General features: G+C 68.8%; 47 protein-coding genes (2 of these 47 running past the window's edge). 16 read left to right on the top strand and 31 right to left on the bottom strand.

The annotated features are described in order from the left end of the window. The 6 genes in view from ACVCMG_RS09555 to ACVCMG_RS09530 are tightly spaced (at most 23 nt apart) and all read right to left on the bottom strand, a layout consistent with a single transcriptional unit that may run on beyond the window. Positions 1-570, bottom strand: the 5' portion of a protein-coding gene (locus ACVCMG_RS09555) for a DUF1295 domain-containing protein (RefSeq protein ID WP_447105340.1). 213 nt of this gene lie to the left of the window's left edge; the window shows 570 of its 783 coding nt (coding positions 1-570); it begins with the start codon at positions 568-570; its stop codon lies off the left edge, out of view. Then, positions 567-1118 carry a DUF2878 domain-containing protein gene (locus tag ACVCMG_RS09550; RefSeq protein ID WP_447105341.1) on the bottom strand — a complete coding sequence of 184 codons (552 nt, stop codon included), beginning with the start codon at positions 1116-1118 and terminating at the stop codon, positions 567-569. Before ACVCMG_RS09550 ends, ACVCMG_RS09555 begins: the two co-directional genes overlap by 4 nt. Beyond that, the gene (locus ACVCMG_RS09545; protein ID WP_447105342.1) at positions 1115-2392 is read right to left on the bottom strand and encodes a class I SAM-dependent methyltransferase; all 1278 of its coding nucleotides are present in this window, start codon (positions 2390-2392) and stop codon (positions 1115-1117) included. Before ACVCMG_RS09545 ends, ACVCMG_RS09550 begins: the two co-directional genes overlap by 4 nt. A 23-nt stretch (positions 2393-2415) precedes the next feature. Next, on the bottom strand, positions 2416-3216 hold the full coding sequence (locus ACVCMG_RS09540; RefSeq protein ID WP_447113966.1) for a DUF1365 domain-containing protein: 801 nt from the start codon (positions 3214-3216) through the stop codon (positions 2416-2418). Then, a complete protein-coding gene (locus ACVCMG_RS09535) occupies positions 3213-4511 on the bottom strand; it encodes an NAD(P)/FAD-dependent oxidoreductase (protein ID WP_447113965.1) in 1299 nt (432 codons plus the stop codon). The genes ACVCMG_RS09540 and ACVCMG_RS09535 overlap by 4 nt, the downstream gene beginning before the upstream one ends. Before the next feature lie 3 nt (positions 4512-4514). After that, the gene (locus tag ACVCMG_RS09530) at positions 4515-5522 is read right to left on the bottom strand and encodes an acyl-CoA desaturase (protein ID WP_447105344.1); all 1008 of its coding nucleotides are present in this window, start codon (positions 5520-5522) and stop codon (positions 4515-4517) included. Between the two features lie 166 nt (positions 5523-5688). On the opposite strand from ACVCMG_RS09530, the gene ACVCMG_RS09525 reads away from it, so the two are divergent. The 3 genes from ACVCMG_RS09525 (at position 5689) to ACVCMG_RS09515 (ending at position 9288) form a co-directional block, all read left to right on the top strand. After that, on the top strand, positions 5689-6177 hold the full coding sequence (locus tag ACVCMG_RS09525) for a TspO/MBR family protein (RefSeq protein WP_447105345.1): 489 nt from the start codon (positions 5689-5691) through the stop codon (positions 6175-6177). 140 nt (positions 6178-6317) lie between these two features. Further along, positions 6318-6839 (top strand): N-acetyltransferase family protein, encoded by a 522-nt coding sequence (locus tag ACVCMG_RS09520; protein ID WP_447113964.1) that lies wholly within the window; start codon positions 6318-6320, stop codon positions 6837-6839. 211 nt (positions 6840-7050) lie between these two features. Continuing rightward, complete coding sequence (locus ACVCMG_RS09515; RefSeq protein WP_447105347.1) at positions 7051-9288, top strand: KAP family P-loop NTPase fold protein; 2238 nt, start codon at positions 7051-7053, stop codon at positions 9286-9288. A gap of 1069 nt (positions 9289-10357) precedes the next feature. On the opposite strand, the gene ACVCMG_RS09510 is transcribed toward ACVCMG_RS09515, so the two are convergent. From ACVCMG_RS09510 to dtd, 5 genes are all read right to left on the bottom strand, one after another. Then, positions 10358-11767 carry a cryptochrome/photolyase family protein gene (locus tag ACVCMG_RS09510; RefSeq protein ID WP_447115403.1) on the bottom strand — a complete coding sequence of 470 codons (1410 nt, stop codon included), beginning with the start codon at positions 11765-11767 and terminating at the stop codon, positions 10358-10360. 22 nt (positions 11768-11789) lie between these two features. Then, the gene (locus tag ACVCMG_RS09505) at positions 11790-12452 is read right to left on the bottom strand and encodes a ChrR family anti-sigma-E factor (RefSeq protein ID WP_395120977.1); all 663 of its coding nucleotides are present in this window, start codon (positions 12450-12452) and stop codon (positions 11790-11792) included. Further along, positions 12449-13003, bottom strand: coding sequence for a sigma-70 family RNA polymerase sigma factor (locus ACVCMG_RS09500; RefSeq protein ID WP_395120978.1), 555 nt, complete (start codon positions 13001-13003; stop codon positions 12449-12451). The genes ACVCMG_RS09505 and ACVCMG_RS09500 overlap by 4 nt, the downstream gene beginning before the upstream one ends. A 260-nt stretch (positions 13004-13263) precedes the next feature. Next, on the bottom strand, positions 13264-15150 hold the full coding sequence (gene rpoD, locus ACVCMG_RS09495; protein ID WP_447101165.1) for an RNA polymerase sigma factor RpoD: 1887 nt from the start codon (positions 15148-15150) through the stop codon (positions 13264-13266). A 171-nt stretch (positions 15151-15321) separates the two neighbouring features. Continuing rightward, positions 15322-15762 carry a D-aminoacyl-tRNA deacylase gene (gene dtd / locus ACVCMG_RS09490; protein ID WP_447113963.1) on the bottom strand — a complete coding sequence of 147 codons (441 nt, stop codon included), beginning with the start codon at positions 15760-15762 and terminating at the stop codon, positions 15322-15324. Between the two features lie 144 nt (positions 15763-15906). On the opposite strand from dtd, the gene ACVCMG_RS09485 reads away from it, so the two are divergent. Then, the gene (locus ACVCMG_RS09485; protein WP_447113962.1) at positions 15907-16806 is read left to right on the top strand and encodes an LpxL/LpxP family acyltransferase; all 900 of its coding nucleotides are present in this window, start codon (positions 15907-15909) and stop codon (positions 16804-16806) included. Here ACVCMG_RS09485 and ACVCMG_RS09480 read toward each other — a convergent pair. The 4 genes from ACVCMG_RS09480 to ACVCMG_RS09465 are packed head-to-tail and all read right to left on the bottom strand — an operon-like array spanning position 16797 to position 20766. Further along, on the bottom strand, positions 16797-17141 hold the full coding sequence (locus tag ACVCMG_RS09480) for a tetratricopeptide repeat protein (protein WP_447113961.1): 345 nt from the start codon (positions 17139-17141) through the stop codon (positions 16797-16799). The two genes, ACVCMG_RS09485 and ACVCMG_RS09480, sit on opposite strands and share 10 nt — an antisense overlap. Continuing rightward, positions 17138-18862 carry an ArnT family glycosyltransferase gene (locus tag ACVCMG_RS09475; RefSeq protein ID WP_447113960.1) on the bottom strand — a complete coding sequence of 575 codons (1725 nt, stop codon included), beginning with the start codon at positions 18860-18862 and terminating at the stop codon, positions 17138-17140. The genes ACVCMG_RS09480 and ACVCMG_RS09475 overlap by 4 nt, the downstream gene beginning before the upstream one ends. Positions 18863-18919: 57 nt before the next feature. Next, the gene (locus tag ACVCMG_RS09470) at positions 18920-19951 is read right to left on the bottom strand and encodes a CDP-glycerol glycerophosphotransferase family protein (RefSeq protein WP_447097538.1); all 1032 of its coding nucleotides are present in this window, start codon (positions 19949-19951) and stop codon (positions 18920-18922) included. Then, positions 19948-20766, bottom strand: a complete 819-nt coding sequence (locus ACVCMG_RS09465) for a glycosyltransferase family 2 protein (protein WP_447097537.1) — start codon at positions 20764-20766, stop codon at positions 19948-19950. The genes ACVCMG_RS09470 and ACVCMG_RS09465 overlap by 4 nt, the downstream gene beginning before the upstream one ends. Positions 20767-21063: 297 nt before the next feature. Between ACVCMG_RS09465 and ACVCMG_RS09460 the strand changes: the two genes are divergently transcribed. After that, a complete protein-coding gene (locus tag ACVCMG_RS09460) occupies positions 21064-21960 on the top strand; it encodes a glycosyltransferase family 2 protein (protein WP_447105352.1) in 897 nt (298 codons plus the stop codon). Positions 21961-21978: 18 nt separating this feature from the next. Here ACVCMG_RS09460 and ACVCMG_RS09455 read toward each other — a convergent pair whose 3' ends face one another. The 5 genes from ACVCMG_RS09455 to def form a co-directional block, all read right to left on the bottom strand. Then, entirely contained in the window at positions 21979-23256 is a 1278-nt protein-coding gene (locus ACVCMG_RS09455) for an O-antigen ligase family protein (protein WP_447105353.1), read from the bottom strand. Between the two features lie 67 nt (positions 23257-23323). Next, positions 23324-25033, bottom strand: coding sequence for an ArnT family glycosyltransferase (locus ACVCMG_RS09450; RefSeq protein ID WP_447113959.1), 1710 nt, complete (start codon positions 25031-25033; stop codon positions 23324-23326). Between the two features lie 98 nt (positions 25034-25131). Then, positions 25132-26433: a 16S rRNA (cytosine(967)-C(5))-methyltransferase RsmB gene (rsmB, locus tag ACVCMG_RS09445; protein WP_447113958.1), complete on the bottom strand. Its 1302-nt coding sequence runs from the start codon at positions 26431-26433 to the stop codon at positions 25132-25134. After that, entirely contained in the window at positions 26430-27356 is a 927-nt protein-coding gene (gene fmt / locus ACVCMG_RS09440; RefSeq protein ID WP_447107175.1) for a methionyl-tRNA formyltransferase, read from the bottom strand. Before fmt ends, rsmB begins: the two co-directional genes overlap by 4 nt. 11 nt (positions 27357-27367) lie before the next feature. Then, complete coding sequence (gene def / locus ACVCMG_RS09435; RefSeq protein WP_447105356.1) at positions 27368-27877, bottom strand: peptide deformylase; 510 nt, start codon at positions 27875-27877, stop codon at positions 27368-27370. Between the two features lie 188 nt (positions 27878-28065). On the opposite strand from def, the gene ACVCMG_RS09430 reads away from it, so the two are divergent. From ACVCMG_RS09430 to ACVCMG_RS09400, 7 genes are all read left to right on the top strand, one after another. After that, positions 28066-29187, top strand: a complete 1122-nt coding sequence (locus ACVCMG_RS09430; RefSeq protein WP_447113957.1) for a LysM peptidoglycan-binding domain-containing protein — start codon at positions 28066-28068, stop codon at positions 29185-29187. Between the two features lie 86 nt (positions 29188-29273). Continuing rightward, the gene (dprA, locus tag ACVCMG_RS09425; protein ID WP_447113956.1) at positions 29274-30419 is read left to right on the top strand and encodes a DNA-processing protein DprA; all 1146 of its coding nucleotides are present in this window, start codon (positions 29274-29276) and stop codon (positions 30417-30419) included. Positions 30420-30501: 82 nt separating this feature from the next. Continuing rightward, positions 30502-33000 (top strand): DNA topoisomerase I, encoded by a 2499-nt coding sequence (locus ACVCMG_RS09420; RefSeq protein ID WP_447113955.1) that lies wholly within the window; start codon positions 30502-30504, stop codon positions 32998-33000. After that, positions 33000-33572, top strand: coding sequence for an L-threonylcarbamoyladenylate synthase (locus ACVCMG_RS09415; RefSeq protein WP_447105359.1), 573 nt, complete (start codon positions 33000-33002; stop codon positions 33570-33572). Before ACVCMG_RS09420 ends, ACVCMG_RS09415 begins: the two co-directional genes overlap by 1 nt. Before the next feature lie 97 nt (positions 33573-33669). Then, complete coding sequence (locus tag ACVCMG_RS09410) at positions 33670-35043, top strand: AMP-binding protein (RefSeq protein WP_447113954.1); 1374 nt, start codon at positions 33670-33672, stop codon at positions 35041-35043. Between the two features lie 67 nt (positions 35044-35110). Then, complete coding sequence (purD, locus tag ACVCMG_RS09405) at positions 35111-36394, top strand: phosphoribosylamine--glycine ligase (RefSeq protein ID WP_447097526.1); 1284 nt, start codon at positions 35111-35113, stop codon at positions 36392-36394. Positions 36395-36566: 172 nt separating this feature from the next. After that, a complete protein-coding gene (locus ACVCMG_RS09400; protein WP_447097525.1) occupies positions 36567-37439 on the top strand; it encodes a YbaY family lipoprotein in 873 nt (290 codons plus the stop codon). Between the two features lie 121 nt (positions 37440-37560). Here the strand turns inward: ACVCMG_RS09400 and ACVCMG_RS09395 are convergent, their stop codons facing one another. The 4 genes from ACVCMG_RS09395 to mnmG form a co-directional block, all read right to left on the bottom strand. Then, positions 37561-39408, bottom strand: coding sequence for an autotransporter domain-containing protein (locus tag ACVCMG_RS09395; protein WP_447105361.1), 1848 nt, complete (start codon positions 39406-39408; stop codon positions 37561-37563). A 113-nt stretch (positions 39409-39521) separates the two neighbouring features. Next, on the bottom strand, positions 39522-41849 hold the full coding sequence (locus ACVCMG_RS09390; RefSeq protein WP_447113953.1) for a Tex family protein: 2328 nt from the start codon (positions 41847-41849) through the stop codon (positions 39522-39524). A 144-nt stretch (positions 41850-41993) separates the two neighbouring features. Beyond that, positions 41994-42776 carry an RDD family protein gene (locus ACVCMG_RS09385; protein ID WP_447113952.1) on the bottom strand — a complete coding sequence of 261 codons (783 nt, stop codon included), beginning with the start codon at positions 42774-42776 and terminating at the stop codon, positions 41994-41996. An 83-nt stretch (positions 42777-42859) separates the two neighbouring features. Next, positions 42860-44737: a tRNA uridine-5-carboxymethylaminomethyl(34) synthesis enzyme MnmG gene (gene mnmG / locus ACVCMG_RS09380; protein ID WP_447113951.1), complete on the bottom strand. Its 1878-nt coding sequence runs from the start codon at positions 44735-44737 to the stop codon at positions 42860-42862. Positions 44738-45329: 592 nt separating this feature from the next. Between mnmG and ACVCMG_RS09375 the strand changes: the two genes are divergently transcribed. Then, complete coding sequence (locus ACVCMG_RS09375) at positions 45330-45515, top strand: hypothetical protein (protein ID WP_395121002.1); 186 nt, start codon at positions 45330-45332, stop codon at positions 45513-45515. Positions 45516-45602: 87 nt separating this feature from the next. Here ACVCMG_RS09375 and pepN read toward each other — a convergent pair whose 3' ends face one another. Then, positions 45603-48254, bottom strand: a complete 2652-nt coding sequence (pepN, locus tag ACVCMG_RS09370) for an aminopeptidase N (protein ID WP_447113950.1) — start codon at positions 48252-48254, stop codon at positions 45603-45605. 67 nt (positions 48255-48321) lie between these two features. Between pepN and ACVCMG_RS09365 the strand changes: the two genes are divergently transcribed. After that, positions 48322-49338: an aldose epimerase family protein gene (locus tag ACVCMG_RS09365; protein WP_447113949.1), complete on the top strand. Its 1017-nt coding sequence runs from the start codon at positions 48322-48324 to the stop codon at positions 49336-49338. Then, positions 49335-50303 (top strand): pyridoxal-phosphate dependent enzyme, encoded by a 969-nt coding sequence (locus tag ACVCMG_RS09360; RefSeq protein WP_447113948.1) that lies wholly within the window; start codon positions 49335-49337, stop codon positions 50301-50303. Before ACVCMG_RS09365 ends, ACVCMG_RS09360 begins: the two co-directional genes overlap by 4 nt. A 78-nt stretch (positions 50304-50381) precedes the next feature. Here ACVCMG_RS09360 and ACVCMG_RS09355 read toward each other — a convergent pair whose 3' ends face one another. Then, a complete protein-coding gene (locus tag ACVCMG_RS09355) occupies positions 50382-51227 on the bottom strand; it encodes a DMT family transporter (RefSeq protein ID WP_447097518.1) in 846 nt (281 codons plus the stop codon). A gap of 121 nt (positions 51228-51348) precedes the next feature. Between ACVCMG_RS09355 and ACVCMG_RS09350 the strand changes: the two genes are divergently transcribed. Continuing rightward, positions 51349-51939, top strand: coding sequence for a DNA-3-methyladenine glycosylase I (locus ACVCMG_RS09350; protein WP_447113947.1), 591 nt, complete (start codon positions 51349-51351; stop codon positions 51937-51939). On the opposite strand, the gene ACVCMG_RS09345 is transcribed toward ACVCMG_RS09350, so the two are convergent. From ACVCMG_RS09345 to bioF, 5 genes are all read right to left on the bottom strand, one after another. Continuing rightward, positions 51940-52962 carry a hypothetical protein gene (locus tag ACVCMG_RS09345; protein ID WP_447113946.1) on the bottom strand — a complete coding sequence of 341 codons (1023 nt, stop codon included), beginning with the start codon at positions 52960-52962 and terminating at the stop codon, positions 51940-51942. A gap of 131 nt (positions 52963-53093) precedes the next feature. Further along, on the bottom strand, positions 53094-53984 hold the full coding sequence (gene bioC, locus ACVCMG_RS09340) for a malonyl-ACP O-methyltransferase BioC (RefSeq protein ID WP_447113945.1): 891 nt from the start codon (positions 53982-53984) through the stop codon (positions 53094-53096). Beyond that, the gene (gene bioH, locus ACVCMG_RS09335; RefSeq protein WP_447113944.1) at positions 53977-54777 is read right to left on the bottom strand and encodes a pimeloyl-ACP methyl ester esterase BioH; all 801 of its coding nucleotides are present in this window, start codon (positions 54775-54777) and stop codon (positions 53977-53979) included. The genes bioC and bioH overlap by 8 nt, the downstream gene beginning before the upstream one ends. After that, positions 54774-55520, bottom strand: coding sequence for a sulfurtransferase (locus tag ACVCMG_RS09330; RefSeq protein ID WP_447097512.1), 747 nt, complete (start codon positions 55518-55520; stop codon positions 54774-54776). Before ACVCMG_RS09330 ends, bioH begins: the two co-directional genes overlap by 4 nt. A gap of 28 nt (positions 55521-55548) precedes the next feature. Next, positions 55549-56604: the 3' portion of an 8-amino-7-oxononanoate synthase gene (gene bioF, locus ACVCMG_RS09325; protein WP_447113943.1), read on the bottom strand. The gene runs 138 nt beyond the window's last position; the window shows 1056 of its 1194 coding nt (coding positions 139-1194); its start codon lies off the right edge, out of view; it ends in the stop codon at positions 55549-55551.

The following is a 56604-nucleotide window of genomic DNA, read 5'->3' as shown; positions in this document are numbered from 1 at the left end:
CAGCCATTCGAAGAAGTAGTTCGGGTGGCGCGAATGCCGCCACAGGCCATCGCGGCAGGTCTTGCCACGGTTGGCCGGGTCGTTGCGGAAGCGCGCCAGTTGCGCATCGGCGAGCGATTCGCCCAGCACGCCCAGCAGCCAGATGGCAACGGCCGCGGCCAGCCACGGCGCGGACGCCTGCGGGTTGCGCGCGACCGCCGCGAACGGCAGCGCGAACAACACGATCAGGAAGGCCTGGAACTGGAAGAAGGCGAAGAACTTCCACTGCGCGCCCTGCCAGTGCGCGCGCAGGTTGCGATAGCGACCGTCCTCCGCTTCGCCACGCACGCGCCGCCAGAGGTGCAGGGACAAGCGCAGGCCCCACGCGCCGCCGAGGCATGCCAGCATCGCGCGTGTCCACGGCGCACCGCTGCCGGTGAGCGCCAGCAGGACGGCGCTGCCGCCCACGCCCGCCGCCCACAGCACGTCGACGATGCCCGCATTGCTGCGCCTGCGCTGCCATTGCCAGCCCAGCGTCATCATCAGCGCGGCCAGCAGCCACACGATCAGAAGTTGCCACCCGGGATTCATGCGCGGGCTCCTCGCGTTGCCGGCCGCGGCTGCGTCGAGGCGCGGCCGAGGCGCGCCAGCCACGCCAGCGCCGGGGTCGCCAGCGCCCAGCCGAGCGCCAGTGCCAGCAGCGCGCGCCACGTCGGTTCGGCAAACGTCACCACCTGCCAGCCGCGCGCCGCACCCAGATAGGCCAGCGGACCGCCGACCAGCCCCAGCAGCGCCGCCAGCCACAGCCGCGTCTGCAGGTAGCGCAGGGACTGGCTGAAGGTCAGCGCGAAGGTCACCCACAGCGCGAGAATCCAGCCCGGTGCCAGCGCCGGGTTCGGCCAGCCCGCCGCGTAATCGGCCAGCCCGCTGCGACTGAGCGTGCCGTCCAGCAGGAAACCCATCACCAGCCCGGCGGCCATCAGGGCGAGATCGACGCGGAGGTTGCGGGCGCAGGCCAGCTGCACCAGCGCGTAGACCAGCATGCCGAGCACGCCCGGCCACGCCAGCCCGTGACCTGCGCCGATCACCGCGACAAACCACACGGCCTGGTAGCCGATCAGGCTGAGCCAGAAACTCATGCCGGCCGGCCCGGCGACGATGCGGCAGGGCGATGACCCGGCTTGGCCATCAACAGGTGCGCCACGCCGATCGAGCGTTCGCGGAAGCCGCCTTCGCAATACGCCAGGTAGAACTCCCACAGGCGCACGAAACGTTCGTCGAAGCCCTGCGCGCGCACTTGCGGCAGGCGGGCCATGAAGCGCTCGCGCCATGCCTTGAGCGTCTGCGCGTACGAACTGCCGAAGTCCTCCAGTCGGATCAGGCCCAGGTCGCTGGCGCGGGTCTTGGCCGCGAGCAGTGCGCTGATCGAGGGGATGAAGCTGCCGGGAAACACGTGGCGCTTGATGAAGTCGACCGACCTCAACGCGTGCGCGTAGCGGTGGTCCTCGATGGTGATCGCCTGCACCAGCGCCAGGCCCTCCGGCTTCAGCAGGCTGCCGAGCTTGCCGAAATAGACGTCCAGATACGGGGCGCCGATCGCCTCGACCATCTCGATCGAGACCAGCTTGTCGTACTGGCCTTCGAGGTCGCGGTAATCCTCCAGCAGCAAGGTGACGTGCCCCTCCATGCCGGCTTCGGCGACGCGCTGGCTGGCCAGCGCATACTGCTCGCGCGAGATCGTGGTGGTGGTGACATGGCAGCCGTAGTGCTGCGCCGCGTACAGCGCGAAGCCGCCCCAGCCGGTGCCGATCTCGATCACCCGGTCGGCGGGCTGGAGGTCGAGCTGGCGGCAGATCCGCTCCAGCTTCCGTGCGGAAGCGGTTTCCAGCGTGTCGGCCGGGTCGCTCCAGATCGCCGAGGAGTACATCAGGTCCGCCGAGAGGAACAGGCTGAAGAAATCGTTGCCCAGGTCATAGTGCGCGGCGATGTTGCGGCGGCTGCCGTCGCGGGTGTTTCGACGCAGCGCGTGCCACAGCCGCATCGCCATGCCGCCGAGTCGGGCCAGTCCGCTTTCCATGCCGTCGAGCAGGTCGCGGTTGCGCACCAGCAGCTGGATCAGGCCGACCAGGTTGTCGCAGCGCCACTGGCCATCCATGTACGACTCGCCGGCGCCGACGCTGCCATGGCGCGCCACTGCGCGGTAGAAGCCCGGGTCCAGCACCTGCAGGTGGATCTGCAGCGTGGGCTGCGCACTGGCGGGTTCACCCAGCTCGGCCGTGCCGCAGGCGTCGCTCAGCACCAACCGGCCGTGGCGCAGGCCGCGCATCCGCTCGAGCAGTTGCCGGCGCAGGAAGCGATCGAGCCCGCCGAATGCGGCGTCGTCGCGGGTACGGGTGCTGGCGATATCGTTCATGGCAAACCTCGGGGGTGTTCGTTTCAGTCGGCAGGACGCGCGGGCGGCGCCGGATGGTCGTGCACCGGATTGCGCTTCAGCCACAGCCGCAGTGCATGCCAGTGGATCGCGCCGACCACCTGGGCGGTCATCAGCGGATAGCGCCAGAGCACGCGCGCCAGCGACGCGCCGGTCAGCGGCAGGCGCTGCAGGTTCAGCGTGGCGTCGAACGTGCGCCGGCCTTCGCGCATCACGTTCATGTGCACGCGCAGGTCCTCGGCCGGCACGGTGAAGCGCCAGTCGTAGTCGCAGTCCATCGGCATGAAGGGCGACACGTGGAAGGTCTTGGCAAAGTTCCAGTGCAGTGCGCGGCCATGCACCTGTGCGTCCTCGACCGGCAGCACATAGGCGTGGCGCTGCTTCCACGGCGTGTTGGTGATTTCGGCCAGCACCGCCAGCAGGGTTTCGCCATCCTCGGCGAAGCAGTAGTAGAAGCTGACCGGGTTGAACACCATGCCGGCGTAACGCAGGTGGGTGAGCAGGCGGATCGGACCGCTCGGCCGCGTGCCGGTGGCTTGCTCCACCCGCTGGCGCACCGCATCGGTCAGCGACAGGGTCGCCGGTCCCAGGTAGTCGCTGCGGCGGAACTGCGCCAGGTTGCGATGCGTGGTCGACCACAGCCAGCGCTCGGCGAATATCCGCTCGACCTCGTCCAGGTCCAGGTACAGCTGGGCCATGCGATAGCTGAACGCGTGTGCGTGCGGCTCATGCCGACGGTGGCGCACCACGCCTTCGTACACGGCGCTGGCCAATCGCAGCTTCGAGCTGGCCGGTTTCGTCGTCACGCCATCAGCTCCGCCTGGTGCGGAGTGGGCGTCGCCACCGGCGCATGGTCCGGTGGCCAATGCACGCCGAGCGACGCAGCCACCTCGACCGCGCTGCGCATGCCGTCCTCGTGGAAACCCCAGCCCCAGTACGCGCCGGCAAACCAGGTGCGGCGCCAGCCCTGGATTTCGGCCTTGCGCGCCTGCGCCTGCACCGAGGCGCGGGTGTAGACCGGATGGTGGTAGCGCATGCGCGCCAGGACCTTGGCCGGGTCGATTGCCTCGCTGCGATTCAGGCTGACCACGAAGGGCTCAGGCGAGGCGATGCCCTGCAGCAGGTTCATGCAGTAGCTGACCGTGCACGGCGCGGCGGGATCGCGCGGCAGCCACGCATTCCAGGCCGCCCACGCCTTGCGCCGGCGCGGCAGCACGCTGGCGTCGGTATGCAGCACGGTGTCGTTGGCCTGGTAGGTCATCGCGCCCAGGATCGAATGCTCGCGCTCGTTCGCGTCGCCCAGCAGGCGCAGCGCCTGGTCGCTGTGGCAGGCCAGCACCAGTTGATCGAAATGCTCCACGCCCGCCGCGCTGCACACCTCGACGCCGCCGGCGTGGCGCAGGATCGAATGCACCGGGCAGTGCAGCCGCTCGCGCACCGGCCAGTGCGCGCGCAACGCCGCCACGTAGGTCGACGAGCCGCCCTTCACCACGCGCCACTGCGGACGTCCGGCCAGTTGCAGCATCTGGTGGTTGGCCATGAACTGCACCAGGTAGCGCGCGGGAAACTGCAGGATCTGCGTGGGCGGCGACGACCACAGTGCCGAGGCCATCGGAATCAGATGTTCGTCGCGGAACGCGGCGCCGTAACCGTGCTGCAGCAGGTAATCGCCGAGGCTGGTCGTGTCCTCGGGCGTGAGCAACAGCGCGGGTGCCTCGCGGTAGAAGCGGGCGAGGTCGCGCACCATGCCGAGGAAGCGCGGCGACAGCAGGTTGCGGCGCTGGCAGAACAGCGTGTCCAGCGTGGTGGCGTTGTACTCCAGCCCGCTGGCCTCGCTGTGCACCGAAAAGCTCATCGTGGTCGGCTGCGAGGCCACGCCCAGCTGCGCGAACATCCGCGTCAGCAGCGGATAGTGCGCCGGGTTGTGCACGATGAAGCCGCTGTCGATGCGGTAGCTTTTTCCGGCCTGCGCCACCTCGTGCGTATGGGTGTGCCCGCCGAAATAGTCATTGGCCTCGAACAGCGTCACCTCATGCTTGCGCGACAGCAGCCACGCCGACGCCAGCCCCGCGATGCCCGACCCGACCACGGCGATGCGCATCGCTCAGCTCCCCGCCCTGGCCAGCACCCACGCCGGCACCGGTTTCAGCCCGCGCACCAGGCCCAGCATCGCCATCAGCTTCAGTCCGTACCAGGTCACGTCGACTTCCCACCAGCGGAAGCCCTGGCGACTGGAGCCGGGGAAGAAGTGGTGGTTGTTGTGCCAGCCTTCGCCGAACGTCAGCAGCGCCAGCCACAGGTTGTTGCGGCTGTCGTCCTTCGTCGCGTAACGACGACGGCCGAAGCGATGCGCCAGCGAGTTGATCGTCACCGTGGCGTGGAACAACACGATGGTGGACACGAAGAAACCCCACACCAGCATCTGCCCGCCACTGGTGCCCAGCTGCGGCGCCACGTGTTGCAGCAACGCGCCCAGCCCGTACATCGCCATGGCCAGCAGCAGCGGCACCGCGATGTCGAACCGGTCCAGCCAGCGCAGCTCGGGATACTTCGCCAGATCCGGCACCCGCGTGAGATCCGTGCGGAAATTGCGCGGGGTCAGGAACCAGCCGACATGGCTCCACAGGAAGCCGTGCACGCGCGGCGAATGCGGATCGGCCGGCGTGTCCGCAACCCGGTGGTGCTGCCGGTGATGCGCCGCCCACCACAGCGGCCCGCGTTGCACGCAGGACGCACCGATCAGCGCAAACATGAACTGCACTGCGCGCGAGGTCTGGAACGTGCGATGCGAGAAATAGCGGTGATAGAACCCGGTCAGCGCGAACATGCGCAGCGCATACAGCGCGGCCGCAACGATCAGCGCGACCGGCGACACGCCCACCCAGATCACGCCCAGGCAGGCCAGGTGCATCGCCACGAACGGCGCCGCGCGCAGCCAGTCGATGCGATCCTCGCGCGCCTCGTCCACCTCCACCGCGGCACTGGTGTCGAACCAGCGCCGCACGCTGCGCATCAGCCACGAACGCCGCGGGCCGGCACGATCGGCCAAGCCGATGGTCGAGGTGTCGACCCGCTCAGGCGGTGCAGTCACGGGTGGAGCGGGGAGGGCCATGGCAACCTGCCTGTCAACGGTTCAGTGACAGATACGCAGGAAGCGCCCCGCTGGATGCATGCGCCGGCAGCGTGCCGGTTTCACGTCGAGTCACCGTCGCCCATGCGATGAAGCGGATCCGGAACGCCGCCGTCCACGTATCCGGTCACACCAGCAGGAGATACGCATGTCAGGCACGAAACAGATCATCGGACTGCTCGGCTGGCTGCTGCTCAGCTTCGCCGCCGCCGCGATCGGCGCGGCCGCCTCGATACAGGCCGCCGCCTTCTACCGGCAGCTGGCACAACCCACCTGGGCGCCACCCTCGGCGGTGTTCGGCCCGGTGTGGTCGCTGCTGTACGCGCTGATGGCCATCGCCGCATGGCTGGTCTGGCGCGAAGGCGGCGGGCGCCGCCAGCGCGGCGTGCTCGCACTGTTCGTGCTCCAGCTGGCGGTCAATGCACTATGGAGTTGGCTGTTCTTCGGCTGGCACCGCGGCGCGCTGGCGTTCGCCGACATCGTGCTGCTGTGGCTGTTGATCGCCGCCACCGTGATCGGCTTCTGGCGCGAGCGGCCGCTGGCCGGCGCGCTACTGTTGCCGTACCTGTGCTGGGTCAGCTTCGCTGCGGCGCTGAACTTCGCCGTGTGGCAGCTGAATCCGGGGATTCTTGGCTGAGTTCCAGCGAGAACGCGGCGGGCTCCGGTCGCGGCCGCGTTCCGAACGGAACAGACGCCCCCGACTGGCTCTATGCCAGGCAGCCCGCAGGCTTCAAGATCAGCAGCCTCACCCAACGAGGCGTTGCCCTGGAGCCAGCCTTGCCCGTCATTCGCCAAGCCGAACCCTCCGACGCGCTGCCTCTCGCCGAACTGGCGGAGCTGACCTTCCGGCATACCTTCGAGGTGGCCAACACGCCCGAAGACATGCGCCTCCATTGCGCGGCCCATTACAGCGAGGCCATCCAGGCGCGGGAAATCTCCGATCCGCAAATCACGACGCTGGTCAGTGAGCACGATGGCCAGCTCGTCGGATTCGCCCAGCTTCGCTGGGGCCGTCCGCCCGACTGCATCAAGGCCGAACGACCCGCCGAGATCCAGCGCCTGTATCTCCGCGAAGCGTGGCACGGTAAGGGCGTGGCGCCGGATCTCATGTCCGCAGCCATCGCCCTGGCAAAGGCCTCCCACGCCGATCAGGTCTGGCTCGGCGTGTGGGAACACAATCCCCGCGCCATCGCCTTCTACAGGAAGTGGGGCTTCGCCGAAGCGGGCGAGCATGTGTTCCCCGTGGGAACCGACCCGCAGCGCGATGTCATCATGACCCGGGTGGTTGGCACCAGGTGATGGAAGGCCCGAAGCCGGGGTCAGCGTCCGATTTTCAAGAAGCGCACCGCGTCCGAGGGTCATGATGGCCCTTGCAGGCGCTACGACGACCGCGCAAGGTGCGACAGGCAGAAACCGACCCGAAGCAGACATAATCAACTATCGCCACGAAACTGAGAACTAGCCGCGTTAACGAGGTAGAAGCCGGGAAGGCTAAAGGGAGACAGATTGGATGAAGTTTTTTTCTTGGATCAAAGGGAATGCGACCAACGCAGTGACGCCAGAGGCTGTTGCTGCCCTGCTAATCGATGCTCCCGTAGAAAGTTCCTATTCCACTGACCAGCCGATTCGCTCGGCGGCCAATGACCGATTTGCGCGCGCAGCGTTCGCAGTACGCATTGCCGAGACCATCGCTACTCGACAGGAGCCCTCCAGCCTCGTGCTTGGTCTTTCTGGCCCATGGGGAGACGGTAAGACGTCCGTTCTCTACATGATTGAGGAACGCCTCAGGGCAGAGGCGAACATCGTAGTGGTCCGATTCAATCCGTGGCATTTCGCGTCAGAAGAACAGTTGGTCCGAGGATTCTTCGCAACGCTGGCTTCTGCATTGGGTAAGAGCTTAGAGACCGCTGGGGAGAAGGTCGGCGAGGCAGTCAAGAAGTATGGAAGCCTTCTCTCGATTGCATCAACGTCGTTCGCGGGAGGTCTCATTACTCTGGCCCCTGGCAAGGCAGCGCAGGGCATTGGCGAGGCGCTCTCGACGACGACGCTCGACGAACTCAAGGGTCGAATTGAAAAGGGGCTATCCGACTCGGGAAAGAAGGTTGTCGTACTCATCGACGATATCGACCGTCTGGACCGGGCCGAGACCCACGCCATCTTCAAGTTGGTCAAACTTTCGGCTGGCTTTGAATATACGACGTACCTGTTGGCATTCGACGAGGAGGTAGTGGCAGCTGCCTTGGGCGAGCGCTATGGCGACGGTGGTTATGCAGCAGGCAGAGCTTTCCTCGAAAAGATCATTCAGGTTCCCCTGCATTTGCCGCCAGCAGACACCATGGCATTGCGGCAGATGGCCTATGAGGGTGTCGACAAGGCGCTAAGTCATGCGGCGTTCGAGCTGGGACAAGAGGATGTTGATCTTTTTACTATCCAATTCATGAGTGGGTTGGAGCCGAAGCTGGAAACACCGAGGCAAGCGCGTCTCTACTCGAATGCATTGATGTTCTCGCTCCCCCTTGTCAAGGGCGAAGTTAATATCGTGGATTTCATGCTTGTTGAAGGCCTGCGCGTCTTCTACCCAAAACTGCATGGTGCGATTCGCGCCACTCCGTCGCTCTGGCTGGATCAGCAGGAAGGACCCCAACAAGATCGGCTGGAGCGGATCCGGCAGATTGTTGAGGTGTCGACGCCTGGCAGGACGAAAGAAGAGCGGGAAGATCTCACGCGTGGACTGCTAAGGCATCTGTTTCCCAGAACGGCCAATATGCAGTACGGGGGTCAGTGGGAGCCCGAATGGGCTCGCGACAAGCGTATTTGTTCACAGGCATACTTCCGGCGCTACTTCACCTATGGGGTACCGCCAAACGACATATCCGATCGAGCGATTGACGAATTCATTGCGTCCGCACCAAATTTGGATACGAGTTCGCGAGAGGAAGCACTTCTGCGACTCATGCGAGCGGCTCCGGCGGTTTTCGTCAAGAAGATGCGACAGCGAGAGGAAAAGGTCACGGAATCGCAGGCACAAGCTCTGATACCGGTGCTTGCGCGGAATGGTAGTAGTGCACCGGTAGAGCGTGGACAATTTGCCATCGGCGGCACGCGCATGCAGATGGCAATCTTGATCGCGCATCTCCTTCGGAATGTCCCCGCCGGGGAGGCCCGTAACCGTTTCGCTGAGGAGATTGTTGAAATAGCGATGCCACTCCCGTTTGCAGTGGAATGCACGCGTTGGATGATGCCGGGAAGGGATGATCCTGAAGATCGACACCTACTCACAAGAGATGTTCTGCTCAGTCTGGACGGAGCACTGGTCGAGCGGGTGATTAAAGCGGATCACGAATTACCACTGTATCGTCAGTTTGGTACTGACGCGAGGCAGCTCTATTGGCTTTGGCAGAAGGCTGAGATGAATGGAGCTTCCACTCGGCTACGGGAGAATCTCGGACGTACAGGCGAAGAGGTAGATGCTTTCCTCGATATTTATGTTGGAGAAGCATGGGGAATGGAGGATGGACTCCCTAGGCGAGCCGATTTCCGTAGGGAGTCCTATGACGATATTGCGCGATTGATCGATCCAGCGGAAATCGCACGTTTGTTGCGCGATCGCTATGGGGCCGAGCTAGATCATCCCAATTTCCATCACGGCGCAGAAGTTGCGATATCTCGGCGGATAGCGCATCAATTCATGGTTGTCTACAACGAGACTCTGGACGAAGCTGAACGGGTTCAAGGTGGCGATCCGTAGCAGTCGTAAGTCTGGAGCGGCCAAGTTTTAGTAGACGCTCAATGTTCGTTTCTGGCCGGAAGTCGACGATCGATAGCCATGGGTTCGTGGGTAAGGTCAGCAGTGCCGCCCTCAACCCGCGTGCCGCACCGGCGGAGCCCGCAGCGGGCGCGGCAAATCGATCCGACAGCACAGAGGGCCGCGCTCGAAGTAGCGAGCCTGTGATGCAAGTGTGTCAACTGCACCCGCGCACCCGCCGAGGCCACACGCGCGAGATCCACCCCCACTCTCGGGGCAAGAAGCGCACGCGCGCGAGGGCAGAAGCCTCGTGCGCAACCGGAAAGCCCTCGCCGGCAACCGAAAACATCCGTGCGTAACAGTAAAACCCTCGCACCGCGAACCTGCCGACCTCCGTGCGCAACCGTAAAAGCGTTGCGTGCCACGGTAAAACGGTTGCGCGCAACCCGGAGACCTTCGTGCGTGGTGCCGCGGACTTCGCCAGGCCGAGGTTCCGACCCTTGCGCGCAAGGGTTTTACGGTTGCACACGGAGCTCGGGAGCCTTGCCCCCGGAAGTTTTTCGGTTGCGCGCAAGGGTCGGGACCTCCGCGCTTCGGAGTTTTCCGGTTGCGCGCAAGGTCGCAACCTTTGCGAACGGAGCTCTTGCGGCGGTGCATGGAAGTCAGATGGCCGCACTGGCACATTCCGGAATTGAAATGTCCTACCCGTTCGGAGCTTTCATGCTCCTGGCTCTTCAGCTCTTGCCACCGCGACGCGGTGGCGCACCGAGTGCGAGCCAGGATGGCGCGCTGCTCTACCCGGGGCCCCTGTGCGGCGGTGAGTCGGGGTCGACAGGCCGCGCAGCGGGAGTCGACAGGGATGTCGACTCCTTTTCGTCCGGACAGGAGTCCGGTCGAAAAGCCCGGCCCCGGCTCACGGACTTGCCGGGCAGGGATGCCCGGCAAGCGCCAAGCGGGGTGGCCTTCTCTGTTGGTTACTTATCTCTTGGCCACGCAAGAGATAAGTAACTCGGGCCACGAAGGGGCACGAAACGCTCTTGATCTTGGTGACCACGCCATCGCCTAAACGGGTTTAGCGTGCCAGTGCCCCATAGGCATCCAACGCAAGCTGCCGCGACTCCCCGAGATCCACCATCGCCACCGGATACCCACTGCGCCTGAGCAGACCAGCATCCCTCCACGGCTCATGCAGCAACCCCAACGGCGCCTCCGCCAGCTCCGGCAACCAGCGCCGCAGATAGACGCCATCTGGATCGAACTTCTTCGCCTGCGTCACCGGGTTGAACACGCGGAAATAGGGCGCCGCGTCGGCGCCGCAGCCGGCCACCCACTGCCAGCCCAGCGTGTTGTTGGCGAGGTCCGCGTCGACCAGGGTGTCCCGGAACCAGCGCGCGCCGTGCTGCCAGTGCTGGCGCAGGTTCTTGGTCAGGAAGCTGGCCACGACCATGCGCACGCGGTTGTGCATCCAGCCGGTGTGCCACAGCTCGCGCATGCCGGCGTCGACCAGCGGGATGCCGGTGCGGCCGCGTTGCCAGCGTTCCAGCAAGGCCTGATCCGCGGACGCCCACGGGAAATCGTCGAAGCGCGGATTGAAGTTGGCGGTGGGCGTGTGGGGAAAGTGGTACAGCAGGTGATGGGCGAATTCGCGCCAGCCCAGCTCGCGCAGATACGGCTCGATGTCGGGGCGGCGTGTGGCGTCGGCGGCACGGGCGCGAAGATCGAGTTCGAAGTGGATTTGCCGCGGCGAAATCTCGCCGAAGTGCAGGTGCGGCGACAGCCGCGAGGTGCCATGGCGCGCGGGCAGGTCGCGTGCGTGCGCGTAGTCGCCGATGGCGTCGTCGGCGAATATCTCCAGCAACTCCTGCGCGCCGGCTTCGCCCGGTTGCCAGCTGGCGGCCAGGCCATCGGCCCAGGCGATGCGCGGCAGCAGCTCGAGTGCCGCCAGCGGCAGGCTGCCGGACAAGTCGCGCCAGCCCGGCACGCGTGGCGCGGGCAGCGGTCCGGTCGCCTGCAGTTGCGCGCGCAGGTTGCGCCAGTACGGCGTGAACACCTTGTACGGCTGGCCTTGCTGGGTGGCGATCTGCCATGGCTCGCACCACAACGCGGCGTTGTGGCTGTGCACCGCGATGCCGTCGGCCTGCAGGGCGCTCTTGACGCGGGTGTCACGCTCGATCGTGGCCGGCTCGTACAAGCGGTTCCAGTACACCGTGCGTGCACCGCTGCGGTCGATCAGCTCGCGCAGGGTGCCCAGCGGCTCGCCACGACGCAGGTGCAGGGCGGCGCCGGCATCGCGCAAGTCGTGGTCCAGCGCCAACAGCGAATGGTGCAGCCACCAGCGGCTGGCGGCGCCGGTGGAGCCGGCGTCGTCATCGGCATGGATGAAGACCGGCAGCACCCGTGCGTGTTGCGTACAGGCCGCGCTCCACGCCGGGTTGTCGGTGAGGCGCAGGTCGCGCCGGAACAGCACCAGCGCCGTGTCCATGGCGTCGCGCGTGGACACGGTTCTAGAAGCCGAACAGCGGTTGCAGCGTGCGCGCGAGCCAGCCGGAGAACTTCAGCGGCGCATCGGTGGCGGCCACGCAGATGCACGGCACGCCGGGCGAGGTCACCGGCTGGTGCAGGGTTTCGCCGTCCAGGTCGGCCACGTCGCCGGGGCCGAAGTGACCGAGCAGGTCGTCGTAGGCGCCGTCCAGGATCATCGTCAGCTCGCTGCCGCCGTGGCTGTGCAGAGGCAGTTTGCTGCCTGGCGCGATGCGCAGCAGCATCAGGTCGCCGCCAGCGATGCCGCCGGCGCGAATGCGCTGCACGCCCGGCGCCACGCGCTTCCAGCGCAACGCGCGCAGGGACTGGCCGAACCACGGGTGCAGGGCGCGCGGCAGGCGATCGGGATCGCGGGCATCGACGGCCTCGGGCGGCAACGCCGCCTGCCCGGTCTCCGGCTCGGCATCGAGCCGGGCCAGGATCGCGATGCGCGCATCCTCCGCCGGGCCTTCTGCGCGTTGCTGTTGCAGCAGGGCACCGCCGATCTGGTCGGCGTCCCGCAGATGCGCGCGGCACTCCGCGCAGCGTTCCAGATGAGCCGCCGCAACCACCGCCAGTGCGGCGGGCAGGGCGCCGGCGGAATAGCCGATCAGGGTGGCGTCGTCGAGGTGACGATTCGGCTTCATCGAGCGCCCCTCATGCTGCCCTGCAGTTTGGCGAACGAGCGCCGCAGCGAGGATTTGACCGAGCCAAGCGGCATGTCCAGCTCCCGCGCGATCTCGCTGTGGCTTTTGCTTTCGAGGTAACACATGCGAACCAGCTTGGCCTGCACCGGGGGAAGTTGATCGATGGCCTGCTTCAACAGGTCCTGGTCGAAGGAGGATTCGGGTTGCGAGTCGAGCCGGCCGGATTCGAGCTGGTCGAGCTGGTCCAGGCCTTCCTGGATCGGCGACCAGTGCGGTTCCCTGCGCACGTGGTCGATGTAGAGGTTGCGCGCCACGCGATACAGCCAGGTGGCGAGGCTGGCGCGCGCCGGATCGAACATCGCGGCCTTGCGCCACAGCGTCAGCAAGGCCTCCTGCACCAGCTCGTCGGCGATCGATTCGGGCACGCCGAGGTTGCGCAGGTAGCGCTGCAGGCGTGGCGCGAAGTGATCGAAGATGCGCATGAAACTCGCGCGGTCACGCTGCGCGGACACGGCGGCCATCTGCGTCGACCAGTAACGTGCGTCAGGCATGGCGTGGTTCACGGCGGCAGGCACGGGTTGTATCGCCCGAAAGGGCGTCACCTCGGTGGCAGAGCGATCCGGACCCATCATACGCAACTTTCCGCTGGCGACCGGGGCCACATGCCCGACGATCGGACATGCCCCCTGTCACAGGCATACGGCGGGCGTGGCCATTCGGATTCAACCGCATCGAAAATCGCCCGCGAGCGGCCGGGCAAAAGAAAGCCCCGCACGTGGCGGGGCTGTTCCGGTGGTGCGTTGGCGTGCGCCTACTCGACGTCGAGGAACGAGCGCAGCTGTTCGGAGCGGCTCGGGTGGCGCAGCTTGCGCAGCGCCTTGGCCTCGATCTGGCGGATCCGCTCGCGGGTGACGTCGAACTGCTTGCCGACCTCTTCCAGGGTGTGGTCGGTGTTCATGTCGATGCCGAAGCGCATACGCAGCACCTTGGCCTCCCGCGGGGTGAGCCCGGCGAGCACGTCGCGCACGGTTTCCATCAGGCCGGTTTCCGTCGCCGAGTCAATCGGCGAGCTGGCGTTGCCGTCCTCGATGAAGTCGCCCAGGTGGGAATCCTCGTCGTCGCCGATCGGGGTTTCCATCGAGATCGGTTCCTTCGCGATCTTCAGCACCTTGCGGATCTTGTCCTCGGGCATCTCCATTTCCTTGGCCAGTTCCTCCGGCGTGGCCTCGCGGCCGAACTGCTGCAGCATCTGGCGGGAAATGCGGTTCAACTTGTTGATCGTCTCGATCATGTGCACCGGGATGCGGATGGTGCGCGCCTGGTCGGCGATCGAGCGGGTGATCGCCTGGCGGATCCACCAGGTGGCGTAGGTCGAGAACTTGTAGCCGCGGCGGTATTCGAACTTGTCCACCGCCTTCATCAGGCCGATGTTGCCTTCCTGGATCAGGTCGAGGAACTGCAGGCCGCGGTTGGTGTACTTCTTGGCGATCGAGATCACCAGGCGCAGGTTCGCCTCGACCATTTCCTTCTTGGCACGCCGGGCCTTGGCCTCGCCCGAGGCCATGGCGCGGTTGATGTCCTTGATGTCGATCAGCGGCAGGAACAGCTTGCGCTCGATCGCGGCCAGCTTCTCCTGCTCGGCGTCGATCGCCTCGCGGTAGGTCTTGATGTTCGGCGACCACTTCTGCCGCTTGCGGCTGAGCTCGGCGACCCACTCGAGGTTGCCCTCGTTGCTGGGAAACGCCTTGATGAACTCGGCCTTGGGCATCTTCACCTGCTTGACGAAGATGTCCAGCAGCACGCGCTCGTGGTGGCGGATGTCGCCCACCACCTCGCGCAGCTTGCGCACGAAGCCGTCGATCAGGGCGCTGGGCAGCTTGAGCTTGAGGAACTCCTCGGCCATCTGGTCGCGGAGCTTGACGATCTTCTTGTCGGTGATGCTGGCGGCTTTCGGCGCGGCCTTCTGGAACTTGGCGTAGTACTCGCGCAGCAGTTCCATGCGGCGCTTGACCTCCTCCGGGTCCGGACCGGTGGGGCCGGCTTCTTCCTCTTCGCTGGAGTCGTCGGAATCCTCGTCGTCGCCATCGGATTCCTCGTCCAGGCCAAGCTCGGCGGCCTCGGCGGCGGCGGCTTCCTTCTCCTTGCGGGCGAGGTCGGCGGCTTCCTCCAGGTCGAGGAAGCCGGCCAGGATCTCGCTGAGGCGGCGCTTGCCGTCCAGGTGCTGGTCGTATTCCTCCAGCAGCAGCTCGATGGTCAGCGGGAAACTGGCCAGTGCGGTCTGCACCTGGCCCAGGCCTTCCTCGATGCGCTTGGCGATGGCGATCTCGCCTTCGCGGGTGAGCAGCTCGACCGTGCCCATCTCGCGCATGTACATGCGCACCGGGTCGGTGGTGCGGCCCACTTCGGCGTCCACGGCGGAGAGCAGCGCCACGGCCTCTTCGGCGGCGGAGTCGTCATCGCCCGGGCCGCCGCCGGGGGCGGCGCTGTCGGAGATGGTGTCGGTATCCGGCGCGGCGTCATGGACTTCGATGCCGACGCCCTTGAGCACCGCCATGATGTCTTCGATCTGCTCCGGGTCGACGATGTCGTCGGGGAGGTGATCGTTGATCTCGGCGTAGGTCAGATAGCCCTGCTCCAGGCCCTTCGAGATGAGTGCCTTGATTTCCGACTGTTGCTCATGGGGAGCTTTGCTGTTCATGGATTGACCGACCGCCAAAGGGGTGCAAGAACCGGACATTATAGCGATGTGCTGCTTTTCTGACCAGTTTTCAAGTGAAAAATTCTGTCGTCTGCCGCGTCGGACGACACGCAAAATTCGAGCCAGACCGCGGTGTTGGCGCTGTCTGCGGGGTGCCGCGCGGCACCTCGGTCAGGCGGTGTCCAGCCAGAAGGTGACCGGGCCGTCGTTGACCAGCTGGACCACCATATGGGCACCGAAGCGTCCGGTTTCCACCCTCGGATGAGCAACCCGCGCCAGTCCCAGCAGGTAGTCGAACCAGTGGCGCGCATGCTCGGGCGCGGCGGCGCGGGTGAAGCTGGGGCGCATCCCCGAGTGGGTGTCGGCGGCCAGGGTGAACTGGCTGACCAGCAGCAGGCCGCCGCCGGTGTCGCGCAGCGAGCGGTTCATGCGGCCGGCATCGTCGGCGAACACGCGGTAGCCGAGCAACCGTTCCAGCATGCGCCGGGCCTGCGCCTCGCCATCCTCCGGCTGCACCGCGACCAGCGCGAGCAGGCCGGCGTCGATCGCGCCGACGGTCTCGTCCCCGACCTGCACGCTGGCGGAGGTCACGCGCTGGATGAGGGAGATCATGGGGTGGCCGGGATTGGGGAATCGGGAATGGGAAAAGCATAGCGCCCGGCGGCTGATGCCACGCAGTCGGGCGAGCCCATCCGGTGCGCGCCTGACTATTCCCATTCCCGATTCCCCATTTCCGGCCCAGCTACACTTTCGCTCATGCGTTTCGACATCTACGTGATCTATCTGCTGTTGCGCCTGCTGGCGCTGTTGCCGTTGCGGGCGCTGCATGGCGTCGGGGCGGGGCTGGGGCGGCTGGTGCTGTGGCGCGGGGGGCGCACGGCCCATCACACCGCGGTGAACCTGCGGATCGCGCGGCCGTTGCCGGACGCGGTGCGCCAGCGCGAGCTGCTGCGCGAGGTGATGGGCGAGAGCGGCAAGTCGATCACCGAGATCGTCAAGGTGTGGGGCGGTGGCGCCGAACGCGCGCTGGATCTGGTGTGCGAGGTGCGCGGTGAGGCGCTGCTCGATGCCGCGCTGGCGGCGGGCAGGGGCGTGATCATTGCCGCGCCGCACCTGGGCTGCTGGGAGTTGCTGAACTACTGGCTGTGCCGCAAGACGCCGATGGCGATCCTGTACCGGCCGCCGCGCATCGCCGCCATCGAGGGCCTGCTGCGCAAGGTGCGCGGGGCGCTGGCGCCCGAGCAGATCCGCGCCGACGGCGCCGGCGTGCGCGCCTTGTACAAGCGGGTGGCTGCCGGCGGCGCGGTGGGCATCCTGCCTGACCAGAAGCCGCGCGCGGGCGAGGGGCGGCTGGCGCCGTTCTTCGGCCGCGATGCGCTGACCATGGTGCTGCTGCCGCGGCTGGCCGCACGCACCGGCGCCACGGTGCTGTTCGCCTTCGCCGAACGCTTGCCCGCCGGCGCGGGCTACCGCATCCACCTGCGCGAGGCGCCGCCCGGCATCGCCGATGCCGACCCGCAGGTCGCCTGCACGGCGCTCAATCGCGGCGTGCAGGATTGCGTCGAGCAAGCGTTCGCGCAGTACCAGTGGCAGTACAAGCGCTGGTCGGCGGTGGGCCTGGTCAGTCCGTACGACGACGAGAGGCGTCAGGACTGAGCCGCGTCGCCCGGCGCGGGCGATTTCTCCAGCCGGCGCAGGAACACGGTCATCTCCTTTTCGGCCTGCTTGTCGCCGCGCACGCCGGCGGCGGCGATGCCGCGGCGCCAGGCGTCGGCCGCCGAGGCGGGCTCGCCGCTGGCGAGCCGGGCCTTGCCCAACAGCTTCCACGCGGCCGAATAGGTCGGGTCGAACTCCAGCGCACGTTCGAGTGCCGCCACCGCACCGGCGGCGTCGCCCGCATCAAGCAGGGCGCTGCCCAGCGAGTAGCGCAGCAGCGCGCCATCGCGCGGGCCGTCGCATTGGCGGCGCAGGTTGTCGAGCAGGGCGTTCAAGGCAGGCGGTAGCGGCGTTCGTCGGCCGGATAGAGCTGGGTCGGCTGTGCCGGTTCCGGCGGCGTGTGGCCGGCGCGCAGATCGGCCAGCGAACTGGCCGTCCAGATCACCACCCACGACGAGCGGAACGGCTGCGCCAGCAAGGCGTAGCGCAGGTCGGCCGGGGTCAGGTGGTCCGGCCGGTCGACCACCAGCGCATCGGGATGCGCGCGTGCGTAATCGGCCAGCGCCTGGTCGCCGTACAGCTCGGTGATCGGCCGGGTCAGCCGGCCGGCGAAGTGGAACTCGCCGGCGTAGCTGCCCATGAAGGCCAGCGGGTGGCCGGCCTGCTCGGCGCGGCCCAGCAGTTCGGCCGACGGGCGCAGGTCCCAGCGCGGCCACAGGGTCAGCGTGAACAGCGCATTCAGCGCGAACACGCCGATCAGCCCGGCCACCGCCAGCCGGCGCAGCTCGCCGCGGCCGCGCATCAGCAGCAGGCTGCCGAGCAGCAGGAAGATCACGCTGAAGTAGCGGCTGTACGGCGCGACCGTGTGCGCCCAGTCGCCCTGCACGACGGCGTGCTCCACCAGCATGGGCAGCGCGAACAGCAGCAGCGCGAAGACGATCCCCCCCACGCCCAGCGGCCAGGTGCCGAGCGCGTAATGGTTGGCCAGCGCGGCGCGGCGCTCGCGCAGCACGGCGATCGCACCGGCCATCAGCAGAGCCACGCCGGCCAGCTCCGGCAGCGGGTAATACAGCTGCTTGCCGCTGATCAGCGAGAACACCACGAATGCGGGAACCAGCCAGCACAGCGCGAAGCGCAGGCCCGATTCCAGCGGCCGGCGCAGCCCGGCCACGGCCACCCACGCGCGCGGCCAGCCGCTGAACGGGAACAGCAGCACCGGCAACCACAGCACGTAGAACCAGAACGGTCCGGCGTGGTTCTGCAGATCCTTGCCTTCGGACAGTTTGTCGACCACGCGCCCGGCGGTCTGGGTGAAGAACAGCCGTTCGCGATAGGCGTCCCCCCCGACCAGGCCGGCCGGCAACGCCCATGCCAGCAGCATCGCGCCGCCGAGCAACAGCGACAGCACGCCGGAGCCGTACCAGCGCGCGCGATGCTCGCGCGCCCATTCGTTCCACAGCGGCCCGAGCAGCCACGGGAAGGCGACGTGCAGCAGCATCACCGGGCCCTTGGTCAGCAACCCCAGCCCCACGCAGACGCCGAACAGCAGCCAGCGCGGTTCGACCCGCCGCGGCTTCGGCGTCAGGCACAGCAGCGCGGCCAGCACCCAGACCGCCAGCAGCACGTCGTACATGATCTGCAAGGCGAACAGGAACGCGTAGCCGAACGCCAGCAACATCCACGGCGCGGCCTTGGCCATCCACGGCCGGTGCGGGAACAGCCGCCGCGCCAGCAGCGACACCAGCACCAGCTGCGCGCCGCCGAACAGCACCTCCAGCACGCGCGGCCACACGTCGCTGACGCCGAACACGAACCAGCCGGCCTCGATCAGCCAGAACAGCAGCGGCGCCTTCTCGCTGTACGGCGCGCCGTTGATGTGCGGCACCAGCCACTGGCCATGGCTGAACATGTCCCAGGCCACCGCCAGCGTGCGGGTGGAATACAGCGGCATCGGGCCGTGCGCGAAGATCGCCAGCAGCGCCACCAGCATCCACAGCGGCAGCCACGGCCAGACCGCGCGCAGGTGTTCGGAACGGCTGAAGGAGCTGGGCGGCACGGGGTGCACTCGCGGTGGGAGAGAAGGATTCTAGCCTGCGACCGGATCAGGGCATCGCTAGGCCGGACCCCAGTAGCCGATGCGGCGACGCAGTTTCAGCTTGCGCCACAGGTTGAGCGGCTTGCGCCGGCGGTTGCGACCGCCGCGGGCGAGGAAGGCATCGATCGCGTCGAGCACGCGCTCGCTGGAGCGGCCGTCGCGGCGCGGATGGATGGCGTTGCCGTAGTCGGCGATCGCCTGCATCAGTTCCGGCGGCCGCGCCAGCGCGCGTTCGATCGCCGGCTCGAAGTCCTTCGCGTCGTCGATGTCGAGCAACTGCGGCCCGGGGCGCCGGTTCTTGAATGTCACCACCGGCTTGCCGGTGAGCAGGAACTCGTTGAGCGCCGAGGAGGTATCCGAGCACATCATGTCGACTTGCGGGAACAGCTCCAGGATGTTGTCGTTCTCGGCGAAGGTGAGGTACTCGTTCTGCAGCGCCTTGAACTTCGCCGTGGTCTCCGGGTTCATCTTCGGATGGAAGGTGACGATCCAGTGCCAGCGACCGTCGCGCGACAACCGCTTCACTTCCTCGTACAGCGTCTCGGCGGCACTCCACGACGGCGAAAAGGTGGAGTGGTAGAGGATCACCGGCGGCCGGCGCACCGGCGGCAACGGGCCGGCGATCTCGCGCATGAACGGGTCGAGCTTGGGCCAGCCGGTCTCGGTCACCGTGAAGTGGCCGAGCCGGTCCGCCAGCGCCTGGAACTGTGCGGTATCGCGTGGACCGGTGGTGCAGTAGAGATCGAAGAAACCGCGGATGTAGATGTGGCGCGGCTTGCCCGCATCGAAACCGTGGAACACCTCGACCTTCACGCCGGTGAAGAAATGCGGCAGGTGATTGCCCGGGGTCAGCACGGCGTCGGGCTTCCATGCGCGCACGCCGGCCACGTCGAGCAGGCGCTCGCCCTCGACCAGATCCTCGGCGCCGGGGCCGTCGAAAAACCACGCCGCCTCGCCGCCGCGGGCGCGCACCGCCTCCTGCAGCGGGCGCAGGATGGCCAGCGCATAGCGCTCGGAGCCGTACATCAGATAGCGTCTGGGACTGTTCATTCGATGCTCGCGCCCTGCGCGCGCAGCGCGCTGGCGGCCTGTTCGACGGATGCCGGGTTGCGCGTCATCTCGTAGTAGCGCATGCGCTTGTACAGTGCGTAGCTGGCGGCGGTCTGCGCGATCACGAAGCCGCGCCAGCCATCCAGGCAGGCCAGCCGGAACAGGTAATCCTTGAGGAAAGCCAGCGCGTAGACGAACGGCGCCTGCCACATCCGCGCCGGCTTGCCCTTGTCCAGCCAGTCGCGGCATTTCAGTTCGGCGTACTGCAGCACCTTGAGCTGCTTGTGCACCAGGGTCGGGTTGTTGGTGTGCAGGAAGCTGCCGCGCAGGGTGGGCGCGGGGCCGTCGAACTGCAGCGATTCGTGCACGCGCGCATCGCTCCAGCGCGCACGGCCGCGGTGGTACAGGCGGGCCATGCGCTCGCCCGTCGCTGGCCGGTACCAGCGCATCGGCGCGCCCATGTAGACCGTGCTGCGGCGCAGGTACGCGGCGGCAGCGTGGCCGGCCATCAGTGCGGGCAGGCGCCGCTGCAGTTCGTCGGCGAGGTCGCCGCCGAGGTATTCGTCGGCGTCCAGCACCAGGATCCAGTCGTGCGCGCACTGACCGGCGGCGAAATTGCGCTGCGGCCCGAAACCCAGCCAGTCCTGGTGGACGACGCGCGCGCCATGCGCCTGCGCGATCGCCACGGTGTCGTCGTCGCTGCCGCAATCGACGACCAGTTTCTCGGCGGCAAACGGCACGCTGTCCAGGCAGCGGGCGATGTGGGCCGCCTCGTTGCGGGTGATCACGGCGAGGGTCAGGGGAAACGCAGGCATGGCGGCGATTCTAGCCGAATCATGCGAGTGGTCCGCCGCTGCGTTATGCTGTGAATGCGGAGTGAATTCCGTGGCTGGCGTGCGATTGGAGGGATTCCGGACGCCGCAGCCTCCTGGAGCGGTTGCCGTGGGACGGCGTAAGGGGCGCAGGGCGCCCACAGTCAGCGTCAGGTTCGCCGCAAGCCGGATATCGGCGCGGATCGTCCGACGCGAGACATGGAAGCGGAACATCGCTTCCGCCAGCGGCCGGAGGCCGCATCCAATGCAGTCTTCATGTACCGCTGTGGGGGGCATGCCATGCGCATCAGTGTTGCCGTGATCACCTATAACTGGCCCGAGGCGCTGGAACTGGTGCTGCGCGCGCTGGCCAGCCAGACCGAACTGCCGCACGAGGTGATCGTCACCGACGACGGCTCGCGCCCGGCCACCAGCGAACTGCTGCGGCGCCTGGCGCGTGACTATCCGGTGCGGCTGGTGCATCTGTGGCAGCCCGACGACGGCGCGCGCATGAGCCGCGCGCGCAACCGCGCGATCGCCGCCGCGCAGGGCGACTACGTCATCCTGCTCGACGGCGACATGGTGGTCGAGCGGCACTTCATCGCCGACCATCGCCGCTTCGCCCGGCGCGGCTGCTTCACCCAGGGTTCGCGCGTGCTCACCGATGCCCGTTCGGTGAAGGAGATGCTGGGCCGCGGGCCCACCTTTCCGGATTTCTTCCGTCGCGGCATCGACCGCCGCCGCCACACCGTGCGCCTCCCGCTGCTGGCCCACCTGTTCGCCCGTCCGAGCATGCGCCAGCGCGGCATCAAGAGTTGCAACATGGGTTTCTGGCGCGACGACCTGCTGCGCCTCAACGGTTTCAACGAGGCGATGATCGGCTGGGGCCGCGAGGATACCGAGCTGGCCGTGCGCGCCTTCCACGCCGGCCTGCTGCGCCGCGACCTGCGCCTGGGCGCGCTGGCGGTGCATCTCTACCACCCCACCCGCAAGCACCTGGTGGACAACCCCAACGACCGCATCCTGGCCGACACCCGGCAGCGCAACCTCGTTCGCTGCGAACGCGGCGTCGAGCAATACCGCGACGAGTTCGTCGTCGCGCCGGTCGACCTGCGCGCGGTCGCTGCACCGACGCCATTGCGACCGCCGGTGGGGGTGGGTCGCGTGGCCGCGCCACCGGCTGCCGCCACCGCGTGAGAAGGTCGTCCGCGCCGATCAGGCCGCGGACACCGGCGGCGGTTCGGAGCGGCGCAGCCGGGCGAGCCGCAGCGCCAGCCCCAGTACCGTGAAGAAATAGAACGATTGCGTCATCACCCGGTAGAACACCGCGTCGGTGAGCGCGCACAGCATGTACAAGGCGATCACGCCGACGCCGACGGCAGCCGGCAGCGCCACCTCGTCGTCCGCATCCAGCATGCGCCGGCTGAAGTGGCAAAGCGGGACCAGGAACACCGCCAGCAGCACCAGCAGACCCGGCACGCCGCCGGTGGCGGCCGCTTCCAGATACTCGTTGTGCGGCTGGTTGTAGCGTTCGATCGCGGCATGGCTGCGGCCGGCCGCGATCTCCTTGCGCGCATACGCGTCGAACTGGCCCACGCCGATGCCCACCAGCGGGTGTTCGGCGAAGGCGCGCGCCGCGGTGCGCCACATCTCCAGCCGCTCGATCACCGCGCCGCGGGTGGCCAGGCTCTGGTCGAAGCGGGTGACCTCCGGCGCGATCGCCTGGAACCGCTCCACCATCTCGCCGCGCATGCCGAAGGTGACGGTCCCGGCCACCACAGACACGGCACCGATCAGCAGCAGGCTGGAGCGCCAGTGTCCGCAGCGCCGCGCGTGCAGCAGCACCAGCAGCAGGAACACCGGCGCAAATGCCAGCAGCGGGCCGCGGCTCTGGGTCAGCAGCGCGCCGTACATGGCGCAGCCCATCGCCACCAGATGCAGCCAGCGTTCCCGGCGCCCCGTGCCGCGCGCCAGGAATTGCACCAGCGCCATCGTCGACAGGCCCAGCAACACCGTGGCCAGTTCGATCGAGGCCGACGGGCCGCCATTGAGGCCGTGCGGACGGTCGATGCCGAGCGCGTAGGCCTGCACCACGGCGGCCGCGCCCAGCACGATGGCGCCGAGGCTGAAACCGGCCCACACCACGCGCATCCGCAACGGCAGGCTGAAGCACGCCGCCACCACCAGGAACAGCAGAATGTGCGCCGGCCGATCCAGCGGTCGCCAGCCCAGGTCGTGCAGCAGCACGTTGAAGATCACGAATCCGATCATCGCCAGCGCCACCGCCACCGGCGGCCACGCCGCGCGATAGCTGCGCCGGATCGAGGCGGTGCTCGCCATCAGCGCCAGTCCAAGCAGGAACAGCAGCGCCGGCGGCAGCGCCTTGATCCCCCAGTCGATCGAGAACGACAGCGGCATCAGGGCCAGCAGGATCGACACTGTCCACGCCGGCCCGGGGCGCGCGAACACCTGCGCGAGGTGGGTATCGGTCATGCGCGCGTCACGCTCGCGAAGACCGCCGCGAGACAGGCTGGGCGGCGTGGAGAGGAAGTGGTGCGGTTCATTCGTCGTCGTCGCCTGCGGTACGCGGGATGCACCCGGGTATTACCGCGTCGTGCCTGAACATCCACCACTCGCGGCGGTTGGCGTGGCCGACATGGATCGCGCGCGCGCGATCCACGCAAGCGCCCATCGCCTCGTCCAGGCTGAAGATCCAGCGTTGCGCGGGATCGCCCTCGAGCCAGGCGATCGCCTCGGCGTACTGCTGCGGCCACGGTTTGCGGAAGCCGAACTCGGTCACCGGGCCCTGCGCCATCAGCAGGTTCTGCTCCTTCCATGCGAGCAGGCCGATCGTGGCCTGCGGGCCGGCGATGGCGCGCGCCTCGACCATCACGTCGCGCGCCGAGCGGTCGCCGTTGAGTAGCGGATAGCCCCACACCCCATACACGCTCCACAGCACGCCGGCGAACAGCAGCCATCCCAGCGGCGCGCGGCGCACCCGCGTCAGCGCGGCGATGGCGAGGCCGGCCACGCCGATGGCCAGCAGCATCCACCAGATCCGCGGGTCCAGGCTCTGTTCGATCTTCAGCGCCCAGGCCGGGTGGCGATGGATCGCCAGCGCCGAGGCGGCGGCCAGCGTGCCGGCCAGCAGCACGGTCAGCGCGAATACCGCGATGCGCACGCCGCGCCGGCGCAGCAGGCCGGGCAGCAGCGGCGCCAGCGCCAGCGCCACCATCGGCAGCGCCGGCAGGATGTAGACGTCGCGCTTGCCGGGGCTGAGCGAGAAAAACAGCAGCACCAGCACGGCCCAGCCCAGCGGCAGCAGGAAACGCGCATCGCGTCGTTTCAGCCGGCGCCACCACGCTGGCAGCGCCCACGGCAGCAGCAGCGACAGCGGCAGCCAGTCGACCACGATGATGCCGAGGAAGTAGAACGGCGAATGGATATGGCCGGTGGGCGTGGCGTAGCGGTGCACGGTCTGCCCGAACAGGATGTTCTGCACGTACTCGGCGTGCTGCGGGTCGCCGTCGGCACGGGCGATCAGCAGCATCGGCAGCAGCCAGCCGAGGATCGCCACGAAGAACAGCGCCAGCCCGCCGGCCCAGCGCCAGCCGCCGGCGGGCAGGGCGAGGCGCCGCCAGTGGCCGCGGCGCGCGACCAGGTACGGCACCAGCATCAGCAGGGCCAGCACGCCCACGCCCTTGGTCGCCACGCCCACGCCGGCGAAGAAACAGCCCACGGCGAACCAGCGCCAGCACGGCCCCAGCAGCAGATGGCGCAGCAGGCCGTAGTTGGCCAGCGTCATCCAGCCCAGCAGCAGCGGGTCGATCTGCGCGTTGCGCATCTGGTAGGTGAAGTGGATCGTGACCAGCAGCGTGGCCGCGGCCAGCAGCGCGCTGCGGTGACCCCACAGCCGCCGAGCCAGGTCGTAGACCAGTGCCAGCGCGCCCAGCGCGGCGAGCAGCGAGGGCAGCAGGAAGGCGATGCGCCAGTGGCCGGTGAGGTAGTAACTGAGCGCCTGCAGCCACATGAACACCGGCGGCTTGTCCGGGTACAGCTCGTGGCCGCGGTGCGGGAACAGCCACTGGCCGTGCTCGACCATCCATTGCGCGACCAGCGCGAAGCGCGGTTCGTCCGAAGGCCACGGATCGCGCAACCCCAGCCCGGCACCGAGCACCAGCAAGGCGAACGCGCCGAACACGACCAGCTCCCAACGGGCATCGCGCAACCACAACGGACGGGCGCGGGACAAGGGCACCGGGGGATTCACGATGAAGGGAGTTCCGCTGCGGGGACAGGGAAGGCAAGCATAAACGGCCGGCGCGATCCCGCACAGCCCCGCCCTGTGGCGGCGCGGCCGCGAGGTGCTCAGCCGCGCTTGTGCACTACCGCGTAATACATGCCGTCGAGATCGCCGTCGCCGGGCAGGATCTGCCAGCCCACCGCGGCGGCCTGGCCGATCGGCAGGCTGAGCGGCACGGCCTGGGCATCCGCTTGCTGCGCCAGCCACGTGCCGACCACGGCCTCGTTCTCCGCGCGCAGCACCGAGCAGGTGATGTAGACCAGCCGCCCGCCCGGCGCCAGCAATGGCCACAGCGCGGCGAGGATGCGCCGTTGCTGCGCGCCCATCGCGGCGATATCGCTTTCGCGCCGGTGCAGGCGCACGTCCGGTCGCCGGCGCAGCACGCCGGTTGCCGAGCATGGGGCATCGACCAGGATGCGGTCGAACAGCTGGCCCTTCCACCAGCGCGCGGGCACGCCGGCGTCGCCGACCACGATCTTCGCGTCCAGCCGCAGCCGCATCAGGTTCTGCCGGATGCGTTCGGCGCGCGCGGGTTCGAACTCCAGCGCGGTGAGGTCGATCTCGGCGCGCTCCAGCAGATGGCAGGCCTTGCCGCCGGGCGCGGCGCACGCATCCAGCACGCGCAGGCCGTCGCGCAGCTCGGCGAGGTCGGCGGCGACCTGGGCGGCGCCGTCCTGCACTGCGAAGTGGCCGGCGTCGAAGCCGGGCAGCCGGGTGACGTCGGTGCTGTGCGGCAGCACCAGCGCGTCGGCCAGCCACGGGTGGGCGCTGGCCGCGTGACCGGCAGCCTGCAGTTGGCCGATCAGCGTGTCGCGCTGGCAGCGCCGGCGATTGACCCGCAGCATCAGTGGCGGCTCGCCGTTGTCGGCCGCCATCACCGCGGCGGCCTGTTGCGGCCAGTCGCGTTCGAGCGCCGCGGCCAGCCAGGCGGGGTGGGCGTGGCGCGTGGCGGGGTTGGCGTCGAGCGCGGCCAGCCGCGCGGTCCGTTCGCGCTGCCAGCGGCGCAGCACGGCATTGACCAGGCTGGCGAGCTGCGGGCGCTTCAGCGCACGCACCGCCTCCACGGTGGCCGCCACGGCGGCGTAATCCTGCAGTTCGAGGATTTCCAGTTGCACCAGCCCCAGCACCAGCAGCGCATGCACCGCCGGGTCTTTGGGGCGCAGGGATTTCTCCAGCAGGCCGTCGATGGCCGGGTCGAAGCGCAGCCACCAGCGCGCGCCTTCGCTGAGCAGGGCCATCAGCAGCGCGCGGTCGCGCGGATCGGCCAACCTCGGCGCGTTGCGCTCCATCACTTCGCGCAGCGAGGCGCCGCGCAGGGCGATCTCGGCCAGACCCCTGGCGGCGAGGGCGCGGGTATCGGTTTTCACGGGCGCGGGCGCAGGTCGGGGCGGGCGTTGAGGTAGTCCGTCGCGCCGATGCGCTTGCCGCCGGCGCGCTGCACCGCGGTGATGCGCAGGGCGCCGCTGCCGCAGGCGACGTCGATGCCTTCGCGCCCGGCCGCCAGCACGCTGGCCGGGGCGGCATGGTGGTCCACTTCGATGGCGCGCGCGGCCCAGATCCGCAGCGATTCGCCGGCGATCTCCGCCTCGGCTACCGGCCACGGGTCGAATGCGCGCACCTGGCGTTCCAGCTCGATGGCCGGACGGCGGAAGTCGAGCTTCGCCTCGGCCTTGTCCAGCTTGTGCGCGTAGGTCACGCCGTCGGTCGGCTGCGGCGTGGCGACCAGCGTCTCGCCCGCCAGGGTACGGCGCAGGCCCTCGGCCAGCAGCTCGGCGCCCAGCGCGGCGAGGCGATCGTGCAGCGAGCCGCCGGTGTCGTCGCGGCGGATCGGGGTGCGCCGCCGCAACAGCACCGGACCGGTATCGAGGCCGGCCTCCATCTGCATCAGGTCGACCCCGCTCTCGGCGTCGCCGGCGAGGATTGCGCGCTGGATCGGCGCGGCACCGCGCCAGCGCGGCAGCACGCTTGCGTGCACGTTCCAGCAACCCAGGCGGGGGATCGAGAGCACTTTGCGCGGCAGGATCAGGCCATAGGCGACCACCACCAAAAGGTCGGGGCGGTAATCGGCGAGCCGCTGCTGCACGTCGGCGGATTTCAGCGACTCGGGCTGTTCCACGGTCACCCCGGCGGCCAGTGCGGCCTGCTTGACCGGGCTGGGCGCCAGCTTGCGGCCGCGGCCGGCCGGGCGGTCGGGCTGGGTATAGACGGCCACCAGCTCCGCGCCGCTGTTGCGGCACGCCTCGAAGCAGGGCACGGAGAATTCGGGGGTGCCGGCAAAGGCCAGCCGCAGGCCGGCGCTACTCAAGCACCCGCCGCCTGCTTGCGCTGCTTGTCGAGCCGCTTCAGCAGCAGGCTGCGCTTGAGCGGCGACAGGTAATCGACGAAGACCTTGCCGTCGAGATGGTCCATCTCGTGCTGGATGCACACCGCCAGCGGGCCTTCGGCATCCACCACGATCTCCTTGCCGTCCACGTCCTGCGCCTTGACCTTTACTTTCAGCGCGCGGGTGACGTCGGCGTACAAGCCGGGAAACGACAGGCAGCCCTCCTGGTAGACCTGCGAGCCATCCTTTTCCAGCAGCTGGGCATTGATCAGCGCCAGCGGCTGGTTGCGCCCCTCGCTCATGTCGGTCACCAGCACCCGCTGGTGCACGTTGACCTGGGTGGCGGCCAGGCCGACACCGTTGGCCGCGTACATGGTTTCGAACATGTCGGCCACGAACTGCTTCAGCTTCGCGTCGAACGCGGTGACCGGCGCGGCGCGGGTGCGCAGGCGCGGGTCGGGGAACTCCAGGATGGAAAGTACGGACATGGCATCACCTCGGCGTCGAAAGTGCGGGCGACTTGGTAAAAATCCCACCCCGACGCGATCTAGAATGTGCATCATTGTACGTCGGCAAGCACGCGAGCGCAGACGATTTTCGCCAACCCGCGCCGGTTGCGCGGGTTAACCATTCGGTTACACTCGACCGAGCATCTGGGGAAGGGGGATTCCCGCCAATGATCAGAAAGACAATCGTGTTGCTGGCCGGCATGCTGGTCACCCTGACCGTCTATGCCGCGGGCGCGCAATTGCGTGCCAATCACCCCGACAGCTACACCGTTCGCCGTGGCGACACGTTGTGGGACATCTCCGCCAAATTCCTGGCCAAGCCGTGGTTGTGGCCGGAGATCTGGCAGGCCAACCCGCAGGTGCGCAATCCCCACCTGATCTATCCGGGCGACGTGCTCAACCTGTCCTTCATCAACGGCCCGAGCCTGCGGCTGGAGCCCAGCGCGCATCGCGAAGGCGAGGCAGTGCCGGCGATTCCGCTCAGCCAGCTGAAGATGTTCCTGAAGGACATGCGCGTGCTGGATTCCAACGCAGTCAGTTCCGCGCCCTACGTGGTCGGCTTGGAAGAGAACCGCCTGCGCGGCGCCGTCGGCCAGAACCTTTACGTGCGCGGCTTGCAGGGCGAGCCGGGCCAGCGCTGGGCGATCGTGCGGCCCAGCCACGTGTTCCGCGGCTTCGACCAGAACGATCCGGCCGATGCCGACCTGGTGGCGCACGGCCTGGACAGCAACGCGGCAATGGTCAATGCGCCGTGGCGCGAGGATTCGCGCAACGACGGCCACTATGGCAAGGGCGACGACCTCGGCGTCGAGGTGACGGTGATCGGCACCGCCGAGACCCTGCGCACCGGTGATCCGGCCACCCTGCTGCTGCTCGACTCCACCCGCGAGATCCGCAGCGGCGACCGCATCATGCCGATCGACGAGCATCCGTACGACGCGTACTACTACCCGCATGCGCCGAAGTCGCTGCCGGCCGACGCCAAGGTGATCGGTTTCGCCGACGCCCTGCGCGCGGCGGGTTCGCGCCAGGTGGTGCTGCTCTCGGTGGGTGCCCGCGACGGCGTCGACAACGGCACCACGTTCTCGATCTTCGAGCCCGGCGAGACCATCCACGACGATGTGGCCAGCAACAGCTGGAACCGCGGCGTAGGCGAAAAGGTCAAGCTGCCGGACGAGTACGTCGGCCACGTCATGGTGTTCCGCACCTTCGACCGGGTCAGCTACGGCCTGGTGATGGACAGCCTGCGCCCGGTACACGCCCGCGGCCGGCTGACCATGCCCGAATAGCGGCCATCGCAACGGCATCCTCCTACACGACGGCGCGGCCACCACCGCGCCGTCTTCGTCTGCGGTCGCTGCGTACACTCCCGGGCATGCATGATCCGCACCCTGATGACGACCACCGCGCCTGGCTGACCGCGCTGCGCACGCCCGGGCTCGGTCCCGGCGGCCTGCGCCAGTGGCTGGATCGCGGCGACGGCGACATCCATGCCGCGCTGGTGCAGTTGCGCCGTGACGGTGCCGGGCTCGATCCCGCCGCGCTGGCCTGGCTGGAGCACCCGGACGAGGCGCGCCTGGCGCAGGACCTGGCCTGGCTGGCCGAGCCCGGGCACCGGCTGCTGCGTTGCACGGATGCGGATTTCCCGCCGCAGCTGGAGCACATCCCGCAGCCGCCGGCGGTGCTGTTCGTGGCGGGCGATGCGAGCCTGCTGCTGCATCCGCAGGTGGCCATCGTCGGCGCGCGCGCCGCCAGCGCCAGCGGCATGGCGCACGCGCGGGCGTTCGCCCGTACGCTGGCCGAGGCGGGTTTCACGATCACCAGCGGCATGGCCGACGGCATCGACGGCGCGGCACACGCCGCCGCACTGGATGCCGGCGCGAAGACGCTGGCGGTGATCGGTACCGGGCCCGATCGGGTGTATCCGCGCAAACACCACGCGCTGGCCCGGCGCCTGGTCGAACACGGCGCGCTGGTCAGCGAATTTCCGCCCGGCACGGCGGCGCGGGCCGACCATTTCCCCCGCCGCAACCGGATCATCTCCGGGCTGGCGCTGGGGGTGCTGGTGGTCGAGGCGGGGCTGCGTTCGGGTTCGCTGATCACCGCGCGACTGGCCGCCGAGCAGGGCCGCGAGGTGTTCGCGCTGCCAGGATCGATCCACAATCCGCTGGCCAGCGGCTGCCACCGGCTGATCCGCGATGGCGCGCGACTGGTGGAATGCGCGGCGGAAATCGTCGAATTGCTGGCCCCCGCGGCGCGTTCACTGGGCCTCGAACTGGCCGCTCGGCTGGGTGGCGAGGAGGTCGGAACCGTCACGACGGCGACCGCGGCGGACGCCGATTATCGACGATTGTTGTCCGCACTTGGCCACGAACCGGCGACAATGGATGAACTTGTGCAGCGCACCGAGCTGTCGGCCGCGGCACTGTCCTCGATGCTGCTGATGCTGGAACTGGACGGGCGCATCGAACGCCGGTCGGGCAACGCCTACCAGGTCATGCCCACGTCCCTGCGGGCTTGACAGCCGAAGCCATGGCGTGGTTTCAACTATATATATGTCCGGCACGGAAGCGCCGGTGGTTCACTTTTGGATATCCCGCTTCATGGCAAAAAACCTGCTCATCGTCGAATCACCGGCCAAGGCCAAGACGATCAACAAATACCTCGGCAAGGACTTCCAGGTCCTCGCATCCTACGGTCACGTGCGCGACCTGAAGCCGAAGGAGGGCGCGGTCGACACCGAGCACGGTTTCGCGATGGCCTACGAGGTGATCGAGCGCAACCAGAAACACGTCGACGCGATCGCCAAGGCGGCTCGGGAGGCTGACGACATCTATCTGGCGACCGACTTGGATCGCGAAGGCGAGGCGATCAGCTGGCACATCAGCGAGATCCTGAAGGAGCGCGGCCTGACCAAGGGCAAGCAGCTGCACCGGGTGGTGTTCTCCGAGATCACGCCGAAGGCGATCAAGGCCGCGGTGGCCGCGCCGCGCCAGCTCTCGCACGACCTGGTCGACGCGCAGCAGGCGCGCCGCGCGCTGGACTACCTGGTCGGCTTCAACCTGTCGCCGGTGCTGTGGCGCAAGGTGCAGCGCGGGCTTTCCGCCGGCCGCGTGCAGTCGCCGGCGCTGCGCATGATCGTCGAGCGCGAGGAAGAGATCGAGGCGTTCAAGGCGCGCGAGTACTGGACCGTGGAAGCGCAGCTCAAGCACATCGAAGGCGACTTCAGTGCGCGGCTGTCGCGTCTCAACGGCAAGAAGTTCGAGCAGTTCGATCTCACCAACGAAGCCGATGCCCAAGCCGCGCGTGCGGCGCTGAAGCAGGCCGCACGCGGCCAGCTCACGGTCAGCGACGTCACCTCGAAGGAGCGCAAGCGCCGCCCGGCCGCGCCGTTCACCACCTCCACCCTGCAGCAGGAGGCCGCGCGCAAGCTCGGCTTCACCACCAGCCGCACGATGAAGGTGGCGCAGGGCCTGTACGAAGGCGTGGCGCTGGGCGACGAGGGCAACGTCGGCCTGATCACCTACATGCGTACCGACTCGACCATGCTCGGCGACGACGCGATGGCCGAGCTGCGCCAGCTGATTGCCCGCGACTTCGGCGCGAAGGCGCTGCCGGACGCGGCGCAGGTATACAAGACCAAGTCGAAGAATGCGCAGGAAGCGCATGAGGCGATCCGCCCCACCTCGGCGATGCACACGCCGAAATCGGTGGCCGCCTTCCTCAACGACGACCAGCGCAAGCTGTACGAGCTGATCTGGAAGCGCACCGTCGCCTGCCAGATGATCCATGCCACGTTGAACACCGTCACGGTGGAGTTCGCGTTGCCGGACGCCCCCGGTGGCGACGCCTCGTTCCGCGCCAGCGGCACCACCGTGGTCGATCCCGGCTTCCTCGCCGTATACGAGGAAGGCCGCGACCAGAAGACCGCCGAGGACGACGACGAAGGCCGCCGCCTGCCGCGGCTGGCGAAAGGCGAGGCGGTGCCGCTGCACGAGATCGTCGCCGACCAGCACTTCACCGAGCCGCCGCCGCGCTACTCCGAGGCGAGCCTGGTCAAGGCGCTGGAAGAACATGGCATCGGCCGCCCGTCGACCTACGCCAGCATCATCCAGGTACTGCAGAACCGCGAATACGTGTTCCTCGACAGCCGCCGCTTCAAGCCCAGCGACGTGGGTCGCGCGGTGAGCAAGTTCCTCACCCAGCACTTCACCCAATACGTCGATTACGACTTCACCGCCAAGCTGGAGGACGAGCTCGACGCGGTCAGTCGCGGCGAGGAAGCCTGGGTGCCATTGATGCAGCGCTTCTGGCTGCCGTTCAAGCAGCAGGTGGACGAGAAGGCCGAGTCGGTCGACCGCAGCGAGGCCACCGGTGCGCGCGAACTGGGCAGCGATCCGAAGACCGGCAAGCCGGTGTTCGTGCGGCTGGGCCGCTTCGGGCCGTATGCCGCGATCGGCGACAAGGACAGCGACGAGAAACTGCAGTTCGCCTCGCTGCGCCCGGGCCAGAGCATGCACACGATCAGCCTGGCCGAGGCGCTGGAGCTCTTCAAGCTGCCGCGCAAGCTCGGCCAGGCGGACAACGGCGACGAGGTCAGCGTCGGCATCGGCCGTTTCGGCCCGTTCGTGAAGCAGGGCAGCACCTACGCCTCGCTCAAGCCCGAGGATGATCCGTACACGATCGAACTGCCGCGTGCGCTGCAACTGGTGGCCGACAAGCTGGAGATGCTGGCCAACCGGATGATTCTCGATTTCGGCAACGGCGTGCAGGTGCTCAACGGCCGCTACGGCGCCTACATCACCGATGGCGAGAAGAACGCACGCATCCCGAAGGAGCAGGAACCGAAGCTGCTGACCGAGGCACAGTGCCTCGAACTGCTTGCCGCCGCGCCGGTGAAGAAGGGCCGCTTCGGCAAGAAGACGGCGACCAGGAAAGCCGCCGCGAAGAAGGCCGCGCCGGCGAAGAAGGCCGCAGTGAAGAAGGCCGCGACGAAGAAGGCGCCGGCGAAAAAGACGGCCGCGAAAAAAGCCGCGGCGAAGAAAACCGCCACGAAGAAGACCGCGGCGAAGAAGTCTCTTGCCGGCAAGGCCGGCGCCTGATGCTGCAGCGTTTCACGCTCGACGAAGTCGATGCCGCTGCTGCACTGCTGCATGGCGGCGGCGTGCTCGCCTATCCGACCGAGGCGGTGTTCGGCCTCGGCTGCGATCCGTTCGACCGCGGCGCGTTCGAGCGGGTGTTCGCGCTGAAGCAGCGCCCATCGACGCAGGGCGTGCTGCTGATCGCGGCGGACTTCAGCCAGGTCGAACCCTGCATCGACTTCGCGGCGGTGCCCGATGCGGTGCTGCGGCAGGTGCGCGCCAGCTGGCCGGGGCCGTACACGTGGATTTTCCCGCGCTCGGCATGGGTGCCCGACTGGGTGGCCGGCGCGCATGCCGGCGTCGCGCTGCGGGTCAGCGCGCACGAACCGACGGCGTTACTGTGCCGTGCCTTCGGCGGCGCGCTGGTGTCGACCAGCGCCAACCCGCACGGGCAGCCGCCGGCCCGCGCCGCGCAGACCGTGGCCGAGTATTTCGGCGATGCCCTGGACGGCCTGCTGGATGCCCCGCTGGGTGGCCAATCCAGCCCCACGGTGATTCGCGACGCCCTTTCGGGCGCTATCATCCGCGCCTGAACGTGCGGGGGGAGCGCACGTCGGGGCATTCACGCCACCGTCCGCGTGGCGGCGCGATGCTGCCGCACGCCATTTGAGCATCCACGGAGACAGCCGTTTGGTTACCGTCCACGACCCGCGCCAGCGCGAGCTTCCACCGCTGCTGCCCTTGCTGGCGGCTGCGGACCCGGCGCGCGTGGTGGCCTGGCGGGAGGGCGAGGCGATCAGCGCCGGACACTTCCTCGCCGAGGTCCGCGCGGTGGCGGCGTCGCTGCCGCACGCACCGGCGGTGGTGAACCTGTGCGAGGACCGCTACGCCTTCCTGGTCGCGTTCTGCGCGGTGGCGTTGCGCGGCCAGGCCAACCTGCTGCCGTCCTCGCGTGCGCCGCAGGCGGTGGACGAGGTGATGAAGGCTCACCCCGGGTGCCACGCGCTGGGAGATCAGCGGCTCGACCCGGCGCCGCCCGGTTATCAGCAACTGCCGTCGTTCGACGCGCCGCGACCGGCGCACGTCGAGGCGCCCTGGCCGACCTTGCCGGCCGACCGGGTGGTGGCGATCGGCTACACCTCCGGCTCCACCGGCACGCCGATGCCGAACCCGAAGACCTGGGGCAGTTTCCACGCCAGCAACGCGGGCAACCTGGCGCGGCTGCATGCCATTGTCGGCGAGCGCTTCGAGCTGGTCGCCACGGTACCGCCGCAGCACATGTACGGCATGGAGATGTCGGTGCTGTTGCCGCTGCTGGGCAATGTCGGCGTGCACACCGGCCGCCCGTTCTTTCCCGCCGACGTGGCCGCCGCGTTGGCCGCGGTGCCGGCACCGCGGGTGCTGGTGACCACTCCGGTGCATCTGCGCGCGCTGATCGATTCGGGCATCGAGCTGCCGGCGGTCGCGGCGATGGTATCGGCCACCGCGCCGTTGCCGGTCGGGCTGGCGCGCGCCGCCGAGCAGCGCTTCGCCGCGCCGCTGCTGGAAGTGTTCGGCTCCACCGAAACCTGCGTGTTCGCCAGCCGCCGCCCCACCGTGGACGAAGACTGGCTGCTGTACGACGACGTGACCTTGCACCCGCAACCCGATGGCACCGCGGTCGAGGCGCCGCAGCTCGGCGCGCCGGTCAGCCTGGCCGACCTGGTCAGCCTGTCGCGCGACGGCCGCCGTTTCCGCCTGTGCGGACGGCATGCCGACATGCTGGAGATCGCCGGCAAGCGCGCCTCGCTGGCCGACCTCACCCGCCGCCTGCTGGCGATTCCCGGCGTGCGCGACGGCGTGGTGTTCCAGCACGGTGACGGCGACGCGCTCGGCGTGCACCGCATCGCCGCGCTGGTGGTGGCGCCGGAACTGGACGAGCACGCCATCCTCGACGCGCTGCGTCGCGCGATCGATCCGCTGTTCCTGCCACGCCCGCTGAAGCGGGTGGCCGCCTTGCCGCGCAACGAAACCGGCAAGCTGCCGCGCGCGGCGCTGCTGGCGCTGCTGCAACCGCCAGGCTGACGCCCGGGCGGCGGATCGCTGCCGCTACAATGGGCGACTGCGCCGGGTGGCGAGCGGGAGTGCAGCAATGAAGGTTCTGGTCATCGGCAGCGGCGGACGCGAGCACGCGCTGGCGTGGAAGCTCGGGCAGTCCGTGCAGGTCGACGAGGTGATCGTGGCCCCCGGCAACGCCGGTACCGCGCGCGAACCGGGCGTGCGCAACGCCGAGGTCGCGATGAACGACCTCGATGGCCTGCTGCAGTTGGCGAAACGCGAGAAGGTCGGGCTGACCGTGGTCGGCCCCGAGGTGCCGCTGGTGGCCGGCGTGGTCGACAAGTTCCGCGCCGCCGGCCTGCGCATCTTCGGCCCGCGCGCGATCGCCGCGCAGCTGGAAGGTTCCAAGGCGTTCGCCAAGGATTTCCTGCAGCGGCACAACATCCCCACCGCGCACTACGCGGTGTTCACCGAACTCAATCCCGCGCTGGCCTACGTACGCCGGCAGGGCGCGCCGATCGTGATCAAGGCCGACGGCCTCGCTGCCGGCAAGGGCGTGGTGGTGGCGCTGACCCTGGCCGATGCGGAACTGGCGCTGCACGACATGCTCGGCGCGCACGCGTTCGGCGACGCCTCGGCGCGGGTGGTGATCGAGGAATTCCTCGACGGCGAGGAGGCCAGCTACATCGTGATGAGCGACGGCAGCCACGCGTTGCCGATGGCCTCCAGCCAGGACCACAAGCGCCGCGACGAGGGCGACCTCGGTCCGAACACCGGCGGCATGGGCGCGTACTCGCCGGCGCCGGTGGTCACGCCGGAAGTCGAGCAGCGCATCCTGAAGGAAGTGATCGAGCCGACCCTGCGCGGCATGGCGGCCGAGGGCGCGCCTTTCATCGGCTTCCTCTACGCCGGCCTGATGATCGACAAGTCCGGCGCGCCGAAGGTGATCGAGTTCAACGTGCGCTTCGGCGACCCGGAAACCCAACCGATCTTGTTGCGGCTGAAGTCCGATCTGGTCGAGCTGATCGACGCCGCGCTGGACGGCCATCTGGCGCAGACCCGCGCGCGCTGGGACAGCCGCCCCTCCATTGGCGTGGTGATGGCCGCCGCCGGTTACCCCGGACGCGTGCGCACGGGCGATTCGATCGCGGGCCTGGACGATATCGACGATGGCGACGTGAAGGTGTTCCACGGCGGCACCGCCCGCGACGCGCAGGGTCGCGTGGTGACGTCGGGCGGGCGCGTGCTCTGCGTGTGTGCGCTGGGCAGCGATCTTGCCGCGGCGCGCGAGCGCGCCTATGCGGCGGTCGGCAGGCTGCGCTGGGAGGGTGCGTTTCACCGCCGCGACATCGCCCATCGCGCCTTGCATCGACGCTGAAAGCGCTGCAGCGCCGGCATGCAGCGTACGCGCGCGCACGGCGGGCAGGCGGGGATTGACTTTTCCGCGCCTGCTTTTTTGCGATATGCTTGCAGGCTCCCCCGCGTAGAGTCGTGGCGCCACCAGGCCCGCGCGACCACGTGTCGATTTCACGCATAAAGAGGTTTCTGGCATGCGCAAGACGGTTTTGTCGCTGGTATCGGTTGCTGCGCTGGCCCTCGCCGGCTGCCAAGGTTCGTCGTCGGATCAGGCCGCAAACGGCGGTCCCGCCAACGCCGAAAGTGCGGCCAAGGTATCGATCCCCAGCGAAGTCAGCGGCACGATCTCCCTGCGCGCAGGTACGCCGCAGCCTTCGGACAAGGCGACGCTGGTGCTGAACCTGGTCGATGTCTCCTCCACCGCGGTCGGCTCCGCGCCGCTGGCCACCAAGACCTCGCCGGCCGGCAGCTTTCCGCAGCCGTTCAAGCTCACCTTCAACCCCGCCGACGTCAAGCCGAACGACCTGTACGTGGTGCAGGCGATCCTGACCGACGGCGAGCGCCAGTACGTGATGCCGATCCAGGCGCCGGTGCTGGCCAAGGGCAGCCAGAACGACGCGGTGTCGATCCAGCTGGTCGCCGAGCAGACCCCCGGGGAAAAATTGCTGGCCGCGTTCGACGATGTGCAGAAGCAGCTCGGTGCGATGAAGGTCAACCACGGCACCAAGCTGGAGAAGGACGCCTCGCGCGGCTGGCAGCTGTTCCGCCAGGACGGCCAGATCCAGTTCATCCGCGAGCTGGTCGAGTACACCAAGGACGGCTTCACCAGCACCGACTATGCCTACAAGGACGGCAAGCCGTGGGCGATCGTGCAGCAGCACATGGCCAGCCGCGACGGCAAGCCCTCCTCGATCGACCGTGCCGGCTGGAGCGATGACGGCACGCTGGTGCTGAAGCAGCACCAGGTCGGCAGCGACGTGCAGCCGCTGGACCCGGCCGAGGCGGCGAAGCTCAAGCAGGAGGCGATGACCATCCTCGGCCTCGCCACCAACGGCAAGAACAAGTAAGTCGCTGCAGACTCTCCCGCGTCGAGCGGGAAGCTCGCAAAGAAAAAGCCGCCCGCATCAGCGGGCGGCTTTTTCATGGATGTGACCCGGCCCGGGCCGGCCGAGTCGCGGCCTGGCCGGATCAGAGATCGATCCGCACGCCCATGTTGACGCTGTTGTACTTCTGGCTGTTGTCGCCGAAGCGGCCGCTGTAGCCGATCCAGCTTTGCACGCTGGGGGTCAGCCGGGCGGACAGCCCCAGCGTGGCGGCGCCCCAGCTCTGGTCGGGGCTGAAGCCGGTCAGCGCGAAGCTGCCGTTCATGCTGTTGAGGCCGGCGCGGACCTCACGTGCATCGGCCTTGCTGTCGTGGTTCCAGCCCAGTTCGGCATACGGCGACATCACCAGGTTGTTGACCTGCCACTGGCCGCGCAGGCGCCAGCCCAGGGTGGATATCAGCGAGTCGCGCTGCTGGCGGCCGAACCACATCGCGCTGCTGTCGTTGCCGCTCTCGCTGTAGCCGCTGATCTTCACGGTCTCCCAGTCGACGGTGGCGAACGGGCCGGTCTGCAAGTCGTTGCCCAGCTCGAACCACCAGCCGCCGGTGACGCCGCCGCCAAGGTGCGAGCCGTCGGTCTTGCCGGTCTCGGTGCGCTGCATCGCGCCGATGTTCATGCGGCGCTCGATGTCCTTGAAGTTGGACTGGCCGAAGTTGACGTAGCCGCCCACGTAGCCGCCACCGTTGTGGTAGCCGACGTAGCCCAGGCCGCTGACGTCCTGCAGCTTGTAGCCGCCGCCGCCGGAGAAGTCGGCGTTGTGCTGGCCGACGCCGAGCGCCACGCCGGCAGTGACGTGCTCGCCGGCGAAATAGTTCGCGCCCAGGGTGAAGTTGAGGTTGTCGCTGTTGGTGCGCGGCGAGTTGTTGCTGGCGTCGAAGCGTTGCCGGGCGTAGTCGATGTTGACGAAGGTGCGCACGTCGCCGTCCTTGCCGGTGGTCAGCATCTGGTCGCGCATCACGCGGTTCTGCACGGCGCTGGCCGCCAGCGGCGCTTCGCCGAGCAGCGAGATCTGCTCCGGCGCGTGGATCACCGACAGCACGTACTGGCCCAGCATGGCGTGGGCGGCGGTGGTCGGGTGCACGCCGTCGGCGAACAGGTAGGTCTGGTCGGCGCCGGCCGCGTAGCTGTACGGCAGGCCCGAGCCCTGCGGGCCGCACTGCACCGAACTGGAACCGGCGCCGCAGGCCGGCGCGGTGACGTTGCTGAAACCGTAGGCGCCCGGGTTGGCGATCACTTCGTTGAGCAGCGCGTAGGTGTTCGCCGGGATGATGTTCAGGCCGTTGTTGCTCAGTTGCGCCAGGCCGCTGTTGAGCACGCCGTTGTAGAGCACGGCGAGCTGGCTGGCGCCGGCCTGTGCGGTGGCGCCGCCGAGCGCGGCCTGCGGGGTCTTGCCGAGATCGGGCAGGTTGTAGACCAGCACGTATTTCGCGCCGGCCGCCTGCAGGCCGGCGAGCACGCCAAGCTCGGTCTGCGCCGCATTGACCGCGCCGGCGGAGATCGCGTTCGGATCGCTCAGCGTACCGCTCAGGTAGAAGATGTCGTTGGCGCCGCCCCAGACCTGGTACAGCGCACGCGAGTCGGCCTTGCCGCCGTTCGCGCCGAGGTACATCTGCAGCTGCTGGGCGATGGTCGGTACCGCGGCGACGTTGTTGACGAAGCCCGCGCCGCCCCAGGCGTAGTCGGTGCCGCCGGCCGCCGACGGCGCCAGCGTGAAGCCCAGGCCCGTCGCCACGTTCTCCGCCGCGGTGGTGCCCGGGTTGGTGGTGAAGCGCAGCGGCGGCTGGATCGTCGGTGCGCTGGCCAGCGAGATGTTGCCGTTGTCGCTCAGGCTGTCGCCGAAGACGATGACGTTGCTGAAATCGGCGGCTGCGGCGGCCGTGCTGAACAGCATGGCGGTTGCGATGGCGCCGGCCAGATGGCGGGTGCGAAGCATGGAAGTACTCCTCGGCCGGGATGGCCTTGTTCGTTGCGGGTTACGGTACGGTATTCCATACGGAACCGCATGCTGCAGCGCATCGCCGCCGCAGGCGGATGGTGGTCGGCGCTTCAGCGCTTGCCGGCGCGCGCGAACGCGTCGGCGAAAGCGTTGCTGGCGGGCGCGGCCGCGGGCTTGGGTGCGCCGCCCCCCGGACGCGGGCCGCGGCCGTCGCGCGAGCCGCCACGGGCATCGCTGCCGGCGCCCGGACGGCTGCCGCGCGCCTGCCCCGGTTCGTCGTCCAGGCGCATGCTGAGGCCGATGCGCTGGCGCGGAAGGTCCACCTCCATCACCTTGACCTTGACGATGTCGCCGGCCTTCACCGCGTCGCGCGGGTCCTTCACGAAGCTGTGCGACAGCGCCGAGACATGCACCAGGCCGTCCTGGTGCACGCCGATGTCGACGAAGGCACCGAATGCGGCGACGTTGGTGACGCGGCCTTCCAGGATCATCCCGGGCTTCAGATCCTTCACGTCCTCGACGCCTTCGGCAAAGCGCGGCGCCACGAACTCCGGGCGCGGGTCGCGCCCGGGCTTTTCCAGCTCTTTCAGGATGTCGCGCACGGTCGGCACGCCGAACTTTTCATCGGTGAATTGCTCGGGCTTGAGCCCGCGCAGGAAGCCGGCGTCGCCGATGATGTTGCGCACCTCGCGGCAGCACTGGGCGATGATCCGCTCGACCACCGGGTAGGCTTCCGGATGCACCGCGCTGGCGTCCAGCGGGTTGTCGCCGTCGGGCACGCGCAGGAAACCGGCGCACTGCTCGAAGGCCTTGTCGCCGAGCCGCGGCACCTTCAGCAGCGCCTTGCGGTTCGGGAACGGGCCGTTCGCATCGCGGTGCTTCACCACATTCTCGGCCACCGAAGCGGACAGCCCGGCCACGCGCGCGAGCAGCGCGGCCGAGGCGGTGTTCACGTCCACGCCGACGGCGTTGACGCAGTCCTCCACCTTGGCGTCCAGCGCGCGCGCCAGCTTGATCTGGTTCACGTCGTGCTGGTACTGGCCCACGCCGATCGCCTTCGGTTCGATCTTGACCAGCTCGGCCAGCGGGTCCTGCAGGCGGCGCGCGATCGAGACGGCGCCGCGCAGGCTCACGTCCAGTCCGGGGAACTCCTTCGCGGCGAGTTCGGAGGCCGAATACACCGAGGCACCGGCCTCGCTCACCACGATCTTCGACAGCTTCGCGTCGGCCAGCTTCCTGATCAGCTCGCCGGCCAGCTTGTCGGTCTCGCGCGAGCCGGTGCCGTTGCCGATCGCGATCAGGTCGACGTTGTGCTGCTTGCACAGCTTCGCCAGCGAAACCAGCGATTCGTTCCACTGCCGCCGCGGCTCCAGCGGGTAGATCGTGTCGGTGGCCAGCAGCTTGCCGGTGGCGTCGACCACCGCCACCTTGCAGCCGGTGCGGATGCCGGGATCGAGCCCCATCACGGTCTTGGCGCCGGCCGGCGCGGCCAGCATCAGGTCCTTCAGGTTGTCGCCGAACACGCGGATCGCCTCGTCCTCGGCGCCTTCGCGCACGCGGCCGAACAGGTCCAGCGTGAGGTGCAGGTGCAGCTTTACGCGCCAGGTCAGGCGCACGGTCTCGCGCAGCCAGGCGTCGGCGGCACGACCGCGGTCGTGGATGTTCGCGTGCGCCGCGACGCGGCCCTCGCCCTCGGCGTGGCCCTGTTCGCTGTCGGCGGCGGGCGCCAGTTCCAGTTCGATCACGCCCTCGTTGCGCGCACGCATCAGCGCCAGCAGGCGGTGCGAGGGAATCTTGCCGATCGGCTCGACGTGGTCGAAGTAGTCGCGGAACTTGGCGCCTTCGTTCTCCTTGCCCGCGACCACCTTGGCGCGAATCTGCCCTTGCGACCACAGCCAGTCGCGCAGCTCGCCGACCAGGTGCGCGTCCTCGGCGATCGCTTCCATCAGGATTGCGCGCGCGCCGTCGAGTGCGGCGCGCACGTCGGCCACGCCCTTGTCCGCATCCACGAACGCTTCGGCGAAGGCCTCCGGCGATCGCGTGGGGTCCTCGCGCAGACCAGTCGCCAGCGGTTCCAGCCCGGCCTCGCGGGCGATCTGCGCCTTGGTGCGGCGCTTGGGCTTGTACGGCAGGTACAGATCCTCCAGCCGCGCCTTGGTGTCGGCGGCGAGGATGTCCGCCTTCAAGGCGTCGTCGAGCTTGCCCTGTTCCTCGACGCTGGCGAGGATCGCCGCGCGGCGTTCTTCCAGTTCCCGCAGGTAGCGCAGGCGTTCTTCCAGCAGGCGCAGCTGGGTGTCGTCGAGGCCGCCGGTGACTTCCTTGCGGTAGCGCGCGATGAACGGCACGGTGGCGCCGCCGTCGAGCAGGTCCACCGCCGCGCGCACCTGTTCGGTCTTCGCGGCGATGTCGTGGGCAATGCGTTGTTCGATGCTGGGCATGGGTGGAGCGTTCCTGGCGGCGGCGCGGTGCCGCCGAATGAAAAGGTCAAGCCGTTGATGATAACAAGCGCCCGGGAATCGTCGGCGCGCCAATGAAAACGGCGCCGCGGACGAACCGCGGCGCCGTGCGTGGAGCAAGGCCGATCAGGCGCTGAAGGAGTTGCTCTTGCCGGTTGCAGTGGCATCCGGCTTGAACTCGCTGGCGCGGCCGTTGAGCACCAGAGTGCTGCAGAGCATGTCGTGCAGGGCCTGCTTGCGGCGCGTCCAGCCGGCCATCATGAAGCCGATGAAGAGGATGATCGTGCTGAGGAACTTGGCCAGGTAGCGGCCCAGTGCCCGCCAGAAGCTGATCCGCCGGCCTTCGAGGTCGGTGACGCGGATGCCCAGCGCCAGCTTGCCCAGCGTGGCCTGCCACGGCGAGCTTTCGCACACGGCGAAATAGAGCCAGGTCAGCACGGCGGTGAGCAGGATCGCCGTGCCCATCGTCGCGTAGTACTGGCCGTAGGCGGCGAGCATCACGTGCGGATCGCCGGGCGCCGCCATCATCGCCTGCTTCATCGTTTCCTGCGCGGCACCGTCGCCCATCGAGCGCATGATCACCAGGTTGTTGGGGATATACAGCACGATCGCGTCGAGGATGTAGGCCGCCAACCGCTTCCAGAAGCCGGCGTAATCCTCCAGCACCGCGGCGGTGGTCTGCGGCAGCGCCTGCAGCGGGGTGGCCGGTGCCGCGTAGGGGTTGCCGGCAGGCGGAGTGGCGGCCGGTACCGCGTCGCGGAACAGTACCGACAGCGGCTGCCAGTCGGCGAGGCCTTCGTACCAGGCGAGATCGTCGGGGCTGACCTTGCCGCTGCGCAACCACTCGCGCACGTCACTTTCCTTGTATGGCCCATGCCGTTCGCCGTCGCGGCCGATCCAGATTTCCATTGCGCACTCCCCGGGGCTGTGTGGAGTGCGCATGATGCCATGAGTGTGCGCGCCGGCGCTGTGCCGGGAGCAGGGGGCGATTCTCAGGCTGCGTCGCGGCGCTTCAGGTGGACCAGCAGCAGCGAGATCGCCGCGGGAGTGACGCCGCTGACGCGCGCGGCCTGGCCCAGCGTCGCCGGCAGCGAGCGCTTGAGCTTGAGCAGCACTTCCGCCGACAGCCCGCGCACCTTGTCATAGTCGAAGTCGGCCGGGATCGCGGTGTGTTCGTGCCGGCGCTGGCGCTCGATCTCTTCGCGCTGGCGTTCGAGATAGCCGGCGTACTTCACCTGCACCTCGACCTGCGCCGCCACGTCCTGGCGCGCCACCGGCGGGCCGAACCCGGGCACGCCGGCGAGGCTGGCGTAGTCGAGTTCGGGCCGGCGCAGCAGGTCGACCGCGCTGGTTTCGCGGCTGAGCGCGATGCCGAGCTGGCGCTCGAGCGCCGCACCCAGTGCATTGGCCGGCGCGGCGCACAGGCCGCCGAGGCGCTGCAGTTCCCGCTCGACCGCCTCGCGCCTGGCGCGCAGCGCCTCGACGCGTGCCGGCGGCACCACGCCCAGCGCGAACCCCTGCTCGGTCAGGCGCAGGTCGGCGTTGTCCTCGCGCAGGTGCAAGCGGTATTCGGCGCGCGAGGTGAACATGCGGTACGGCTCGATGGTGCCGTTGCTGGTGAGGTCGTCGATCAGCACGCCGATGTATGCCTCGTCGCGGCGCGGATACCACGGTGCCTTGCCCTGCACGGCCAGCGCGGCGTTGAGCCCGGCGAGCAGGCCTTGCGCGGCGGCTTCCTCGTAGCCGGTGGTGCCGTTGATCTGGCCGGCGAAGTACAGGCCGGGGATCGCCTTCGTTTCGAGCCAGGGGTGAAGTCCGCGCGGATCGAAGTAGTCGTACTCGATGGCGTAGCCGGGGCGGGTGATGTGGGCGTGCTCGAAGCCGGGGATCGAGTGCACCAGCGCCAGTTGCACGTCGTAGGGCAGCGAGGTGGAGATGCCGTTCGGATAGATCTCGAACGTGTCCAGTCCTTCCGGCTCGATGAAGATCTGGTGCGACGACTTCTCGGCGAAGCGCACCACTTTGTCCTCGATCGACGGACAGTAGCGCGGGCCGACGCCCTCGATCTGGCCGGTGTAAAGCGGCGAGCGGTCCAGCGCGCCGCGGATGATCTCGTGGGTGCGCTCGCTGGTGTGGGTGATCCAGCAGCTGACCTGGCGCGGATGCTCGGCGCGGTTGCCGAGATAGGAGAACACCGGCGCGGGATCGTCGCCGTGCTGTTCTTCCAGCCCGCTGAAGTCGATGCTGCGGCTGTCGATGCGGGGCGGCGTGCCGGTCTTCAGCCGGTCGGCGGCGACCGGCAGCTCGCGCAGCCTTTGCGCCAGCGTGCTGGCCGGCGGATCGCCGGCGCGCCCGCCGGCGTACTGCGCCTGGCCGATGTGGATCTTGCCGGCGAGGAACGTGCCGGCGGTAAGCACCACCGTGCGCGCGTCGAAGGCGAGTCCCATCTGGGTGACCACGCCGCAGACGCGGCCGTTCTCGATGATCAGGTCGTCCACCGCCTGCTGGAACAGTTCGAGGTTCGGCTGGGTTTCCACCATGCGCCGGATCGCCGCCTTGTACAGCGCACGGTCGGCCTGGCAGCGGGTGGCGCGCACGGCCGGGCCCTTCGAGGCGTTCAGCGTGCGCCACTGGATGCCGGCAAGGTCGGCGGCGTGGGCCATGGCACCGCCCAGCGCGTCGATCTCCTTCACCAGGTGGCCCTTGCCGATGCCGCCGATGGCCGGATTGCAGCTCATCTGGCCGATCGTCTCGATGCTGTGGCTGAGCAGCAGGGTGCGCGCGCCGGTGCGCGCGGCGGCCAGCGCGGCCTCGGTGCCGGCGTGGCCGCCGCCGATCACGATGACGTCGTAGCAGGTGGGGTGACGCATGCTGTTGCCCGGAGCGCGCAAAAGTGACAAAAGTGGGCGTCATGGTAACGCGATACGTCTGCCGTCGAAGATTGCCTGAAAGTGGCATGGATCGTGCTTCATCCGGCTTGCACTTTCATGGGCAGACGCTGCGCGAGGATCGCGCGCCGAGGTCGAGCGGACAGGGGTTCGATCGCGTACCGTGAGAGGAAGCAAGACGGCACCTTCGGGTGCCGTCGTCTTTAGTGGCGCCGGTGGATGCGCGATGCGACGCCAGGCCCGGAAACACGAAGCCCCGCGGCATGCGCGGGGCTTCGTGTCATGTAGATCTGGCGCCAGGCGGTCTCAGGAACAGGGGGAATCCAGGATGACCGTATTGCCGGGCGCCAGAAAGCGATGGGAATTCGAAGGTGAAACGTGAGGTTGATCTTCGCCGGAAACGCGTGAACGAAGGGTGACTGAAAGGGGACTTTATGCCGGCTCGCGGCAACAGCTGACGCGGGACGTCAGTGTCGCGGCAGACGCGGCAGGTTGGCTGTGACGGGAATCACACATTGGCACGGGTGATGCTTGTTCATCACTACCCACCCATTGACCCATTCAGGAATTCGCCATGGACATGAACTTCGATTTCCAGCCCGTCTATCCGCATCACGACCTGCTGGTCGAGATCGGCGAGGTGGAGATGGCGATGGATCACCTGAGCGAGTTCGACAACGACGTGCGCGACGACATGCAGCCGGACCTGGAATCGCGCATGCAGAGCCTGCTCGAGGCGCTGGACCACCTGGCCGTCTGAAATGCCGGCTGCCGCCGCGCGGCGTCGATGCCGTGCGCGCCAGGCAGCCGAAGCGATCGGCCGCTGCCCGCATGCGTCGCGCGGATTTCAGTGGTTCAGCACGTTGCCGATGATTTCGCCCAGGTTGCGTGACAGGCCGGCGCTGCCGGCCAGCTCCGCAATCGCCGTCCGCGCCAGCGCACGGCGCCCCGGTTCCAGCCGCTGCCATCCGTTGAACGCCGTGGCCAGGCGCGCCGCCACCTGCGGGTTGAGCGCGTCCAGCGTACCCAGCCGCTCGGTCAGGAACCGATAGCCGGCGCCGTCGGCGCGATGGAATCCGCTGGGGTTGCCGCGCACGAACGAGCCCAGCAGCGACTGCACCCGGTTCGGGTTGTGCAGGGTGAACGCCGGGTCCTTTTCCAGTCGCATCACGCGCGGCAGCGCCGCGTTGCCGGGCAACTGCGCCTGCACCGCAAACCACTTGTCCAGCGCCAGTGCATTGCCGGCATGGCGCTCGCGATAGTCCGCCAGCGCCTGTTCGCCCGCAGCGGACTGGCCGCGCACCAGCACCGCGAGCGCGGCGAGGCGGTCGGTCATGCCCGGCGCGTCGTGGTACTGCGCCGCGGCCAATGGCTGCACGCGTTCGCTGGCGCAGGCCTCCAGCAACTCCAGCAGGCGGCGGCTGAGTCGACGGCTGGCCTGGCTGGCGGCATCCAGCGCGGTCGAGCGGCGTGCGGCCAGCGTGCGATAGCGCTGCTCCAGCGCGTCGGCGCCGAGCCGTTCGGCCAGCCTGCGTTGCAAGGCCTGGCGCAGCTGGTGGATGCGCTCGGGATCGACCGCGCCTTCGCGTTCGGCCAGTTCGATCTCGCCCGGCGGGGTGAGCAGGTCGGCCAGCAGGGCATCGTCCATGTTGCCGTCGGCGAACAGGCGGGCCAGCGCATCACCCCAGGCCTGCAACGAGGTGTCGGTGCCGCCGTCGCGCAGGTTCTCGTAGGCGCGTGCGGCCAGCAGCTGGCCCGCTTCCCAGCGGTTGAAACCATCCGGGTCGTGCGCCAGCAGCAGCGCCAGTTCGGCCGGGGTGTAGTCGCATTCCAGGATCACCGGGGCCGAAAAGCCGCGCAGCAGGGATGGCACCGGCGGCGCGTCCACGCCGGTGAACACCAGTGCCTGCTCGGCCTGTTCCAGCACCACCACGCGTTCATTGCCGGCGTCGTTCGCCTCGCCGGCCAGTTGCAGCGGCAGCATGCGGCCGTCGCTCGTGAACAGGGCCAGCTTCACCGGAATCGGCAGCGGCGCGCGGGCCGACTGGCCGGCGACGGCCGCCGCGTGCTGGCCGAGAGTCAACGTGTACTCGCGGCGTGCAGCGTCGTGCTGGCCGTGCGCGCGCAGCCGCGGCGTGCCGCTCTGGCCGTACCAGGCCAGGTACGCCATCAGATCGACGCCGTTGGCTTCGCCCAGCGCGCCGAGGAAATCCTCCAGCGTGGCGGCGCGACCGTCGTTGCGTTCGAAATACAGGTCCATGCCGCGGCGGAAACCATCCGCGCCGAGCCGCCCGGCCAGCATGCGCACCAGCTCGGCGCCTTTCTCGTACACCGTGGCCGTGTAGAAGTTGTTGATCTCGCTGTACTGCGCCGGGCGCACCGGATGGGCCAGCGGGCCGGCGTCCTCGGGGAACTGCGCGCGGCGCAGCAGGGCGACGTCCTCGATGCGCTTGAGCGGCGCGGAATTCATGTCGGCCGAAAAGCTCTGCTCGCGGAACACCGTGAGGCCTTCCTTCAGGCTGAGCTGGAACCAGTCGCGGCAGGTGACGCGGTTGCCGCTCCAGTTGTGGAAGTACTCGTGTGCGACGACCGCCTCGACGTGACGGTACTCGTCGTCGGTGGTGGAGTCCGGATCGGCCAGCAGGTATTTCGCATTGAAGATGTTGAGGCCCTTGTTCTCCATCGCGCCCATGTTGAAATCGTGGGTGGCGACGACGTGGAACACGTCGAGGTCGTAGTTGCGCCCGTAGCGCTGCTCGTCCCAGCGCATGGCGCGTTCCAGTGCGTCCAGCGCATAGCCGCAACGGTCGATCGCGTCGGCCTCGGCCCAGATCTTCAGCTGCACGGCGCGGCCGTCGGCGGTGCGATAGTCGCGCCCGATGCTTTCCAGGTGGCCGGCGACCAACGCGAACAGGTAGCTCGGTTTCGGGTGCGGATCGACGAATCGCGCCCAGTGCCGGCCGTCCTCCAGCTCGCCGGCGCCGGCCGGATTGCCGCCGGCCAGCAGCACCGGGAAACGGGTGCGGTCGGCACGCAGGGTCACGGTGTAGGTCGACAGCACGTCGGGGCGGTCGGGGAAGAAGGTGATGTGGCGAAAGCCCTCGGCCTCGCACTGCGTGAGCAGGAAGCCGCTCTCGCGCGGGCCGGACAGGTACAGGCCCTCCAGTGCGGTGTTGGCGGCCGGGTGCACGCGGACACGGGTTTCCAGCACGCTGCCGTCGTGCGCGCCGTCGATTTCCAGCACGCTGCCGTCGTAGCGGTACGCCTCGGTATCCAGCTGGCGACCATCGAGCGCGATCGACACCAGTTGCAGGTTCTCGCCATCCAGCCGCAGCGGCAGGGGTTGCGCCGGATCGCGGCGCAGGTGCAGGCGTGCGGCGATTTCGCTGGCGTCGATGCCGAGCTCGACCTCCAGTTCGATCGACTCGACGCGCCAGGCGGGCGGCTGGTAATCGCGCAGCCGGATCACCGGACCGGCTTGCTGGGGAAGTGCGTGCATGAGCGGAACAACGTGGGTGGGGGATGGATCAGGCTAACATGGGCAAGTTCAACCGCAGGAGAATCCGGTGACTGCTTCCGGCTCGACCCGCTACGGCGTGGAGCGTTCCTGGCTGGGCCCGCAGCCCGTCGTGGCGTTGCACGATCACGCGGGAAACCGCCACGTGCGCGTGGCCTTGCATGGCGCCGCCCTGCTCGGTTTCGAGGTGCCTTTCGGCGACGGCCTGCACGACCTGGCCGACGGCTACCACGATGCCGACGAGGTGCAGCGCCGCCCGGGCTCGCGCTTCGCGATCATGGTGCCCTTCGCCGGTCGCGTCGCCGATGCGCGCTACCGCTTCGACGGCGTGGCGCAGGATCTCGATCCCGGCGTGACCGGCAGCGAACGGGCCAGCCGTCACGGCTTCGTGCGCGATGCGTTGTTCGAGATCGAGCAACTGGCCGCCACCGATACCGCCGCCAGCGTGCGGTTGACCACCGCGGCGATTCGTCCGCGCCCGGGCTACCCGCACGCGATCGACCTGGCGGTCGAGTTCACCCTGGATGATGCCGGGCTCGGCCTGGACGCGTGCATGAAGAACGTCGGCGACACTCTCGCCCCGTGCTTCTTCGGCTGGCATCCGTACTTCCGGCTGCCTGGCGGTGGCCTGGTCGACGACTGGCCGCTGCAGATTCCCGCGCAGACGCTGATCCGCACCGGCGCCGACCTGATCGCACTGCCCGGCGCCGCCGCCTACGTCGCGCTCGACGATGCGCCGGCGCTGGATTTCCGCGAGCCACGGCAGATCGGCGACAGCATCCTCGACCAGGGCTACACCGATCTCGAAGCCGATGCCGACGGCCGCATCCGCACCCGCCTGGGCGATCCATCGCACGGCTTCGCGCTCGCGCTGTGGCAGGAGCGCGGCGTGATGCACGCGTTCACCGCCGACACGGTGGCGCGCGACGTGCGCCGCGCGGTCGCGCTGGAGCCGATGGAGTGCATGGCCGATGCGTTCAACCGGCCCGAGTGCGCCGACGCGATCGCGCTGGCACCCGGCGCCACGCGCCATTTCCGTTGCGGCATCGAGGTCGTCGGCGCATGAGCCATTCCATCGAAGAGCTTCCCGAGCTGGCGCAGGTTCGCGCCGCGGCCACGCGCATCGCGCCGCATGCGCGGGTGACGCCGGTGATGTGCAGCCCGGCGCTGGATGCGCTGAGCGGCGCCAGACTCTATTTCAAGTGCGAGCACCTGCAGCGCGGCGGTGCGTTCAAGTTCCGCGGTGCCTGCAACGCGGTGTGGTCGCTGGATGAGGAGCAGGCCGCGCGCGGCGTGGTCACCCATTCCTCCGGCAACCACGGCAACGCGCTGGCGCTGGCCGCGGCCACCCGCGGCATCGCCGCCCACGTGGTGGTGCCCGAGGGCGCGGTGCGCGCCAAGCTCGCGGCGATCGAACGCGCCGGTGCCACCCTGCACCGCTGCGCGCCGACCCAGGCGGCGCGCGAGGCGATGTGCGAGGAGGTGCGCCGCGCCACGGGCGCGGAGCTGGTGCATCCCTATGCCGACAGCCGGGTCATCGCCGGACAGGGGACGGTCGCGCTGGAGCTGTTGCAGCAGATTCCCGAACTGGATGCGTTGATCACCCCGGTCGGCGGCGGCGGGCTGGCCAGCGGCGTGGCGATCGCCGCGCACGGCATCGACCCGGCACTGGCGCTGTTCGGCGCCGAGCCGCTCGGCGCCGACGACGCGGCGCAGTCGATGGCGCACGGCGAGCGCGTCACCACGGTGGTGCCGGACACGGTCTGCGACGGCCTGCGCGCGCTGGTCGGCGAGCGCAACCTCGACGCGTTGCGCGCACACCATGTCGAGATCATCACCGTCAGCGACGCCGAGACGATCGCGGCGATGCAACTGCTGTGGTCTGAACTGAAGCAGGTGGTGGAAGTCTCCAGCGCCACCGTGCTGGCGGCGATCCTGCAGCAACCGGCGCACTTCGCCGGTCGCCGCGTCGGCGTGGTCATCACCGGCGGCAACGTCGACCTGCAGGCCTTGCCGTGGAGCTGGAAGTGAGTGGAGAGGAGCGAGAAGTGAGAGAGAGCGGCAGGATCGCCGCGCCCTGCTGTTCTCTCACTTCTCACTCCTCTTCACTCACTCCTGAGCCTTGCGCCCCAGCCCGCTGACCGCGAGCAGGCCCAGCAGCACGAACGCGATGCCGGTGGCTTCCAGTGACGACGGCTGCTCGTGCAACAGCCACCAGGCCAGCAGCACGCTGAGCACGGGCACGCCGAGGCTGGACACGCTGGCCACCGTAGTCGGCAGCCGCTGCAACACGATCGACCACAGCCACCAGGCCGCCGCCGACGCCAGTACCGCGCTGTAGGCGAGACCGCCGATGAAGGCCCAGTTCCACACCAGCGGTCGCTGCGGCATCACCAGCGCAAGCAACCCCAGCACCACGCCGCCAGCCAGCATCTGCCAGGCAGTGAGGCTGAGCACGTCCGGCGCGTGGCGCTGGAACAGGCGCTTGCTGAGCACGGTGCCGGTGGCCCAGGCGAGTCCACCGAGAATGGCCAGCACGGTGCTCGCGGCGCTGCCCATCGGCCGCCAGGGTTCGATGATGCACAGCAGGCCGATGGCCGCCAGCGCCAGGCCGAGCCAGTGCCGCGGCGTTGGCCGGTCGCCCAGCAGCAGCCACGCCAGCAGCACTGCCCAGAACGGCATGGTGTAGGCGAGCAGGGCCACGTGGCCGGCACCGCCGTCGAGCAGCGCCCACTGCTCCAGGCCCTGGAAAGCGGCGGTCTGGCACAGTCCGATCAGGATCGTCGGGCCCAGCGGCGGCGGCCGCAGCGAGCGTCCCGACAGCAGCAAGGCCACGAACAGCACCCCCGCGCCAAGCAGGTAGCGCAGCGCGGCGAAATCGAACGGGCCGGCCCAGGCCAGCACCTGTTTCATCACGATCCAGCTGTAGGCCCACAGCACGATGGTGACGAGCATGGCCAGCACGGCGCCGCGCTGGGGTGACGGGGAAGGCGGCATCGACATGGGGCCAAAAGAGGGGCGACAAGTGTAATGGCCTCCGTTACGGTTGGCGGATCGACAGCCACATGAAGTCGCCATGAGCAAACGCGCCGAACCCACCCGCTGCCACTGGGCCGCCGCCGACGACGCGCTGATGTGCGCCTACCACGACACCGAGTGGGGCGTGCCGCTGCACGACGACCGCGGCCTGTTCGAGTTTCTCTGCCTGGAAGGAGCCCAGGCCGGCCTGTCCTGGCGCACCGTGCTGGCCAAGCGCGCGCATTACCGCAAGCTGTTCCACGATTTCGAGATTCCCCGCGTCGCCGCGATGAGCGACCGCGAACTGGAGAAGGTGCTGCTCGACCCGGGCATCATCCGCAATCGCCTGAAGGTGTACTCGACCCGCGACAACGCGCGCGCCGCGCAGGAGGCGATCGCGGAGTTCGGCAGTCTGGACGGCTATCTGTGGTCCTTCGTCGATGGCCGCACCGTCGTCAACCGCTGGCGCGAACCTGCCGAGGTGCCGGCCAGCACGCCGCTGTCCGACCACATGAGCAAGGCGCTGAAGAGGCGCGGCTTCCGCTTCGTCGGCAGCACCATCTGCTACTCGCTGATGCAGGCCACCGGGATGATCGACGATCACCTGGTGGGCTGCTTCCGGCACAAAGCCGGCGGCGCCGCGCGCTGATCAGTCCGACAGCGCCAGCACGCAGTCGTCGGCGCCGTAGCTGCGGCAGCACACGGCGAAGATCGACAGCTCGCGGCCGTCCAGCACCGGCGCCAGCAGACCCTCCAGAAAACCGCTGAAGAAGATGCAGCCGGAGTGGCCGGCTTCCCCGCACAGCGGACTGTGGCGAATGTGCAGTTGGCTGCCTTCCTGCTCCACCTCGACCAGCGCGCGCAAGGCCGGTACGCCAAGCTGTGCGATCGCCTGGTCCAGGTTCAGCCGTCCACCCGGATTCGGCTCGCGCTGGCCGACCCACGCGCCGATGCGCCGGCCAGCCAGTGCCAGCGAGGGTTCGCGCGCCGCTTCGGCCACCGCGCGGTCCAGCTCCTGCAGCCGCGGCATGATGCGCGGATAATCGGTGGCCAGTCTCGCGAGCAGCTTGTCGATGGCTGCCTGGTCTGGTTCGAGCGGGACCAGCTCCACGAACGGAGCCTCCGTCACCACCGCGGGTGCGGGCGGCGCCGGAGCCGGTGGCGATGGCGGCAGCATGAATTCGGGATCGGGCTCCGCTGTCGGCCGGTTTGCGGCGATGGCAGGTGCGCGCGCCGACGGCGGCGTGACCAGCCTGACCGGCGCCACCTCGTCGAAGGCGGCCAGCGCCGGTTCGGTGGCGACCACCGGCTGCACCGGCAGCGTGGGCGTGGCGGTGGTCGGGGTCGGGGTCGGTGCCGGCGGCGCTTCCGGCCGCGGTGGCGGAACGTACGCCGACGGCGCGCGCGAGGCGGCGAAGTGCGCGCGTTCCTCGCCCTCGGTGACCGGTTCCAGTTCGAAACTGATGATGCGCTCGTGGGCATCCAGCGCCGCCGCCAGCGCGCGCTTTTTTCGCGGCGGCCCGCGCACCACCATGGTCAGCAGGATGCCGTGCGGGTCCTGGACCAGTCGCTGCCGCTGCAGGCTGAAACCGCTGGCCAGCACCAGCCGGCCCACTTCCATCAACAGGCCCTCGCGTCGTTCCGACAAGGCCTGGATTTCCAGCTCGATCATCAGGCCCCCCTGTATGCGTTGCTGGTCCACCGAGTTGTGGCCGATACCATGATCGCATCCGGCGCGAAAAAGCGTGCGCTGGTTGTTGAATCCGCGAAGTCAGCGCTGCATCGGCGCCCTCGGGGCATGTTTCATGCTTCGTCTTTCTGACGCCGCGAGCCGCGCAGCTTGTCGATCGAGAAGCTGGCGATCTCCATGCCGCCCACGCGTCGCGGCTGTCCCGTCGGCGGACCCCATGCATGCGCGCTGACCACCTCCCAGGTGGCCGGGATGCGGCCGTCCACGCGCATCGTTTCGTAGGCGGCCAGCATGCGCCGGTAGCGCGACTTGCCGGTCAGTCCGCGCTCGCGCTGGCGGTCGGCATTGGTGGCGCCCAGGCCTTGCAGCTCTTCCAGCAACTTGCGCGGCTCGCTGTAGGTCAGGGTGTAGCGGAACACGTCCAGCACCGGGTCGCGCAGGCCGGCGGCGAGCATCGCGTCGCCCACGTCGTGCATGTCCAGGAAGCGGCTCACGTGGGCGCGCTCATCCGCCGCGGCCCAGGCGGCGCGCAGCTCCATCAGGGTGTCGGGACCGAAGCTGGAGAACGCCATCAGCCCGCCGGGCTTGAGTACGCGCATGCATTCGCCGAACAGCGCCGGCAGGTCGTCGATCCACTGGAAGCAGAGGTTCGAATGCAGCACGTCCACGCTGTGGTCGGCCAGCGGCAGCGCGCGGGCCTCGGCGCACACGCGGTCGAACGGCCTGCGCCAGCTGCTGTGCTGCCTGGCCGCGCGCAGCATCGGCAGCGCCAGGTCGATGGCGATCACCTCGGCTTTCGGATAGCGCCGCTTGAGCAGGGCCGTGCCGCGGCCGGTGCCGGCGCCGATGTCGACGACCCGCTGCGGGGTGTCGAGATAGAACGACAGCCGCTCCAGCAGGTGGGTCTGCACCTCGCGCTGCAGTGCGTCGTGCCGTTCGTAGGTGCCGGCCGCCGCGCCGAAGTTGCGGCGCACCTGGCGCTGGTCGAGCTGGAAATCACTCATGGAGGAGACTCGTGGTGGCGCGGCGATCAAGCCGGGCGAACAGGGGCTGCAGGGCTTCGACCACCGCGCCGGCGTGGCCGAAGAACGGCGCGTGGCCGGCCTGCGCGATCTCGTGGCTGTCGCCGCCGCACTGGCTGGCCGACCAGGCCATCGCCTGCGGCGGCACCAGCCGGTCGCGGCGCCCGGCGATCCAGGCGCTGGGTACCGCCAGGTCGGGCAGGGCGGCGCGGCGGTCGCTGTCGTGCAGGATGCGGATGCCCTCCTGCAGCACGCGCGCGTCCGGTTCGCCGCGGGCGAACACCAGCTCGCGCAGATGGCGCAGCTCGCCGCGCGGGTCGGCGCTGCCCATCGCCTCCAGCGCCAGGAAGCGCTCGATGGTGGCGTGGTAATCGGTTTCCAGGTCACTGGCCAGTTGCTGCACCAGCGCCGGATCGCTGCCGTGCGGCCAGCCGGCGTCGCGCACGAATTTCGGTGTGGCGCACAGCATCGCCAGGCCATGCGCCTGATGCGGCAGGTCCAGCGCCGCGGTCAGCGCGATCAGCCCGCCCAGCGACCAGCCGAGCCAGAGCGCCGGCGGCGTGGCGGCGGCGATCGCGGCGGCGCAGGCGTGCGGTTCCAGCGGCAGGCCGCAGTCGCGCGAACGGCCGTGGCCGGGCAGGTCGACCACGTACATCGTGCACTGCGCTTGCAGCGCCTCGACCAGCGGCGCCAGCACGCCGCCGTGCATTGCCCAGCCGTGCAGCAGCACCAGCGGCAGCGGGCCGTGGCCGGCTTTCTCGATGAACAGGCTCATGCGCCCGCCTCCTGCGGAAGCGGAAGCAAATCGGCGCCCACGGCGCCGCGTCCGTCGAACACGAAGCAGCCGCCCTGCCAGTGCGCGCCGTCGGTGAGTTCCAGGTATTTCAGGATGCCGCCTTCGAGCTGGTGCACGTGTTCGATGCCCAGTTCCTGCATGTAGATCGCGGCCTTCTCGCAGCGGATGCCGCCGGTGCAGTACGGCACCACGGTCTTGCCGGCGTAGCGTGTGCGGTCGGCGGCGAGCGCGGCGGGGAAGTCGGTGAAGCGGGCGATGCGATAGTCCACTGCCTGCGCAAAAGCGCCGGCGTCGGTCTCGTAGTCGTTGCGGGTGTCGAGCATCACCACCTCGCGGCCGGCGTCGTCGCGACCCTGGTCCAGCCAGCGCTTGAGCGTTGTCGCATCCACGCCGGGCGCGCGGCCCTCGGCGGGGCGCAGCGCGGGCAGGCGCAGGGTGATGATCTCGCGCTTGAGCCGCACGCGCAGGCGGCCGAAGGGCACGGTGTCGGACAACGATTGCTTCGCTTCCAGCGCGGCAAAGCGCGCGTCCTCGCGCAGCCAGGCCATGAAGGCGTCGGTGGCCGCGCGGGTGCCGGCGAGAAACAGGTTGATGCCCTCGTGTGCCAGCAGCACGGTGCCCTTGAGCGCCAGCGTCTCGGCGCGTTCGCGCACGCGCTCGCGCAGCGCGGACAGGTCGTCCAGCGCGACGAAGCGGTAGGCGGCGATATTGACGACGTTCATGGGGGAAAAGGCACAAGACAACGCGTCATTATACGGGGCCGCTCGCGCGCGGTTCCTGCGGCAGATCAGCCAGCGCGTCGAGCAGCCGGTCCACCTGGGCCTCTTCGTGCGCCGCGGACAAGGTGATGCGCAGCCGCGCCTGGCCAGCGGGCACGGTCGGCGGGCGGATCGCGACGACCAGCAGGCCGCGCCGTTCCAGCGCCTGCGCAGCCTGCAAGGCCGCCCGGGCGTCGCCCAGCCGCAACGGCTGGATCGCGCTCGCCGAGTCCATCAGCGGCAGGCCGAGCTGCGCGGCGCCGGCGCGGAAACGGGCGATCAGCGCGGCAAGCTTGTGGCGCCGCCAGGTTTCGCTCTGTGCCAGCCGCACTGCTTCCAGCGCGGCTCCGGCCAGCGCCGGCGGCATCGCGGTGGTGTAGATGTACGGCCGCGCGAACTGGATCAGCCCCTCGATCAGCGCCGCCGGGCCGGCCACGAACGCGCCGCTGCAGCCGAGTGCCTTGCCCAGCGTGGCCATCAGCAGCGGCACCTCGTGCTGGTCCAGCTTCGCCGCGCTGAGGCTGCCGGCGCCGTCGTCGCCGAGCACGCCCAGGCCGTGCGCGTCGTCGACCATCAGGGTGGCGTGCTCGCGGGAGCACTGCTGCGCCAGCGCGCGCAGCGGTGCGACGTCGCCGTCCATGCTGAACACGCCGTCGGTGGCCAGCAGCGCGGCCGCTTCGGGGCTGGCCGCCAGCTGGCGCGCGGCGGCGGCCACGTCGGCATGCTGATAGCGCTTCAGTTCCGCGCCGCTGAGCTTCGCGCCATCGAGCAGGCAGGCATGGTTGAGCTTGTCCTGCACACACACGTCGCCGCGCGAGAGCAGCGCCTGCAGCACGCCGAGGTTGGCCATGTAGCCGGTGGAGAACAGCAGCGCGCGCTCGCGCCCGGTCCATGCGGCCAGCGCTTCTTCCAGTTGCGCGTGCGTGCGGCGGTGGCCGCAGATCAGATGTGCCGAGGTGCTGCCGACGCCTTGTTCGCCCGCCGCGCGGGCGAGCGCGGCAACCAGTGACGGGTGCTGCGCCAGGCCGAGGTAATCGTTGCTGCAGAA

Source organism: Rhodanobacter sp. UC4451_H18 (assembly GCF_052978225.1).
Note: the sequence above shows the minus strand (reverse complement) of the source record. Positions and strands in the feature narration are given on the sequence as shown.

Excerpts from the sequence above, each read along its gene's own strand:
- ACVCMG_RS09550 (WP_447105341.1), bottom strand. The coding sequence starts at position 1,118 with ATGAGTTTCTGGCTCAGCCTGATCGGCTACCAGGCCGTGTGGTTTGTC.
- ACVCMG_RS09545 (WP_447105342.1), bottom strand. The coding sequence starts at position 2,392 with ATGAACGATATCGCCAGCACCCGTACCCGCGACGACGCCGCATTCGGC.
- ACVCMG_RS09535 (WP_447113965.1), bottom strand. The coding sequence starts at position 4,511 with ATGCGCATCGCCGTGGTCGGGTCGGGCATCGCGGGGCTGGCGTCGGCG.
- ACVCMG_RS09530 (WP_447105344.1), bottom strand. The coding sequence starts at position 5,522 with ATGGCCCTCCCCGCTCCACCCGTGACTGCACCGCCTGAGCGGGTCGAC.
- ACVCMG_RS09525 (WP_447105345.1), top strand. The coding sequence starts at position 5,689 with ATGTCAGGCACGAAACAGATCATCGGACTGCTCGGCTGGCTGCTGCTC.
- ACVCMG_RS09515 (WP_447105347.1), top strand. The coding sequence starts at position 7,051 with ATGAAGTTTTTTTCTTGGATCAAAGGGAATGCGACCAACGCAGTGACG.
- ACVCMG_RS09510 (WP_447115403.1), bottom strand. The coding sequence starts at position 11,767 with ATGGACACGGCGCTGGTGCTGTTCCGGCGCGACCTGCGCCTCACCGAC.
- ACVCMG_RS09505 (WP_395120977.1), bottom strand. The coding sequence starts at position 12,452 with ATGAAGCCGAATCGTCACCTCGACGACGCCACCCTGATCGGCTATTCC.
- ACVCMG_RS09500 (WP_395120978.1), bottom strand. The coding sequence starts at position 13,003 with ATGCCTGACGCACGTTACTGGTCGACGCAGATGGCCGCCGTGTCCGCG.
- rpoD (WP_447101165.1), bottom strand. The coding sequence starts at position 15,150 with ATGAACAGCAAAGCTCCCCATGAGCAACAGTCGGAAATCAAGGCACTC.
- dtd (WP_447113963.1), bottom strand. The coding sequence starts at position 15,762 with ATGATCTCCCTCATCCAGCGCGTGACCTCCGCCAGCGTGCAGGTCGGG.
- ACVCMG_RS09485 (WP_447113962.1), top strand. The coding sequence starts at position 15,907 with ATGCGTTTCGACATCTACGTGATCTATCTGCTGTTGCGCCTGCTGGCG.
- ACVCMG_RS09470 (WP_447097538.1), bottom strand. The coding sequence starts at position 19,951 with ATGAACAGTCCCAGACGCTATCTGATGTACGGCTCCGAGCGCTATGCG.
- ACVCMG_RS09465 (WP_447097537.1), bottom strand. The coding sequence starts at position 20,766 with ATGCCTGCGTTTCCCCTGACCCTCGCCGTGATCACCCGCAACGAGGCG.
- ACVCMG_RS09460 (WP_447105352.1), top strand. The coding sequence starts at position 21,064 with ATGCGCATCAGTGTTGCCGTGATCACCTATAACTGGCCCGAGGCGCTG.
- ACVCMG_RS09455 (WP_447105353.1), bottom strand. The coding sequence starts at position 23,256 with ATGACCGATACCCACCTCGCGCAGGTGTTCGCGCGCCCCGGGCCGGCG.
- def (WP_447105356.1), bottom strand. The coding sequence starts at position 27,877 with ATGTCCGTACTTTCCATCCTGGAGTTCCCCGACCCGCGCCTGCGCACC.
- ACVCMG_RS09430 (WP_447113957.1), top strand. The coding sequence starts at position 28,066 with ATGATCAGAAAGACAATCGTGTTGCTGGCCGGCATGCTGGTCACCCTG.
- dprA (WP_447113956.1), top strand. The coding sequence starts at position 29,274 with ATGCATGATCCGCACCCTGATGACGACCACCGCGCCTGGCTGACCGCG.
- ACVCMG_RS09420 (WP_447113955.1), top strand. The coding sequence starts at position 30,502 with ATGGCAAAAAACCTGCTCATCGTCGAATCACCGGCCAAGGCCAAGACG.
- ACVCMG_RS09415 (WP_447105359.1), top strand. The coding sequence starts at position 33,000 with ATGCTGCAGCGTTTCACGCTCGACGAAGTCGATGCCGCTGCTGCACTG.
- purD (WP_447097526.1), top strand. The coding sequence starts at position 35,111 with ATGAAGGTTCTGGTCATCGGCAGCGGCGGACGCGAGCACGCGCTGGCG.
- ACVCMG_RS09400 (WP_447097525.1), top strand. The coding sequence starts at position 36,567 with ATGCGCAAGACGGTTTTGTCGCTGGTATCGGTTGCTGCGCTGGCCCTC.
- ACVCMG_RS09395 (WP_447105361.1), bottom strand. The coding sequence starts at position 39,408 with ATGCTTCGCACCCGCCATCTGGCCGGCGCCATCGCAACCGCCATGCTG.
- ACVCMG_RS09390 (WP_447113953.1), bottom strand. The coding sequence starts at position 41,849 with ATGCCCAGCATCGAACAACGCATTGCCCACGACATCGCCGCGAAGACC.
- ACVCMG_RS09385 (WP_447113952.1), bottom strand. The coding sequence starts at position 42,776 with ATGGAAATCTGGATCGGCCGCGACGGCGAACGGCATGGGCCATACAAG.
- mnmG (WP_447113951.1), bottom strand. The coding sequence starts at position 44,737 with ATGCGTCACCCCACCTGCTACGACGTCATCGTGATCGGCGGCGGCCAC.
- ACVCMG_RS09375 (WP_395121002.1), top strand. The coding sequence starts at position 45,330 with ATGGACATGAACTTCGATTTCCAGCCCGTCTATCCGCATCACGACCTG.
- pepN (WP_447113950.1), bottom strand. The coding sequence starts at position 48,254 with ATGCACGCACTTCCCCAGCAAGCCGGTCCGGTGATCCGGCTGCGCGAT.
- ACVCMG_RS09360 (WP_447113948.1), top strand. The coding sequence starts at position 49,335 with ATGAGCCATTCCATCGAAGAGCTTCCCGAGCTGGCGCAGGTTCGCGCC.
- ACVCMG_RS09355 (WP_447097518.1), bottom strand. The coding sequence starts at position 51,227 with ATGCTCGTCACCATCGTGCTGTGGGCCTACAGCTGGATCGTGATGAAA.
- ACVCMG_RS09350 (WP_447113947.1), top strand. The coding sequence starts at position 51,349 with ATGAGCAAACGCGCCGAACCCACCCGCTGCCACTGGGCCGCCGCCGAC.
- ACVCMG_RS09345 (WP_447113946.1), bottom strand. The coding sequence starts at position 52,962 with ATGATCGAGCTGGAAATCCAGGCCTTGTCGGAACGACGCGAGGGCCTG.
- bioC (WP_447113945.1), bottom strand. The coding sequence starts at position 53,984 with ATGAGTGATTTCCAGCTCGACCAGCGCCAGGTGCGCCGCAACTTCGGC.
- bioH (WP_447113944.1), bottom strand. The coding sequence starts at position 54,777 with ATGAGCCTGTTCATCGAGAAAGCCGGCCACGGCCCGCTGCCGCTGGTG.
- ACVCMG_RS09330 (WP_447097512.1), bottom strand. The coding sequence starts at position 55,520 with ATGAACGTCGTCAATATCGCCGCCTACCGCTTCGTCGCGCTGGACGAC.